General features: G+C 60.5%; 51 protein-coding genes and 1 pseudogene (2 of these 52 cut by a window edge). 24 read left to right on the top strand and 28 right to left on the bottom strand.

Going from position 1 to position 56,426, the window contains the following annotated elements; all coding sequences use genetic code 11:
* From JFT58_RS03355 to JFT58_RS03310, 10 genes are all read left to right on the top strand, one after another.
* Positions 1–1,757: the 3' portion of a DUF7844 domain-containing protein gene (locus tag JFT58_RS03355; RefSeq protein ID WP_054897223.1), read on the top strand. It extends 205 nt beyond the left edge of the window; only the last 1,757 of its 1,962 coding nucleotides appear in the window; its start codon lies beyond the left edge, outside the window; the stop codon is at positions 1,755–1,757.
* A 379-nt stretch (positions 1,758–2,136) separates the two neighbouring features.
* A complete protein-coding gene (locus tag JFT58_RS03350; RefSeq protein WP_003187405.1) occupies positions 2,137–3,444 on the top strand; it encodes a CitMHS family transporter in 1,308 nt (435 codons plus the stop codon).
* A gap of 67 nt (positions 3,445–3,511) precedes the next feature.
* Positions 3,512–4,279 carry a TerC family protein gene (locus tag JFT58_RS03345; protein WP_003187403.1) on the top strand — a complete coding sequence of 256 codons (768 nt, stop codon included), beginning with the start codon at positions 3,512–3,514 and terminating at the stop codon, positions 4,277–4,279.
* A 272-nt stretch (positions 4,280–4,551) separates the two neighbouring features.
* Positions 4,552–6,210 (top strand): Na/Pi cotransporter family protein, encoded by a 1,659-nt coding sequence (locus JFT58_RS03340; RefSeq protein ID WP_003187402.1) that lies wholly within the window; start codon positions 4,552–4,554, stop codon positions 6,208–6,210.
* A gap of 58 nt (positions 6,211–6,268) precedes the next feature.
* Positions 6,269–7,651 (top strand): M16 family metallopeptidase, encoded by a 1,383-nt coding sequence (locus tag JFT58_RS03335; protein ID WP_054897224.1) that lies wholly within the window; start codon positions 6,269–6,271, stop codon positions 7,649–7,651.
* A 68-nt stretch (positions 7,652–7,719) separates the two neighbouring features.
* Positions 7,720–8,751, top strand: a complete 1,032-nt coding sequence (locus tag JFT58_RS03330) for a DUF5924 family protein (RefSeq protein WP_003187399.1) — start codon at positions 7,720–7,722, stop codon at positions 8,749–8,751.
* A 54-nt stretch (positions 8,752–8,805) separates the two neighbouring features.
* Complete coding sequence (locus tag JFT58_RS03325) at positions 8,806–9,954, top strand: MlaE family ABC transporter permease (protein WP_054897225.1); 1,149 nt, start codon at positions 8,806–8,808, stop codon at positions 9,952–9,954.
* The gene (locus JFT58_RS03320; protein WP_014716351.1) at positions 9,951–10,754 is read left to right on the top strand and encodes an ABC transporter ATP-binding protein; all 804 of its coding nucleotides are present in this window, start codon (positions 9,951–9,953) and stop codon (positions 10,752–10,754) included. The genes JFT58_RS03325 and JFT58_RS03320 overlap by 4 nt, the downstream gene beginning before the upstream one ends.
* A 1-nt stretch (position 10,755) precedes the next feature.
* Positions 10,756–11,694: an MlaD family protein gene (locus tag JFT58_RS03315; RefSeq protein WP_003187394.1), complete on the top strand. Its 939-nt coding sequence runs from the start codon at positions 10,756–10,758 to the stop codon at positions 11,692–11,694.
* On the top strand, positions 11,691–12,302 hold the full coding sequence (locus tag JFT58_RS03310; RefSeq protein ID WP_054897226.1) for an ABC-type transport auxiliary lipoprotein family protein: 612 nt from the start codon (positions 11,691–11,693) through the stop codon (positions 12,300–12,302). Before JFT58_RS03315 ends, JFT58_RS03310 begins: the two co-directional genes overlap by 4 nt.
* Positions 12,303–12,394: 92 nt before the next feature.
* Here the strand turns inward: JFT58_RS03310 and JFT58_RS03305 are convergent, their stop codons facing one another.
* The 5 genes from JFT58_RS03305 to JFT58_RS03285 all read right to left on the bottom strand — a co-directional run bounded on the left by JFT58_RS03305 (position 12,395) and on the right by JFT58_RS03285 (position 16,763).
* Positions 12,395–13,624 (bottom strand): nucleoside recognition domain-containing protein, encoded by a 1,230-nt coding sequence (locus JFT58_RS03305; RefSeq protein WP_054897227.1) that lies wholly within the window; start codon positions 13,622–13,624, stop codon positions 12,395–12,397.
* Between the two features lie 97 nt (positions 13,625–13,721).
* Positions 13,722–15,053: a glutamate/aspartate:proton symporter GltP gene (gltP, locus tag JFT58_RS03300; protein ID WP_003187390.1), complete on the bottom strand. Its 1,332-nt coding sequence runs from the start codon at positions 15,051–15,053 to the stop codon at positions 13,722–13,724.
* Between the two features lie 713 nt (positions 15,054–15,766).
* Positions 15,767–16,234: an inhibitor of vertebrate lysozyme family protein gene (locus tag JFT58_RS03295; protein WP_054897228.1), complete on the bottom strand. Its 468-nt coding sequence runs from the start codon at positions 16,232–16,234 to the stop codon at positions 15,767–15,769.
* 2 nt (positions 16,235–16,236) lie between these two features.
* Entirely contained in the window at positions 16,237–16,401 is a 165-nt protein-coding gene (locus JFT58_RS03290) for a DUF1328 domain-containing protein (protein WP_003187386.1), read from the bottom strand.
* Between the two features lie 77 nt (positions 16,402–16,478).
* Positions 16,479–16,763 carry a hypothetical protein gene (locus JFT58_RS03285; RefSeq protein WP_020301400.1) on the bottom strand — a complete coding sequence of 95 codons (285 nt, stop codon included), beginning with the start codon at positions 16,761–16,763 and terminating at the stop codon, positions 16,479–16,481.
* Between the two features lie 389 nt (positions 16,764–17,152).
* Between JFT58_RS03285 and algB the strand changes: the two genes are divergently transcribed.
* Complete coding sequence (gene algB / locus JFT58_RS03280) at positions 17,153–18,499, top strand: sigma-54-dependent response regulator transcription factor AlgB (RefSeq protein WP_034129241.1); 1,347 nt, start codon at positions 17,153–17,155, stop codon at positions 18,497–18,499.
* Positions 18,500–18,509: 10 nt separating this feature from the next.
* Positions 18,510–20,297, top strand: a complete 1,788-nt coding sequence (locus JFT58_RS03275) for an ATP-binding protein (RefSeq protein ID WP_054897229.1) — start codon at positions 18,510–18,512, stop codon at positions 20,295–20,297.
* A 32-nt stretch (positions 20,298–20,329) separates the two neighbouring features.
* Here JFT58_RS03275 and JFT58_RS03270 read toward each other — a convergent pair whose 3' ends face one another.
* From JFT58_RS03270 to JFT58_RS30155, 6 genes and pseudogenes are all read right to left on the bottom strand, one after another.
* Complete coding sequence (locus JFT58_RS03270) at positions 20,330–21,106, bottom strand: N-acetylmuramoyl-L-alanine amidase (RefSeq protein ID WP_054897230.1); 777 nt, start codon at positions 21,104–21,106, stop codon at positions 20,330–20,332.
* A gap of 89 nt (positions 21,107–21,195) precedes the next feature.
* A complete protein-coding gene (locus tag JFT58_RS03265) occupies positions 21,196–23,253 on the bottom strand; it encodes a GGDEF domain-containing protein (RefSeq protein WP_054897231.1) in 2,058 nt (685 codons plus the stop codon).
* Positions 23,250–24,128: an endonuclease/exonuclease/phosphatase family protein gene (locus JFT58_RS03260; protein WP_003187377.1), complete on the bottom strand. Its 879-nt coding sequence runs from the start codon at positions 24,126–24,128 to the stop codon at positions 23,250–23,252. The genes JFT58_RS03265 and JFT58_RS03260 overlap by 4 nt, the downstream gene beginning before the upstream one ends.
* 10 nt (positions 24,129–24,138) lie before the next feature.
* Complete coding sequence (dsbA, locus tag JFT58_RS03255) at positions 24,139–24,774, bottom strand: thiol:disulfide interchange protein DsbA (RefSeq protein ID WP_003187375.1); 636 nt, start codon at positions 24,772–24,774, stop codon at positions 24,139–24,141.
* Between the two features lie 167 nt (positions 24,775–24,941).
* Positions 24,942–25,568 (bottom strand): c-type cytochrome, encoded by a 627-nt coding sequence (locus JFT58_RS03250; protein ID WP_014716340.1) that lies wholly within the window; start codon positions 25,566–25,568, stop codon positions 24,942–24,944.
* Positions 25,569–25,601: 33 nt separating this feature from the next.
* Positions 25,602–25,809 (bottom strand): annotated as a pseudogene (locus JFT58_RS30155) (cytochrome).
* A gap of 192 nt (positions 25,810–26,001) precedes the next feature.
* Here JFT58_RS30155 and yihA point away from each other — a divergent pair.
* Positions 26,002–26,643, top strand: a complete 642-nt coding sequence (gene yihA, locus JFT58_RS03245) for a ribosome biogenesis GTP-binding protein YihA/YsxC (RefSeq protein WP_003187369.1) — start codon at positions 26,002–26,004, stop codon at positions 26,641–26,643.
* A 271-nt stretch (positions 26,644–26,914) separates the two neighbouring features.
* Here yihA and polA read toward each other — a convergent pair whose 3' ends face one another.
* Complete coding sequence (gene polA / locus JFT58_RS03240) at positions 26,915–29,710, bottom strand: DNA polymerase I (protein WP_054897232.1); 2,796 nt, start codon at positions 29,708–29,710, stop codon at positions 26,915–26,917.
* Positions 29,711–29,784: 74 nt separating this feature from the next.
* Here polA and JFT58_RS03235 point away from each other — a divergent pair, with 74 nt between their 5' ends.
* A complete protein-coding gene (locus tag JFT58_RS03235; protein ID WP_016978788.1) occupies positions 29,785–30,075 on the top strand; it encodes a DUF2782 domain-containing protein in 291 nt (96 codons plus the stop codon).
* A gap of 56 nt (positions 30,076–30,131) precedes the next feature.
* Entirely contained in the window at positions 30,132–31,085 is a 954-nt protein-coding gene (locus JFT58_RS03230) for a homoserine kinase (RefSeq protein WP_054897233.1), read from the top strand.
* 107 nt (positions 31,086–31,192) lie between these two features.
* Here the strand turns inward: JFT58_RS03230 and JFT58_RS03225 are convergent, their stop codons facing one another.
* Positions 31,193–32,122 carry a zinc ABC transporter substrate-binding protein gene (locus tag JFT58_RS03225; protein ID WP_054897234.1) on the bottom strand — a complete coding sequence of 310 codons (930 nt, stop codon included), beginning with the start codon at positions 32,120–32,122 and terminating at the stop codon, positions 31,193–31,195.
* A 58-nt stretch (positions 32,123–32,180) separates the two neighbouring features.
* On the opposite strand from JFT58_RS03225, the gene zur reads away from it, so the two are divergent.
* From zur to JFT58_RS03205, 4 genes are read left to right on the top strand one after another with little or no spacing between them, the layout of a single operon-like run.
* On the top strand, positions 32,181–32,663 hold the full coding sequence (gene zur / locus JFT58_RS03220; RefSeq protein WP_054897235.1) for a zinc uptake transcriptional repressor Zur: 483 nt from the start codon (positions 32,181–32,183) through the stop codon (positions 32,661–32,663).
* Positions 32,663–33,433, top strand: coding sequence for a zinc ABC transporter ATP-binding protein ZnuC (znuC, locus tag JFT58_RS03215; RefSeq protein ID WP_003187361.1), 771 nt, complete (start codon positions 32,663–32,665; stop codon positions 33,431–33,433). Before zur ends, znuC begins: the two co-directional genes overlap by 1 nt.
* Positions 33,426–34,214, top strand: a complete 789-nt coding sequence (znuB, locus tag JFT58_RS03210) for a zinc ABC transporter permease subunit ZnuB (protein ID WP_034129232.1) — start codon at positions 33,426–33,428, stop codon at positions 34,212–34,214. The genes znuC and znuB overlap by 8 nt, the downstream gene beginning before the upstream one ends.
* Before the next feature lie 37 nt (positions 34,215–34,251).
* The gene (locus JFT58_RS03205; RefSeq protein ID WP_014716334.1) at positions 34,252–34,971 is read left to right on the top strand and encodes a PA5502 family lipoprotein; all 720 of its coding nucleotides are present in this window, start codon (positions 34,252–34,254) and stop codon (positions 34,969–34,971) included.
* An 86-nt stretch (positions 34,972–35,057) separates the two neighbouring features.
* On the opposite strand, the gene katE is transcribed toward JFT58_RS03205, so the two are convergent.
* Entirely contained in the window at positions 35,058–37,199 is a 2,142-nt protein-coding gene (gene katE, locus JFT58_RS03200) for a catalase HPII (protein ID WP_054897236.1), read from the bottom strand.
* Between the two features lie 265 nt (positions 37,200–37,464).
* Here katE and JFT58_RS03195 point away from each other — a divergent pair, with 265 nt between their 5' ends.
* The 3 genes from JFT58_RS03195 to JFT58_RS03185 are packed head-to-tail and all read left to right on the top strand — an operon-like array spanning position 37,465 to position 39,968.
* The gene (locus tag JFT58_RS03195; protein ID WP_034129230.1) at positions 37,465–38,472 is read left to right on the top strand and encodes a methionine ABC transporter ATP-binding protein; all 1,008 of its coding nucleotides are present in this window, start codon (positions 37,465–37,467) and stop codon (positions 38,470–38,472) included.
* Positions 38,472–39,146, top strand: coding sequence for a methionine ABC transporter permease (locus JFT58_RS03190; protein ID WP_003187354.1), 675 nt, complete (start codon positions 38,472–38,474; stop codon positions 39,144–39,146). The genes JFT58_RS03195 and JFT58_RS03190 overlap by 1 nt, the downstream gene beginning before the upstream one ends.
* Before the next feature lie 51 nt (positions 39,147–39,197).
* Positions 39,198–39,968 carry a MetQ/NlpA family ABC transporter substrate-binding protein gene (locus JFT58_RS03185; RefSeq protein ID WP_003187353.1) on the top strand — a complete coding sequence of 257 codons (771 nt, stop codon included), beginning with the start codon at positions 39,198–39,200 and terminating at the stop codon, positions 39,966–39,968.
* 129 nt (positions 39,969–40,097) lie between these two features.
* Here JFT58_RS03185 and JFT58_RS03180 read toward each other — a convergent pair whose 3' ends face one another.
* Genes JFT58_RS03180 through JFT58_RS03160 form a run of 5 tightly spaced genes read right to left on the bottom strand, consistent with a single transcriptional unit; the run spans position 40,098 to position 44,021 of the window.
* Positions 40,098–40,733, bottom strand: coding sequence for an SCO family protein (locus JFT58_RS03180; RefSeq protein WP_054897237.1), 636 nt, complete (start codon positions 40,731–40,733; stop codon positions 40,098–40,100).
* The gene (gene cyoE / locus JFT58_RS03175; RefSeq protein WP_054897238.1) at positions 40,730–41,629 is read right to left on the bottom strand and encodes a heme o synthase; all 900 of its coding nucleotides are present in this window, start codon (positions 41,627–41,629) and stop codon (positions 40,730–40,732) included. The genes JFT58_RS03180 and cyoE overlap by 4 nt, the downstream gene beginning before the upstream one ends.
* Entirely contained in the window at positions 41,617–42,696 is a 1,080-nt protein-coding gene (locus JFT58_RS03170; RefSeq protein WP_054897239.1) for a COX15/CtaA family protein, read from the bottom strand. The genes cyoE and JFT58_RS03170 overlap by 13 nt, the downstream gene beginning before the upstream one ends.
* A gap of 10 nt (positions 42,697–42,706) precedes the next feature.
* A complete protein-coding gene (locus JFT58_RS03165; RefSeq protein WP_054897240.1) occupies positions 42,707–43,291 on the bottom strand; it encodes a hypothetical protein in 585 nt (194 codons plus the stop codon).
* Positions 43,257–44,021, bottom strand: coding sequence for an SURF1 family protein (locus JFT58_RS03160; protein WP_054897241.1), 765 nt, complete (start codon positions 44,019–44,021; stop codon positions 43,257–43,259). The genes JFT58_RS03165 and JFT58_RS03160 overlap by 35 nt, the downstream gene beginning before the upstream one ends.
* Before the next feature lie 31 nt (positions 44,022–44,052).
* On the opposite strand from JFT58_RS03160, the gene JFT58_RS03155 reads away from it, so the two are divergent.
* The gene (locus JFT58_RS03155) at positions 44,053–44,256 is read left to right on the top strand and encodes a twin transmembrane helix small protein (RefSeq protein WP_003187345.1); all 204 of its coding nucleotides are present in this window, start codon (positions 44,053–44,055) and stop codon (positions 44,254–44,256) included.
* 6 nt (positions 44,257–44,262) lie between these two features.
* Here the strand turns inward: JFT58_RS03155 and JFT58_RS03150 are convergent, their stop codons facing one another.
* The 4 genes from JFT58_RS03150 to coxB form a co-directional block, all read right to left on the bottom strand.
* Complete coding sequence (locus tag JFT58_RS03150; protein ID WP_003187344.1) at positions 44,263–45,150, bottom strand: cytochrome c oxidase subunit 3; 888 nt, start codon at positions 45,148–45,150, stop codon at positions 44,263–44,265.
* A gap of 35 nt (positions 45,151–45,185) precedes the next feature.
* Positions 45,186–45,737 carry a cytochrome c oxidase assembly protein gene (locus JFT58_RS03145; RefSeq protein ID WP_054897242.1) on the bottom strand — a complete coding sequence of 184 codons (552 nt, stop codon included), beginning with the start codon at positions 45,735–45,737 and terminating at the stop codon, positions 45,186–45,188.
* Between the two features lie 135 nt (positions 45,738–45,872).
* Entirely contained in the window at positions 45,873–47,456 is a 1,584-nt protein-coding gene (gene ctaD, locus JFT58_RS03140) for a cytochrome c oxidase subunit I (RefSeq protein WP_003187339.1), read from the bottom strand.
* Between the two features lie 58 nt (positions 47,457–47,514).
* Positions 47,515–48,642, bottom strand: a complete 1,128-nt coding sequence (gene coxB, locus JFT58_RS03135) for a cytochrome c oxidase subunit II (RefSeq protein ID WP_032894328.1) — start codon at positions 48,640–48,642, stop codon at positions 47,515–47,517.
* 369 nt (positions 48,643–49,011) lie between these two features.
* Between coxB and JFT58_RS03130 the strand changes: the two genes are divergently transcribed.
* Positions 49,012–49,659, top strand: coding sequence for a hypothetical protein (locus tag JFT58_RS03130; protein ID WP_003187334.1), 648 nt, complete (start codon positions 49,012–49,014; stop codon positions 49,657–49,659).
* Between the two features lie 168 nt (positions 49,660–49,827).
* Here JFT58_RS03130 and JFT58_RS03125 read toward each other — a convergent pair whose 3' ends face one another.
* The 5 genes from JFT58_RS03125 to JFT58_RS03105 form a co-directional block, all read right to left on the bottom strand.
* Positions 49,828–51,369: a SulP family inorganic anion transporter gene (locus JFT58_RS03125; RefSeq protein WP_034129222.1), complete on the bottom strand. Its 1,542-nt coding sequence runs from the start codon at positions 51,367–51,369 to the stop codon at positions 49,828–49,830.
* A gap of 85 nt (positions 51,370–51,454) precedes the next feature.
* The gene (locus JFT58_RS03120) at positions 51,455–52,186 is read right to left on the bottom strand and encodes a carbonic anhydrase (RefSeq protein ID WP_003187331.1); all 732 of its coding nucleotides are present in this window, start codon (positions 52,184–52,186) and stop codon (positions 51,455–51,457) included.
* Between the two features lie 228 nt (positions 52,187–52,414).
* Positions 52,415–53,473, bottom strand: a complete 1,059-nt coding sequence (locus JFT58_RS03115; RefSeq protein WP_054897243.1) for a PA0069 family radical SAM protein — start codon at positions 53,471–53,473, stop codon at positions 52,415–52,417.
* Between the two features lie 82 nt (positions 53,474–53,555).
* The gene (locus JFT58_RS03110; RefSeq protein WP_054897244.1) at positions 53,556–54,854 is read right to left on the bottom strand and encodes a cytochrome c; all 1,299 of its coding nucleotides are present in this window, start codon (positions 54,852–54,854) and stop codon (positions 53,556–53,558) included.
* Between the two features lie 12 nt (positions 54,855–54,866).
* On the bottom strand, positions 54,867–56,426 hold the 3' portion of the coding sequence (locus tag JFT58_RS03105; RefSeq protein ID WP_032894333.1) for a GMC family oxidoreductase. It continues 225 nt past the right edge of the window; only the last 1,560 of its 1,785 coding nucleotides appear in the window; its start codon lies beyond the right edge, outside the window; its stop codon occupies positions 54,867–54,869.

The raw sequence follows: 56,426 nt of genomic DNA, 5'->3' as shown, positions 1-56,426 counted from the left end.
CCGACAAGATGCCTGACAACGCCTACGGCCAGGCGTCCCTGGTGTCCGAGTTGGACCTCAACCAGAACCTGCTCGCCAGCCTGACTGACGGCAGCGCCGCCACCCAGAAAACCAATCGCCCCCACGGTACTGTGCGCCGGGAAATGCTCGCCACCGTGCTGCATGAACTGACCCACATCTATGACCGTGCGCGCCTGTGGTCCCAGGACGAGCGCACGCTGATCCAGCGCTGCAGCCGTCAGAACAACATCACCGGTTTGATCGGCTTGCCCGACCAGTGCCGTGGCCAGAACGACCGCCGCTTTACCCTCAGTGACGACCCACGCCTGTTGGATCTTGCCGGCTGGCCACAATATGTGGGTCGGCGCGGAGAGCGTGAGCAGCACAACCATCAGGTGGTGCGCAGTCCGGACATCTACGAAACCACCAGCCCGCTGGAGTTCGTGGCGGTCAACATGGAGTATTTCCTCCTGGACCCCAGCTACGCCTGTCGCCGCCCCGCGCTGTTCCGTTATTACAAGGATCACTTCGGCTGGGCCCCGCCTGAACAGGACACCTGCGCCAGTACCTATGCCTTCCTGAACGCGGGCAACGATTTCGCCAAGACGCCCCTGGGCCAGATCGATCCGGAGCGCGTGTATGAAATCGACTATCTGCTTGCCGAAGCCAACCAGAACCTGGTGAGCCGTTGGGGCCATAGCATGTTGCGCCTGGTGATTTGTGCGCCGGGCCGCCCGCGTGGCCCGGATTGCCGGCTAGATCTGGACCGGCACCTGGTCTTGTCTTACCGCGCCTTCGTCGGTGACGTCCAGCTGTCGAGCTGGGATGGCCTGGTGGGCAAATACCCGTCGCGGCTGTTCGTACTGCCGCTGGCCCAGGTCATCGATGAGTACACCAAGACCGAACTGCGTGGCCTGGCGTCGGTGCCGCTGAAGCTCAGCCGCCAGGAAATCAACGACACCGTCGAACATGCGGCTGAGATGCACTGGAGCTATGACGGCAACTACTTCTTTATCTCCAACAACTGTGCGGTCGAAAGCCTGAAACTGTTGCGCAGCGGCAGCGCCAACCCGCAATTGACCGGCCTGGACAACATCACCCCCAACGGTTTGCTGGAAGTGCTCAGCGCCCGCGGCCTGGCCGATACCAGCGTATTGAATGACAAGCGCGAGGCACTGCGGCTGGGGTATCACTTCGACTCGTTCCGCGAGCGCTACCAGGCCATGTTCGATGTGCTGCGCAAGCAACTGCCGATCAAGCAGACCCAGGTCGAAGACTGGTTGTCCCTGGATGCGCAAGCGCGTCGCCAATGGTTCAGCCAGGCCGACCTGCGCACCAGCGCCGCGCTGTTGCTGCTGGAGCAGGCCAGCTATCGCAAACAACTGATGCTCGCCCAAGATGAGGTCAAACAACGCTACCTCAATGCCCGCGAGCTGAAATACGGCGGCATGGAGAAAGCCAACAACACGCTGCAGCAAATTCTCGCCAACAGCGGCTTCCTGAGTCGCCCGGCCGAGTTGCTGGACAGTGGGGGTTATGGCCTGCCGCAACCTTCGGAAGCCAAGCGCCTGGAATCGGAGAGCGCCGAACGCCAGAAGCAGTTGCAGTCGTTGACCGGCGAGCTGGATAAAGAGGTGAGGGCGCTGCTCGATCCATCCCGCGCCGCCGAGATTGCCGCCTGTGAAGCCAACCTCAAGCAGGTGGGTGAGCATTTGCGGGCCTTGCACAAAGCCGCCGGCGGCCTGGAACTACCCTGATAGTCTGGCAGCGACCACTATCCAAATGTGGGAGCTGGCTTGCCTGCGATGGCGGTGTCACAGCCATAAGAGATGTTGGCTGATACACCGCCATCGCAGGCAAGCCAGCCCCCACATTTTGTTCTGCACCAAACTGAAGAATGATGCCTGCCCTTCATCAGCTGTTTTCTCAGCGAAAGCTGGCTGAAAGCTTCCCCGTCTAGGATCGCCCTCACTGCCGGCAACAGACCGGCTGTTAACAACAACAATGGTGATTCCCGATGTCCGCTCGTACCCGCCTGTTCGCTCCGACTCCACCCGTACGCCTCGTGCCTTTCGTTCTGCGCTGACCGCCACTCGGTCCGCCATTCCCTAGCCGCGCTACGCCTGGAGTATTCCTATGCTGACTTTCCTTGGCTTTGCCATGGTCATCACGTTCATGTTCCTGATCATGACCAAGCGCCTGTCCGCGCTGATCGCCTTGATCATCGTGCCGATCCTGTTCGCGCTGTTCGGCGGTTTCGCACCGAAGATCGGCCCGATGATGCTCGAAGGCATCACCAAGCTTGCGCCGACCGGCGTGATGCTGATGTTCGCCATCCTTTATTTTGCCTTGATGATCGACTCCGGCCTGTTCGACCCGGCCGTGCGCAAGATCCTCAAGATGGTCAAGGGCGACCCGCTCAAGGTGTCGGTCGGCACCGCCGTGCTGGCCCTGGTGGTGTCCCTGGACGGTGACGGTGCCACCACCTACATGATCTGCGTCGCGGCCATGCTGCCGCTGTACCAGCGCATCGGCATGAGCCCAAGGATCATGGCCGGCCTGATCATTCTCGCCGGTGGCGTGATGAACATGACCCCCTGGGGCGGCCCGACGGCGCGCGCCGCCAGTGCGCTGCATGTAGACCCGTCGGACATCTTCGTACCGATGATCCCGGCCATGGCCGCCGGTGTGGTGGCGATCCTGGTGATTGCCTACATGTACGGCAAGCGCGAACGTGCGCGCCTGGGTGAACTGCACCTGCAGGGCGACGAGATCGACCACAGCGAAATCAGCGTGTCGCAATTCCCCGACGCCCGCCGGCCGAAATTGATCTGGTTCAACGGCGCCCTGACCCTGGCGTTGATGTGCACCCTGATTGCCGGCCTGTTGCCGCTGCCGGTGCTGTTCATGGTGGCGTTCAGTATCGCCATGATCGTCAACTACCCGTGCCTGCAGCAGCAGAAAGACCGCGTCGCGGCTCACGCCGGTAGCGTATTGGCGGTGGTGGGCTTGATCTTCGCCGCCGGTATTTTCACAGGCATCCTGTCGGGCACCGGCATGGTCGACGCCATGTCCAAGAGCCTGTTGGCGGTCATCCCAGAAGCGATGGGCCCTTACCTGGCGGTGATCACCGCGCTGGTGAGCATGCCGTTCACCTTCTTCATGTCCAACGATGCGTTCTACTACGGCGTACTACCGGTACTGGCCGAAGCTGCCAGCCATTACGGCATCACCGCGGTGGAAATGGCGCGGGCGTCGATCGTCGGGCAACCCGTGCATTTGCTCAGCCCACTGGTACCCTCGACGTACTTGCTGGTTGCTCTGGCGGGTATCGAATTCGGCGATCACCAGCGCTTCACGCTCAAGTGGGCAGTGTTGGTGTGCCTGTGCATAATGTTCGCCGCATTGCTGATGGGGATTTTTCCGCTGTTCAGCACTCTATAATCGTACCGACTCACTCACCGCGCGGCGCTACAGCTTGCGCGGTTAACACTTGCTCAAAGGAATACACATGGAATGGCTGACCAATCCGGAAATCTGGATTGCCTTCTTCACCCTGACGGCCCTTGAGATCGTCCTGGGCATCGATAACATCATCATGATTTCGATCCTGGTCAGCCGCATGCCCAAGCATATGCAGGCACGCACTCGGATCTTCGGCCTGGCGTTGGCCATGGTCACGCGCATCCTGTTGCTGCTGTCGATCACCTGGGTCATGCAACTGACCGCCGACCTGTTCGTGGTGTTTGGCCAGGGCATCTCCGGTCGTGACCTGATCCTGTTCTTCGGTGGCCTGTTCCTGCTGTGGAAAAGCTCCCAGGAGATGTACCACGCGCTGGAAGGTGAAGATGAAACCCAAGACGAGCCCAAAGGCGCCGGTGGCAAGTTCATCTACACCATTATCCAGATCGCCATCATCGACATCGTGTTCTCCCTGGACTCGGTGATTACCGCCGTCGGCATGGTTTCCCACGTGCCGGTGATGGTTGCCGCCATCGTCGTTGCGGTATTGGTGATGATGCTGGCTGCCGGCACTATCAGCGAGTTCATCGACAAGCACCCGTCGCTGAAAATGCTGGCGCTGTCGTTCCTGCTGGTAGTGGGTACCGTGCTGATCGCTGAATCCTTCGACGTACACGTGCCAAAAGGCTACGTCTACTTCGCCATGGCGTTCTCGCTGGCGGTGGAAGCGGTGAACATCAAGATGCGTACCGCCATCGCGAAAAAGAAGAAACAGCAGGACCCGGTGAAACTGCGCAAGGACATTCCGGGTCAGTAAATTTGACCCGCGAGTGATCGTTCCCACGCTCCGCGTGGGAATGCCCTCTCGGACGCTCCGCGTCCGCAAAGTGACGCAGAGCGTCACAGGATGCGTTCCCACGCCGAGCGTGGGGAACGATCTTCATGACAGTTTTGTTTCAATCCCGAGTTTAGCTATGCGATGCTGGCGCAGAGCCCATTCGCCAACTACAGCTTAGGTACAAGACGTAGAGCGGCACGCGGTAACTTTCCTTCGCTCCTGCTGGAGCGCACCCACACGGGGGGCCGAGCATGCTGACCTTGCTCAATCTGCTTTCCGCCGTGACCCTGCTTATCTGGGGCACGCATATCGTCCGAACCGGCATCCTGCGGGTCTACGGTTCCAATTTGCGCCAAGTCATCGGGCAGAACATGTCCAAGCGCTGGCTGGCATTTGTCGCCGGTATCCTGGTGACGGCCATGGTGCAAAGCAGTAACGCCACCGCGATGCTGGTGACTTCGTTTGTCGGCCAAGGGCTGATGAGCCTCACGCCGGCCTTGGCCACCATGCTTGGCGCAGACGTCGGCACGGCCTTGATGGCGCGGGTGCTGACGTTCGATTTGTCCTGGCTGTCGCCGCTGCTGATCTTCCTCGGGGTGATTTTCTTCCTGTCGCGCAAGCAGACGCGAGCAGGGCAGCTGGGCCGGGTCGGAATCGGCCTGGGCCTGATCATCCTCGCGCTGCAGTTGATCGTCGAAGCCGCCGGGCCCATTACCCATGCCCAGGGCGTCAAAGTCATCTTCGCTTCGCTGACCGGCGATATCTTGCTGGACGCCCTGGTGGGCGCGCTGTTCGCCATGATTTCCTACTCCAGCCTTGCTGCGGTGTTGCTCACGGCCACCCTGGCCGGTGCCGGCGTGATCGGCTTGCACGTGGCCATCGGCTTGGTGATCGGCGCCAACATCGGCAGCGGTGTACTGGCTTTTCTCAGCACCAGCATGCAAAACACTGCCGGTCGTCAAGTGGCCCTGGGCAGCCTGTTGTACAAATTGATCGGTCTGTTGCTGATCATTCCGGTGCTCGACCCGCTCGTAGGCTGGATGGACGGCCTGGACTACAGCGTCCAGGGCATGGTCATCACCTTCCACCTGCTCTACAACGTCAGCCGCTGCCTGATCCTGTTACCCACCATCGGGCCCATGGCACGCCTGTGCGAATGGCTGCTGCCGGAACGCCCCGAAACCAATGGCAAGGCCAAGCCACGCCATCTGGACCTGGCCTCATTGAATACCCCAAGCCTGGCCCTGGCGAACGCCGCCCGCGAAACCCTGCGCCTGGGTGACTTGATCGACAATATGCTCACTTCGATGCAGGAAGTGCTGCGCGGCAATCAAACCGCCGTTACCCAAGAAATGCGCAGCCTGAGCGATGATGTCGAAGCGCTCTACAGCGCGATCAAACTCTACCTGGCGCAAATGCCCCGTGAAGACCTGAGTGAACAGGACAACCGCCGCTGGGCCGAAATCATCGAGCTATCGATCAACTTGAAATTGGCCGGTGACCTGATCGAACGCATGCTGCGCAAAGTCCAGCAACAGAAGACTTCGCAACGCCGGCAATTTTCCGAAGTGGGCCTGGAGGAACTCAGTGGCCTGCACAGCCAGTTGATCGCCAACCTGCGCCTGGGCCTGTCGGTGTTTCTCAGCGGCGACCCGGAAAGCGCCCGCCAATTACTGCGCGAAAAGCGCCGCTTCCGCGCCCAGGAACGCCGCCTGGCCCACGCCCATGTCAGCCGCCTGCAGCGCAAGATCGTGCAGAGCCTGGAAACCAGCTCCCTGCATCTGGAACTGATTGCCGACATGAAACGCTTGAACTCGTTGTTTTGCAGCAGTGCTTATGTAGTGTTGGAAACGTCCGACACCGGCGCGCTCTCTGCAGAAAGTATTGCCGACATCACCCATTCGCCCTGAACGTACGCCCGCGAGCGAAGTCAGTTAACAATGGACCTCATTCGCCAGGAAGCTTGTTATGCGTCGCCTGTTACTCGCCTGCCTGCTCTTGGGCTCGGTACACACCTTTGCCTTTGACCGCCTGCAAGTCGAGGGCTACACCTTGCCCAACGGCCTGCAACTGCTGCTCAAACCGGGCACCGAGCGCGGGCACGTGGCTATTCGCCTGGTGGTTGGGGTGGGCCTGGACGACTTCGGTTGCGAAGAAAAAGAACTGCCGCACTTGTTCGAGCACTTGCTGTTCAGCGGTATCGACAGCGGCGGCGAAGGCGACCTCGAAGACCGCATGCAAGCCCTGGGCGGCGAGTGGAACGCCTACACCAGCAACGCCGACACTACCTTCGTGATCGAGGCGCCCGCGCAGAACCAACGCAAAGTACTGGACCTGCTGCTGGCAATCCTCACGCGCACGCAACTGACCGACGCTCATATCAACGCCGCCAAACAGGTGGTGGAGCGCGAAGACGGCGGCCATTACTCACACTTGCAACGCCTGCTGGATCGCCAGGACCTCGGTCACAGCGCCAGTAACCAATTGGCCGTGGAGTTGGGCCTCAAGTGCGCCGAACGCGCCGAGGTCAGCCACCTCACCCGCGACCAGTTGGAGAAGCTGCGCAAAGAATGGTACGCGCCGAACAACATGACCCTGATCGTCGTCGGCGATCTCGACAAACTGCTGCCCGCCTACCTGGAACGCACCTATGGTCAACTCGACCCAGTGGAGCCGAGCGAACATCGCCCCCTCCCGGAAATCCAGCATACCGCCGCCAGCCACCGCGACCTGATCCGCGGCTGGGTGGGCGATGGCGCCAAGCTGCACTGGCTGTTCCCAGAGCCTGTGCTGGACGACCAGCACGATGAAACCTACAACCTGCTCAAGGACTACCTCGACTGGGCGCTTTACCGGCAACTGCGCCTCAAGCACGGTTTGTCCTACGGCCCGTGGGTGGAACGCGAAGTGCTCGGCGGCGTTGGGTTCCTCAGCCTGAATGCCGACCTTGAGCGAGAAAACCTCCCTGAAGCCGAGCAGGTCTTGCAAGACCTCAAGGCCCAGTTGCTCAAGGATGGCCTCGACCCAACGGTATTCACACGCCTGCAACAAGCCGCCATTGCCCGCCAAGCCTGGGCAGTGCAAGGCAACAGCGCACTGGCCGACTATTACTGGAGTGCGGCCGGCGACTATTCCAATGGACGTTTCAGCGACCCGGTCAAACGCATCAAGGCCGTGAGCCTGGCGCAAACCAACCAGGCCATGCGCGAAGCGTTCCAGCAGCCGGGCTACTGGCGCATCGAAAAACCGCTGTTGAGTTATGACGCCTTGACCTGGATCGGTGCGGGCGTACTGGGCCTGATCATCCTTGGTTTGATCGGCCTGAGGCTTTATCGCAAACCTGTTGAGTAATGAGGCGCAGAATATCGGGCCAAGGCGTTATTCTGTCTGAGATTTTTCCCACAACCAGTGAACCGCCCATGCCGAACTTGCCGCCCCTCATCCAGCGCGTTATAGAACTGATCAAGCGCTACCCAGGGGTGATCGCACTCGGCGGTTTCATCTCGGGGGTGGGCAGCTTCATCCTGGTAGACCGCCAGCAGGGCATGGCCAGCTGGATCGCGGTGATCATGCTGGTGAGCTGGTTGTGGCTGATGCTGGAGAACAGCTTTACGCAACTGTTCACCAAAGTCTTCAATCGCGAGATCCCCGAACCGCTGCTGCGCTACGCCACCCAGATGATCCACCAGGAAAGTCTGTTTTTCGTCCTGCCGTTCTTTTTCGTCACCACCGCCTGGAACAGCGGCCAATCGTTGTTCACTGGCCTGCTCGGCGCAGCGGCGCTGGTGTCGATCATCGACCCGCTGTATTACAAATGGCTGGCGCCCAAACGCTCGCTGTTCCTGGCCCTGCACACCCTGACCCTATTCGCCGCGTTGCTGACCGCACTGCCGATCATCATGCACCTGACCACCGCCCAGAGTTACAAACTGGCGTTGGGCGTGGCCATGGTCCTGTCGATCCCGAGCCTGGCCGTCAGCCTGCCGCTGCGTAGCCTCAAGGGCTGGGCGATGCTGCTGGGGGTAACGGCCGCCATCGGCTGCGCCGGCTGGTTCCTGCGCAGCTGGGTACCGCCTGCCACCCTGTGGATGACCGAAGTCGCCATCAGCACCCAACTGCAAGACCGTACGCCGGGCGACGACCTCAAGCAAGTCACCGCCGCCCAATTGCGCAGCGGTGGGCTGTATGCGTACACCGCCATCAACGCACCACGCGGGCTGGATGAGCGGATCTACCATGTGTGGAAATTCAACGGCCAGGAAGTCGACCGCATTGCCCTGGACATCCATGGTGGGCGCAAGGAGGGCTATCGCGCCTGGACCCACAAGCAGAATTTCCCGGGTGACGCCGTGGGGCGCTGGCAAGTGCAGGTGCTCACCGAAGACGGCCAGGTCATCGGCGTTCTGCGTTTCAAGGTGATAGACACAGCACAAGCGGACAACCCAAAGTAAGCCGGATCGTGCTATTACGTAGCAATTGTGGATAGCCAAACAAGCTCGGAGCTTATGACCACTCGCACGACGGCCGGCGCGGCCCATCTTGATACGTCCAGCACCCCGCCTTCGCTACGGATTACCGGCGACTGGACGCTGGCCCACTATGCCCACCTGAAGAAGCTGTCGGCCACACTCGACGGCCAATATGACGCCGGCGCCCCCATTGACCTCAACGGCCTCGGTGCGCTGGATACCGCCGGCGCCTCGCTGCTGGTGGAGCTGCTGGGCCCTGCGCGCATCGAACATTCTGCCGAACAAACTGACTGCACCCTGGCAGCCGCCGACCGTGCCCTGCTCAAGACCGTCTACCGCTCCCTGAATGACTTTTGCGTACCGATCAAAGAGCCGGAAGAGGCCGCCGGCATTCAAGTGTTGGCTCGCATCGGCCGCGCAGTAGACACGGTCTGGCAAGACGCAATGAAGCTGTTGGGCTTTATCGGCCTGATCCTCGAAACCTTCGCCCGCGGTATTTGGCGGCCCAAGCGCTGGCGCCTGACGCCCATGGTCGCCCACATCGAACAGACGGGCCTGGATGCGGCGCCTATCGTCGCACTGCTGACCTTTCTGGTCGGCGCCGTCGTGGCCTTCCTTGGCGCCACCGTGCTCAAGAGCTTCGGCGCGACGATCTTTACCGTGGACCTGGTGGCGTTCTCCTTCCTGCGTGAATTCGGCGTGTTGCTCACCGCAATCCTCATCGCCGGCCGTACCGCCAGTGCATTCACCGCGCAAATCGGCTCCATGAAAGCCAACGAAGAAATCGACGCCATCCGTACCCTGGGCCTGGACCCCATGGAGCTGTTGGTATTGCCGCGCGTGCTGGCGCTGCTGGTGGCGTTGCCGATGCTGACTTTCCTGGCGATGCTCTCGGGGATCGTCGGCGGTGGCGTGGTGTGTGCGGTGGCCCTGGATATTTCGCCGGCGATGTTTCTTTCGCTGCTGCAATCGGACATTGGCGTGCAGCACTTTCTGGTGGGCATGGTGAAGGCGCCGATCTTTGCCTTTTTGATCGCGGCCATTGGCTGCCTGGAAGGTTTCAAAGTCAGCGGCAGTGCCGAGTCAGTCGGCGCGCACACCACATCGAGCGTGGTGCAATCGATCTTTGTAGTGATCGTGCTGGATGCGGTCGCGGCGATGTTTTTCATGGAGATGGGCTGGTGAGTCGTCTACACCGTGCGCCCACTGAGGCGGTGATTGAAGTGCGTGGCTTGTGCAATCGCTTTGGCAGCCAAAGCGTGCATGAGAACCTCGACCTGGATTTGTACAAAGGCGAGATCCTGGCGGTGGTGGGGGGCTCTGGCAGCGGTAAATCCGTGTTGTTGCGCAGCATCGTTGGCCTGCGGCGCCCCAGCGAAGGCGAAGTACGGGTGTTCGGCAAAAACCTGCCGAGCCTGCCTGAACATGAACGCTCACTGGTAGAACGCCGCTTTGGCGTACTGTTCCAGAAGGGCGCGCTGTTTTCCTCGCTGACGGTGACCGAGAACGTGGCTCTGCCATTGATCGAGCACGCCGGCCTCAGCCGCGCCGATGCCGAGCACTTGGCGGCGGTCAAGCTGGCCCTGGCGGGGTTGCCGCTGTCGGCGGCCGACAAATACCCGGCCTCGTTATCCGGCGGCATGATCAAACGTGCCGCCCTGGCCCGCGCACTGGCCTTGGACCCGGACATCCTGTTCCTGGACGAACCCACCGCCGGTCTCGACCCCATTGGCGCGGCGCAATTCGACCAACTGATCCTCACCCTGCGCGATGCGTTGGGCTTGAGTGTGTTCCTGGTCACCCACGACCTCGACACGCTGTACACCATCACCGACCGTGTGGCGGTGCTGGCGCAGAAGAAAGTGCTGGTGGCCGACGCCATCGATGTCGTGTCGGAAACGGACGACGCCTGGATTCACGAATATTTCCACGGCCCCCGGGGCCGCGCGGCATTGGATGCCGCTCAATCGCTCAACGAGGTATGACATGGAAACCCGAGCCCATCATGTGATGATCGGACTGTTCAGCGTAATTGTGGTGGTCGGCGCGATGCTGTTTGGCCTGTGGCTGGCCAAGTCCAGCGTCGATACCGCCTTCCAGGATTACGAAGTGATCTTCAACGAAGCGGTCAGCGGCCTGTCCCAAGGCAGTGCGGTTCAGTACAGCGGCATCAAGGTGGGCGATGTCATCAGCCTGCGTCTGGACCCCAAAGACCCACGCCGCGTCCTGGCGCGCATCCGCCTGGCCGGGCAAACGCCAATCAAGGAAGACACCCAGGCCAAACTGGCCCTGACCGGTATCACCGGCACCTCGATCATCCAGCTCAGTGGGGGCACCCCGCAGAGCCCGGAGCTCAAGGGCAAGGACGGCAACCTGCCGGAAATCATCGCGTCGCCATCGCCTATCGCACGCCTGCTCAATAACAGCAACGACCTGATGACCAGCGTCAACCTGCTGCTGCACAACGCCAACCACCTGTTCTCGCGGGAAAACGTCGAACGCCTGAGCAACACCTTGGATAACCTGCAACAAACCACCGGCGCCATTGCCGAGCAACGCGGCGACATCAAGGTGGTGATGCAGCAATTGATGCAGGTGAGCAAACAGGCGGGCGCGGCGCTGGAGCAAACCACCGTGCTGATGCGCAGCGCCAATGGTTTGCTCAGTGAACAAGGCAAGCAAGCCTTCGGCAGCGCCGAGCAGGCGATGAAATCCCTGGAGCAAAGCACCGCCACCATCAATACCTTGCTGACCAATAACCAAGACTCGGTGAACAGCGGCATGCAGGGCCTTAACGAGCTGGCGCCAGCCGTGCGCGAGCTGCGTGAAACCCTCGGCTCGCTGCGCGCCATCTCTCGCCGCCTGGAAGCCAACCCCAGCGGTTACCTGCTGGGCAGTGACAAGAACAAGGAGTTCACGCCATGAAGCGTGCTTACCACATGATCGTCCCCATGGCCCTGGCACTGGTCAGCGCGTGCTCGATCCTGCCCAAGCCGGACCCATCGGACGTGTACCGCCTGGCGTCCGCCCAACCGGCCAGCCAAGGCACGCCGGTGAGTTGGTCGCTGCGCGTGACCAAGCCGCAGACCAGCGAGTTTCTTGATAGCCCGCGCATCGCCGTAGTGCCAGATGGCAACTTGATCAGCAACTACGCGAATTCACGCTGGAGCGACCCGGCGCCGGTGCTGCTGCGTAATCGCCTGCTGGATGGCTTCCAGCGCGACGGGCGCGTGACGCTGTTGAGTACCGACGAGACCAACCTGCAAGCCGACTATGAACTGGGCGGGCAGTTGCAGGCGTTTCAGAGTGAGTATCGAGGCAAATCGGTGGAGGTGGTGATTCGTCTCGACGCGCGATTGGTGCGTGGGCGTGATCAAAGGATTATCGCCAGCCGCCGGTTTGAAGTGAGGCAGCCGATGAGTGACGCCAAGGTGCCAGCGGTGGTGGCTGCTTTTGGCCAGGCTGGGGATCAGCTGAATAAGCAAGTGGTGGATTGGGTAGTCAGCCAGGGCAATACCGCTCTGAAACCTTGAAGGCCTCATCGCAGGCAAGCCAGCTCCCACATTTTACTGCGTTCACACATCAAACTGTGGGAGCTGGCTTGCCTGCGATAACGATTGTGGCCTTAACCAAAAAACCAGTAGCACACCGAAATAGCCGCGACCACACCAGCAAACTCCGCGAACAACGCACATCCCACCGCATGCCGCGCCCGCTGGATGCCTACCGAGCCGAAGTACACGGCCAGCACATAAAACGTGGTTTCAGTACTGCCCTGTATCGTCGCCGCCACCAACGCCGCAAAGCTGTCCACACCCTGGGTCTGCATGGTCTCGATCAGCATCGCCCGTGCCGCACTGCCGGAGAACGGCTTGACCATTGCGGTCGGCAGAGCGTCGACAAAGCGCGTATCCAGGCCAGTCCAGGCCACCACATGGCGAATCCCTTCCAGGCCGAACTCCAAGGCGCCCGAGGCACGCAACACGCCAACCGCACACAGCATCGCCACCAGATAGGGCAGTAGGTTCTTGGCTACGTCGAAGCCTTCCTTGGCGCCTTCGACGAATGCCTCGTACACCTTGACCTTGCGCAACGCGCCGATCACCAGAAACAGCATGATCAAGCCAAACAGCGTGAGGTTGCCCAGGATCGACGACAAACCGGCCAGCGCTGTGGCAGACAGGGTCGCCAGCAGCGCCATGAAGCCGCCCAGTACCAGCGCGCCGGGGATCAGATAGGCCAGCACCACCGGGTCCCACAAACGCAGGCGCTGCATCACCGCCACCGACAGCAGGCCCACCAGCGTCGAGGCGCTGGTGGCCAGCAGGATCGGCAGGAACACCAGCGTCGGGTCCGCAGCGCCTTGCTGGGCGCGGTACATGAAGATGGTCACCGGCAACAGCGTCAGCGAGGACGCGTTGAGCACCAGGAACAGGATCTGAGCGTTGGTCGCCGTATTGGGGATGGGGTTGAGCTCTTGCAGCGCCTTCATGGCTTTCAGGCCGATGGGCGTGGCGGCGTTGTCCAGGCCCAGGCCGTTGGCGGCAAAGTTGAGGGTGATCAAACCGATCGCGGGGTGCCCGGCGGGCACTTCCGGCATCAGGCGGCGAAACAGCGGGCCGAGGGCCTTGGCCAGCCAATCGACGATCCCGGCTTTTTCGGCGATCCGCAGAAAGCCCAGCCATAACGTCAGGGTACCGAACAGCAGCACCATGACTTCCACCGATAATTTGGCCATGGCGAAAATGCTTTCGACCATCGCCGCGAAGATCCCGGCGTTACCGCCCACCAGCCATTGCGCCAGCGCTGACACCATTGCCACGACAAAGAAGCCAAGCCACAGGCCATTGAGCATCAGATAAATCCCCCGAAAGATGGGGCGAATGATAACGGGGCTGGCAGAAACGACAAACCCCGGAATTCTCCGGGGTTTGTTTTCGATCAATCTGCAATCAGCTACGGGTGGCTTGTGCCGTAGGCAGGGCTTCCTTGCTGCGCCAGTGCGGCAGGGAATTCCAGTAGCGCTCGCCCTTGGCGTCGTCGTACATGCCTTCCCAACGGGAGATAACCAGTACGGCCAAGGCATTGCCGATCACGTTCAGGGCGGTACGCGCCATGTCCATCACACGGTCGACACCGGCGATAAACGCCAAGCCTTCCAGTGGGATGCCCACGCTGCCCAGCGTCGCCAACAACACCACGAAGGACACGCCCGGCACGCCGGCGATACCTTTGGAGGTCACCATCAGGGTCAGTACCAGCATCAGTTGCTGGCCGATCGACAGGTCGATGCCATACAGCTGGGCAATGAAGATGGCCGCGATGCTCTGGTACAGGGTCGAACCGTCGAGGTTGAACGAATAGCCGGTCGGCACCACGAAGCTGCAGATCGCTTTCGGCGCGCCGTAGGCTTCCATCTTCTCGATCACACGCGGCAGCACGGTTTCGGAGCTGGCGGTGGAGTAAGCCAATACCAACTCATCTTTGAAGATGCGGATCAGCTTGAGGATCGAGAAGCCAAACAGGCGTGCGATCAAACCCAGGACCGCGAAGGCGAAGAACAGGATCGCGACGTAAACCAGGATCACCAGCTTGGCCAGCGGCAGCAGCGAGGCGAAGCCGAAGTTGGCGACCGTCACCGCGATCAGCGCGAATACACCGATAGGGGCGTACTTCATGATCATGTGGGTGACTTTGAACATGCTCTCGGACACGCCCTGGAACATGGTCACCAGCGGTTCGCGCAGTTCAGGCTTGAGACTCGACAGGCCCAGGCCGAACAACACCGAGAAGAAGATGATCGGCAGCATCTCGCCACGGGCAACAGCGGCGAAAATGTTCGAGGGGATCAGGTTGAGGATGGTCTCGATGAACGCATGTTCATGCTGCACTTCGGCGGCAGTCGCCTGGTACTTGGAGATATCGACGGTACCCAGGGTACTCATGTCGATGCCAGCGCCTGGGTGGAACAGGTTGGCGAGCAACAGGCCCACCACGATGGCGATGGTGGTGACGATTTCGAAGTAGAGGATGGTTTTGACGCCGATACGACCGAGCTTTTTCGCGTCGCCTACACCGGCAATGCCGACGATCAGCGAAGAAATCACAATCGGGATCACGATCATCTTGATCAGGCGGATAAAGATATCGCCCGCCGGCTGCAACACATTGCTGATCCACCAGGCCTTTTCAGCACTGAAATGGTTGAGCACGGCACCGATTGCAATGCCCAGTACCAAACCGATGAGGATCTGCCAGGCGAGGCTTAGCTTTGCCTTCTTCATGTCATTACCCTTGCTTCAAGTGGACTTACGGCAAATGCGCCAGCTGCAACGCTCGAAAGCGAAAAAGTGTGTGCATCTGCCTCCATGGAAGGTCACCGCAGCGTGGCCGAAATGGCTTACTGGCAGGCGAAAAAAGGCGCAACTATTCCCATGCAAGGGAGCGACGTCTAATGCCGTAAACGCCTACCCTATGCCGAATCGGCATGGCTTTTTTTGAAAATATTTGTCCAAACGGTCAGTTCGTATCCGCCATTCGAGCGGGTGAATATGCCGTTAAGCAGCCAAATCAGGCTCGCGCAGAGATACTGGACGACTTCGATTGGCTGACAGAAATGTCTGAGAAATCCATCACCTAGGGCCGGAAAGATCCTATAGCGCGATTGAAAAATTCTCGATAGATGGTCACGCCGACATACCCAGTAATGGTTGGCCAGACGCAAAAAAACAAAACTGCGGCTATAGGCGGCATGAAACGCGGGAATGAGAGTCATAAGCCCGCCGCAAGTTCAGCAAGCTTGAGGTCTTGTGAACTTGCGTCGCAGCTTTTCGCCTGACCCGGCCCTTGCGCAGGTACTCCCTGTACCCGTAGGTCACGCCGATCCTGATCGATCAGAGCAACCCGGCCCCCTGGTCATGCATCACTCAAGGAGCGATGCAAACAGAAAGAAGCACAAGGGCTTCCTTCTATGGACGCCGGCTCCGTCAGACGGAACCTAGTACCAATTCGGATCTTTCTTGAGCTGTTCCATCAGCAGCTTTTGCATACCCTCGTCCGGCTTACCGAGGAAACGGTAATCGGCGTGCCGTGTCGGGGACTTGTCCGCTGGCAAACCCGCCGGGACTTCCACCAACATGGCGTAGGCATCTTCCTTGTCGAGGCTGAAGGCAACGATCAGGCGCTTGTTCAGGCAGGTGTCTGCGGTTTCACAAAGCGGCCCGACCAAGTACTTGTCGCCATCTTCCTCAACGGCATTCATTTGCTCGGCCGTGCCCGACAGGTTCATCACCCATTCGGGCAGGCGTTCCTCTTTCTTCACCACGTCTTGCCAGGTTTCACGGTACTGCGGATCCGCGCTGAGCAATTCGTTAGCCCGGGATTGGCCGTCGTTGGCGGCCATGGCCAGGCCGCTGCCGCCAAACAGCAGGGCGGCAGCAAGGGCTTTAAAAGGCAGGCTGACCATATTCAACCTCGGCCTTTGCGACCAAAGAAGAACGAAGCGATAAACATCACCAGGAAGACCACAAACAGGATCTTGGCGATGCCGGTGGCGGTGCCAGCGATACCACCGAAGCCCAGGACTGCGGCCACAATGGCGATGATCAGAAATGTGATTGCCCAACTCAACATGGTGATTCTCCTTATGCTTCTATAGGGGTAACAGCGGTGATACCGTGCAGCCGCTCAACACGAGCGACATTTTTTACCTAGAACACCCAACGGTCATGGGCCGGCAGTTCGTCCAGAGTGGAACCCTGGTCTACCAGGCTCAATTGCGGGGCAGTCACATCGGCGCTGGCGCTGCCAATGGAACGAAAATGGGTCTGGGTCATGACAGGACGTTCAAATTGCGGGGCTGGCTGCGCACGCTCCTGCCAATGCTGCAACTGCTGGCCGGCAATCAACGTGACCATCAAGGCCAGGCTGGCGAACAGGCCCTGCTGCAAGCGCAGCGGCGATACACGCAATTGGCTGAGGCTTTGGCGAGTCATGCTGCATTACTCCCGCATTCTGATTATTCGTTCATGACGCTCTTGGGGGAGATATTGCAGAGTGCATGCCAGCTTTATTGCAAAATAAAACACAATAAAATCAAGCACTTACACTTGCTCGATAGATTCGTCGCCTAGCATCCTGCACGATGCCTCCTTGCAGGCCGTGCGAAATGCACGATGACCAGTGGGCGGAACCAGACACCTGGCGCGCACATCGAAGGATCGAAGAGCAACAAGTCCTGAAAATGTCCGCAAACCACGTCTGTAGGAAGGCGCGCAGATAGCTGCACGAAGAAGCCTTTTATGAATCAGAATAAACCATGCAACTTGCCCGATTATTCCGGGACTAAACACCATCACATTTATAGTTAAGGAGTGCGGGACAGATGGATTCAGCCAAGGAACTTCAAGGCCGCATTCTTTTAGTGGATGACGAATCCGCGATCCTGCGCACCTTCCGCTATTGCCTGGAAGATGAGGGCTACACCGTCGCCACCGCGAACAGCGCCGCCCAGGCCGATGCCCTGATGCAGCGTCAGGTGTTCGACCTGTGCTTCCTCGACCTGCGCCTGGGCGAGGACAATGGCCTGGACGTGCTGGCCCAGATGCGCGTGCAGGCTCCGTGGATGCGCGTGGTGATTGTGACCGCCCATTCGGCCGTGGATACCGCCGTGGACGCCATCCAGGCTGGCGCCGCCGACTATCTGGTCAAGCCTTGCAGCCCTGACCAACTGCGCCTGGCCACGGCCAAACAGCTGGAGGTACGTCAGCTCTCTGCGCGGCTGGAAGCGCTGGAAGGCGAGGTGCGCCAGCCCAAAGACGGCCTGGACTCCCATAGCCCGGCAATGATGGTGGTGCTGGAAACCGCGCGGCAGGTGGCCGGGACGGACGCCAATATCTTGATTCTCGGCGAGTCCGGCACCGGTAAAGGTGAGTTGGCTCGGGCGATACACGGTTGGAGCAAGCGCTCGAAGAAGTCCTGCGTGACCATCAACTGCCCATCACTGACCGCCGAACTGATGGAAAGCGAACTGTTCGGCCATAGCCGCGGCGCATTCACCGGCGCCAGTGAAAGCACCCTGGGCCGAGTGAACCAGGCGGACGGCGGTACGCTGTTTCTCGACGAGATCGGCGATTTCCCGCTCACGTTGCAACCCAAGTTGCTGAGGTTTATCCAAGACAAAGAGTATGAGCGCGTGGGCGACCCAGTCACCCGCCGCGCTGACGTGCGCATCCTCGCAGCCACCAACCTGAACCTGGAAGACATGGTGCGCGATGGCCGTTTCCGTGAAGACTTGCTCTACCGCCTGAATGTCATCACCTTGCACCTGCCCCCGCTGCGCGAACGCAGTGAAGACATCCTGACCCTGGCTGACCGCTTCCTTGCCCGCTTCGTCAAGGAATACGCACGCCCGGCGCGCGGCTTCAGCGATAATGCCCGCGAAGCGCTACTGAACTACCGCTGGCCCGGCAATATTCGTGAACTGCGCAACGTAGTGGAACGCGCCAGCATCATCTGCCCCCAGGAGAAGGTTGAGATCAGCCACCTGGGGATGGCTGAGCAACCGGCCAACAATGCACCGCGTATCGGGTCGGCTTTGAGCCTTGACGAGCTGGAGAAAGCCCATATCGGCGCCGTACTTGCGACCAGCGACACACTGGACCAAGCGGCCCGCACACTCGGCATCGATGCGTCGACGCTGTACCGCAAACGCAAGCAGTACAACCTTTGAACAGGACCTTATGAAGCTCGCGATGAAACTGCGCACCCGGTTATTCCTGAGCATCTCAGCCTTGATTACCGTGGCTTTGCTGGGGTTGGTCCTGGGCTTGGTCAGCGTCATGCAAATGGCCAAGACCCAGGAATCGCTGATCCGCAGTAATTTCATCACCCTGGACCTGGGGCTCAAATTGCGTCAGAGCCTGGGCGACCAGTTGATCATGATGCTGGAGAAGCGTCCCGACCCAGACGCCCTGCAAGCCTCCAAGCAGCATTATTTCGATCTGTTGGATCAGGGCATCGCCCATGAGCAGGTCGACGGCAAAAACCATGGTTTCAGCCAGGCACGCTCGGATTACCAGAATCTGCTCAAGGCGTTTGACCAATCCCAGCAGACATCACCGCCTGCGGGCAGCAAGGAAAAGCTCACCGAGACCTTCAACATACTGCGCAACGGCTTGATCGCCGACCACAAGCGGGCCCTGGAAAATATCAGTACCAGTGAGCATAAATCCCGTGAGCGCGCCCTGTTGATAGCGGGCCTGCTCGGGCTGGTAGGGCTCGCGGTGCTGATCATCGGTTTCGTCACGGCCCATGGCATCGCCCGGCGTTTCGGTGGTCCCATCGAGGCCCTGGCCAAGGCCGCCGACAAGATCGGGCAGGGCGACTTTGAAGTCACGCTGCCGATCTCCTCCGCAGCGGAAATGAACCTGCTGACCCGCCGTTTCGGCATCATGGCCGAAGCGTTGCGCCAACATCAGGCCACTAACATCGATGAACTGCTGGCCGGCCAACAGCGCCTGCAAGCGGTGCTCGACAGTATCGATGACGGCCTGTTGATGATTGATCGCCAAGGCTGCCTGGAGCACCTCAACCCTGTAGCGCAGCGCCAATTGGGCTGGGATGAGGAGCGGCTGGGTCAAGGCCTTGGTGAAGCCATGGGTCGTGCGGAAATGGATGAACAGCTGCAACTGGTGCTGCGCGGCGGCAACCTGGAGCGGGCCCCGGACGATCTGGAGGTGGAAGTCGAGGGTGAGTTGCGCCTGCTGACCTACAGCCTGACCCCGGTCAGCCATACACAGGGGCACATTCTCGGGGCCGTGATGGTGCTGCATGATGTGACTGAACAGCGCGCCTTCGAACGGGTGCGCAGCGAGTTCGTATTGCGCGCCTCCCATGAGCTGCGCACGCCGGTTACCGGCATGCACATGGCCTTCGGCTTGTTCCGTGAGCGGGCCAAGTTCCCACCGGACTCCCGCGAGGCGGACCTGCTGGATACGGTGAATGAAGAAATGCAGCGCCTGATGCAGTTGATCAACGACCTGCTCAACTTTTCGCGCTACCAGAACGGCCTGCAGAAACTCACCCTGGGCACGTGCGATGTCACCGACTTGCTGGAGCACGCACGGGCTCGGTTTGCTGAGCCTGCGAACGCCCAGCACATTGAGTTGCTGGTAGAAGCTCAACCTGAGTTGCCAAGGCTGTATGCCGACCAAGTGCAACTGGAGCGGGTGCTCGACAACCTGTTGGGCAATGCCCTGCGCCACACCGCCGAAGGCGGGCAGATTCGCCTGCAGGCACGACGGCATGGCGAGCGGGTGATTATCAGCGTCGAGGACAACGGCGAAGGCATTGCCTACGGCCAGCAAGGGCGGATCTTCGAACCCTTTGTACAGGTGGGCCGCAAGAAGGGCGGTGCGGGCCTGGGCTTGGCACTGTGCAAGGAAATCGTGCAATTGCACGGCGGCCGCATGGGTGTGTACTCGCGGCCAGGGCAGGGTACGCAGTTCTATATGGCATTGCCCCTGTAGGAGCGAGCTTGCTCGCTCCTACCTGTACACCATCAGCGGTGATTCAAGGCCTTCAGGATCGCGGCGCTTTCAGCGTCTGGGGTGCCGTCAAACAATGACGGGCGAAAGCGCATCTGGAACGCAGCGATGACGTGCCTTGTGGCCACATCCAGCTCACCGGTCTGCGGCGTCTGGTAGCCCAGGCGCGCCAGCTCTTCCTGGAACCAGGTAATGCTCGGCAACTGCGCGGCGTACTGCACCTGGAACCGGGCCACTGCCTGGGCATCCGGCCACACGGCCAGACCTTCTGCCGCCAAGCGTTTCCAAGGGAACAACGGGCCTGGGTCCAGCTTACGCAGTGGGGCAATGTCGCTGTGCCCGATGATGTTCTTGGGGTCGATGCCATTGCGCTTGCTGATGTCCTTGAGCAGCACGATCAGCGACTGCACCTGCGCTTCGGAATACGGGTACCACACACGCCCCGTCGGCGTATCACTGAACCCTGGGTTGACGATCTCGATGCCGATGGAGCTGGAATTGAGCCAGGTGCGCCCCATCCACTCGCTTTGCCCGGCGTGCCAGGCGCGCTGGCTTTCATCCACCAGCTTGTAGATGGTGCCGGAGGCGTCGTCGCCGATCAGGTAATGACTGCTGACCTGGCCATGGGTCAACAGCGCCAGGGAACGTTCAAGGTTGGTCGAGGTGTAATGCACCACAACGAACTGCACGCGGTTGTCGTGGTTAACCGAAGGATGGCTGGTGTTCAGACGCGGGCCGCTGGCGCAGCCGGCAAGCAGAAGAAACGCTAAAGCGATATACAAGGATTTCATGGCGAGAGGTATTACACTGAAAGACGATAATGCAACAGTGTAACGTAAGGTTCATGGCTAGGCGGTCAAATCACAAAATGGAACATCTTTTATGCCGCCTGCACCTGATTACGTCCCGCAGCCTTTGCCCTGTAGAGCGCCTGGTCGGCACGCTTGAGCGCCAGGTCACTGCGCTCGCCGGCCTGAAACTGCGCCACGCCCATGGACACCGTGATCGTTACCGGCTCACCTTTGAAGTGGAACGGGCACGCTGCAATGGCCTCACGCAATAGTTCACCCACGGCCAACGCATCCGCCAAAGCTGAGTCGGGCATTAGCAGCACAAACTCTTCACCCCCGAAACGCGCGATGAAGTCAGTCGGCCGCAGGCGTTTGCTCAGCACGTTGGCGATGATCTTCAAGACCTTGTCCCCTGCCAGGTGACCGTAACCGTCGTTGATGCGCTTGAAGTGGTCCAGGTCGAGCATGGCCAGCGACAGGCTGTTACCGCGCTGATGCCAGGCGTTGACCTCGTAATCGAGGCGTTCGCTCCACGCCGCACGGTTGGGCAGCCCGGTGAGCGGATCGATCAAGGCCTTCTGGCGCTGCACCTCCAGGTGCTCGCGGTATCCCTGGGCCTCCTGCTCCATATGGGCCACGCGTTCAGCCAGGCCTTTGAGGCGTGCGGCCACTTCCTGTTCCCGCAGGTCACGCTGTTGCTGGTGTTCATCCATGGTGCCGAGCAAGCCTTCAAGGTGGCTTTCGAGCACCTGCTTGAGGCTGTCCAGGTCGGCGGCGTCCTGCACGCTGCTTTGCAGGCCGTCCACCTGCTCGCGAATCTGTGTGTCCAACTCCCGCGCGGCCAGGCTGCTGTCGGCGTGGCCGTCGCTGGCGACCTGCAAATGCCCTTGGAATGCCTCGAGACGCTCGTTGAGCTGCTTGAGATAAGCCTCGAACTCATGCTGGCCACTGTCGGTGACCGCCAGCATCAGCACGGCCAGGTCATCCAGGATCGGCAGCAGTTCGTACCAATTCAAACCATGGGCGAGACGCTCACGCATCGCCTCGGCCTGGGGCTGGTGACGTTCGGGCAGGGAAAGGTCTTCCAGCAGGCCGAGCAAAGTGCCTTCAATGTGCTTGGCCACCGAGCTGTAGGACGGTTCAGGCGAATCGGGCAGGGCGTAGGTGCCGTCCGGTTGCAGCTCGTCAGGCTCGGGGCTTTCCAGCACGGGGGGCAGCGACAGGCTGCCGATGGTGGTCTCATCCGGCGTTTCGACTGGAGCCGGCGGCGGTTCGATAAAGGCAGCGAGTGCGCTTTCGTGAGCAGGCTCCGCAACCGGTGGCGCCTGCACGTCGGGCTCCGGTAATTGCGCAGGCGCAATCGACGGCAGCTCTGGAGCGTCGAATACCGGCGTTTCTCTGGCGACCTCTTGCCCTTCGGCCGCGGCAACAGGCGCAGCCTTCAAGGCCACGGGTGTGGGTGACAGCGGTGCAAAGGCACGCAAGGCTTGGGTCAGCTCTTCCGATTGCGCAGGTTCTTCCGGTTCGGGTGCGGGTTTGGGCGCTGCAGGCTTTGGCGCTGCCAATTGCATTGCCGGCAGTGGCTCAGCGTCAACCGGCAATGCTTCACTGGCGGCCTCCTTACTACCGAACAGGCGTTGCAACAGGCCCGGGCCTGGGCGTGCGGTATCGCCTTCAGGCTCCAGATTATTCAGCGCCTGCCCCTGCAGGCTGCTCAGCTCACTGAGTAGCAGGGGTATCTCCCGCGCTTGTGCCACGCGACCATCGAGTTGCTTGGCGAAGGTTTTCAGCGGGCGAGCCACCTCGCGGGGCAACGGCAGCTTTTGCAACTGGGTGACCAAGGCGGTGAGCGCGGTGCTGATCTGGTCGACACGGGTTTCGCGGCGCTGCTCCGAATCCAGCACGGCCTTTTCCAGGCGTGGCAGTAAAGCGGCGAGGGCAGCGTCCATGTCGTCCGTGCGCACGACATCGCGCATTTCCTTCATGCATTGATCGACGGCGCGGTCGGTGCCTTCAGCGGCCAGCGTGCTGCGCACCAGCCCGCGGCGCAGCAAATCGAGGCGGGCAGCCCAGCGGCGTTCGAGTTTGTCTTGTTGCTCGATGCTCTGGAGGTATTTCTCTTTCCAGCGCTGGGCGTCGTCGCTCATGCAAGGGGTCCGCGAGGGCCTGGGCTCAACGCGGGTAATGCATCAGCCGTGAGCGAACCCGGCAGACGAATCTCTACCGCGACCGGCAGGTGATCGGAAATGGGCTGCGCTAGCACCTGCACACTTTCCAGTGTGAGGCTTGGGCTGAGCAGGATATGGTCAAGACAGCGCTGCGGGCGCCAGCTGGGAAACGTGGCTTCGACTTGCGGGGCCAGTAACCCCAGGTCGCGCAGCGGAGAATTCTGCAGCAGGTCGTTGGCATGGGTGTTCATGTCACCCATGAGCACCTGGTGCTTGTAGTTACCAATCAATTCACGCACGTAGGCCAGTTGCAGGTTGCGCGTACGCCCCCCGAGGGCCAGGTGCATCATCACCACCACCAAGGCTTCCGGGCCTTCGCCAAAACGCACAAGGATCGCCCCGCGCCCTTTGGGGCCTGGCAAGGGATGATCTTCAATAGCCGTGGGTTTGAGGCGGCTGAGTACGCCATTGCTGTGCTGCGCCAGGCGCCCCAGGTTGCGGTTGAGTTGCTGATACCAGTACGGGAAGGCGCCCAGCTGAGCCAGGTGTTCCACCTGGTTGATATAGCCGGAGCGCAGGCTGCCGCCGTCGGCTTCCTGCAGGGCGACCAAGTCGAAGTCGCTGAGCAGGTCGCCGATTTTCTGCAGGTTACCGGTACGCCCCTTGTGGGGCAGCAGGTGCTGCCAGCCACGCGTAAGATAGTGCCGATACTTCTCGGTACTGTTGCCCACCTGGATATTGAAGCTGAGCAGGCGCAAGCGGCTGTCTGCCGGCAGGCCTGTGGACTCCAGGTGATGCTCGTTGACCTGCGGTTCATGCAGGCCAACGACACGCTCGGTACCCCAGCGGCGCATGGCGAGCCCCTTACTTGGCAGCGCGTTCTTTGGCAATCAGTTGGTCGGCAACGTTCAGGGTCGCTTCAGGACCACCGGTGCTGCCCAGGTCGAAACGGTATTTGCCGTTGACGATCAGAGTTGGAACGCCTTGCACGCCGTACTTCTGCGCGAGTTCCTTGGCCTGTTTGATTTGGCCCTGGATAGCGAAGGAGTTAAAGGTCGCCAGGAACTTGTCCTTGTCGACACCTTGAGTAGCAACGAAGTCAGCCATTTCGTCCGGTTTGGTCAGGCGCTTGCCTTGTTTCTGGATCGCTTCGAAGACAGCGTTGTGGACCTTGTGCTCAACACCCATGGCTTCCAGCGTCAGGAACAGTTGGCCGTGGGCGTCCCATGGGCCACCGAACATGGCAGGAATGCGACGGAAGTTAACATCCTTGGGCAGCTTTTCAGCCCATGGGTTGATAGTCGGCTCGAAGGCGTAGCAATGCGGGCAGCCGTACCAGAACAGCTCCACCACCTCGATCTTGCCGGGTACCGCAACCGGAACCGGGTTAGCCAGTTCAACATAGGTTTTACCGGCTTCAAGCGGCACATCGGCAGCTTGAGCGGTCATGCCGAAGAGGCTGGCAGTGACGAGAGCGGCGCTGAGGATCAGATTACGCATGCTTTACTCCTGGACAAATAAAGTCGCCTCACGCGACCTTTGTTGTGACAGGTCTACGCGGACATGAGTTCGTTAGTGTAACGGCAGCGGCCACAAAAAAGGGCGGCCTGAGCCACCCTTTTTATGCTTGCATCGCGGGATTAATCGAGCGTTAACGCCCAGCCCCGTCAGTGCAGGCCCTGGATATAACTGGAGAGGGCTGCGATGTCTTCGTCGCTCAGCTTGCGAGCGATGGTGCGCATGGTCATGGCGTCCCCATCGTTGGCCCGGCCGGCTTCTTCTTTGCGGAAGTCGGTCAACTGTTTGGCGATGTAGGTGGCATGCTGGCCGCTCAGGTGCGGGAAGCCTGCGGCAGCGTTGCCTGCGCCATTGGGCGAGTGGCAACCGGTGCAGGCGGGCAAGCCTTTTTCCAGGTTACCGCCACGGAACAACTGCTCTCCGCGGGCGACCAATTTAGGATCGGCAGCTCCCACGCTACCCTTCTGGCTGGCAAAATACGCCGCGAGGTCCGCCAGGTCCTGATCGTTGAGATTGGTCAGCAGGCCGGTCATTTCCAGCACCGTGCGCTTGCCGTCCTTGATGTCGTGCATCTGCTTGCTCAGGTAGCGTTCACCCTGGCCGGCCAGTTTGGGGAAGTTCGGCGCCGGGCTGTTACCATCCGGGCCGTGGCAGGCACCACACACGGCGGCCTTCGCTTGACCGGCAGTGGCATCACCTTTGACGGGGCCCTCTGCAGCGACGGCAGCGCCTGTGATGCCCAAGGTCAACAGCAGACTCACGATCAGTTTGTTCATCAGCTAATCCAACTACGGCTAAGGGTTTAAGAGTTATCTACCGGGTTTACTCACCATCAAATCAATGACGGCCTGGTAATCCTCAGTACTGCAGTCCATGCACAAACCACGCGGCGGCATTGCCTTGAAACCCTGGGTCACGCACTGCGTCAGCCTGACCATGCAAACTCGGTTGATCCTGTGTAGCCTGAGCGCCGTAAAGCGGAATCAGGGCAGCAGAAGCGAGCAACCGTCGGTCCATACATCGACCTATTCAGGGTTTGAGAGCGTTTTGCGTTCTAATGCGCAATAAAGGTCTTTCGCTCCCGTGAACCTCATCCTTCGCTGGGACAAAGCACACACAAAATCTGCGGCATTATATACTGGCGCTACTGAAACGGAAACGACACCGCTTGCCGCACCCTTTCTCGGCACCGCCCACATCGGAAATCTCATGCAACTCAAGAACCCCATCCTCGGCCTGTGCCAACAGTCCACCTTCATGCTCAGCGCCGCCAAAGTGGACCAATGCCCCGATGACGAGGGCTTTGAAGTCGCCTTTGCCGGCCGTTCCAACGCCGGTAAATCCAGCGCACTGAACACCCTGACTCACGCCAGCCTGGCGCGCACCTCGAAAACCCCGGGCCGCACGCAACTACTCAATTTCTTCAAGCTAGACGATGATCGGCGTCTGGTCGACCTGCCGGGCTACGGTTATGCAAAAGTACCTATCCCGCTGAAGCTGCACTGGCAGCGTCACCTTGAGGCTTACCTGGGCGGTCGCGAGAGTTTGAAGGGTTTGATCCTGATGATGGACATCCGCCATCCAATGACCGACTTCGACTTGCTGATGCTCGACTGGGCTGTCGCCAGCGGCATGCCGATGCACATTTTGCTGACCAAGGCCGACAAGCTCACCTACGGCGCAGCCAAGAACACCCTGCTCAAAGTGCAGTCCGAAATCCGTAAGGGCTGGGGCGATACCATCACGATTCAGCTGTTCTCCGCCCCCAAGCGCATGGGCCTTGAAGAGGCCTACACCGTACTGGCCGGCTGGATGGAATTGGCGGACAAGGGCGCAGAAATCGCCGAGTAACTTTTCTACGGGCAAAAAAAACCCCGGACTTCTTTTGGGGAGGGGAAGTTCGGGGTTCAAGTTCCGGACCGCTAGGGCGGGGTCTGGAATTATCTGCCAACACTTAACACAACATAGGAGCATTGAAGGGCTTCACCACCCATTCAGTAACTCTGAGTGGCAGTTCACAGGTTAAGTTCCGACAGGCTCAAAAAACTATTGGAAATAACTGACGACGGTTTCCGATCTAAACCGCTTCGCCACCACTAACGGTGATGGCAAAGCCGCGGAATCAGTGCGCCTCGTCCCAGTTATCGCCTACGCCTACGTCCACCACCAAAGGCACGTCCAACTGAGCCGCCGCGCTCATATGCTCGCGAATCTTCTCGCTGACCTGCGCGACCAGGTCTTCACGCACCTCCAGCACCAATTCGTCGTGCACTTGAAGGATGACCTTGGCATCCAGGCCCGACTCGGTCAGCCAGTTATCCACCTGCACCATGGCTTTCTTGATGATGTCCGCCGCCGTACCCTGCATCGGCGCGTTGATCGCTGTGCGCTCGGCCGCCGCGCGCTCCTGGGGCTTGTTGGAGTTGATATCCGGCAAGTACAGGCGCCGCCCGAAGAAGGTTTCGACATACCCCTGATCCGCAGCCTGGGCGCGGGTTCGCTCCATATATTCGCGCACCCCTGGATAGCGAGCGAAGTACACATCGATGTAAGCCTTGGCGGTCTTGGTATCGACGCCGATGTCCTTGCCCAGCTTCTGGGCGCCCATGCCGTAAATCAGGCCAAAGTTGATCGCCTTGGCGCTGCGGCGCTGGTTGGACGTGACCTCATTCAACTCGACCTTGAACACTTCGGCCGCCGTGGCCGTGTGCACGTCCAGGTCATTGCGGAAGGCGTTCATCAGGCCTTCGTCCTTGGACAAATGCGCCATGATCCGCAGCTCGATCTGCGAATAGTCCGCCGCCAGCAGTTTGTAGCCCTTGGGCGCGACAAACGCCTGGCGAATGCGCCGCCCCTCGGCGGTGCGCACCGGGATGTTCTGCAGGTTCGGATCGCTGGAGGACAAGCGCCCGGTCGCCGCGACGGCCTGATGGTAAGACGTATGAATACGCCCGGTACGCGGGTTGATCTGTTCCGGCAGGCGGTCGGTATAGGTACTTTTGAGCTTGCTCATGCTGCGGTACTGCATCAATACCTTGGGCAACGGAAAATCATCTTCGGCCAGTTTGGCCAACACTTCCTCAGCGGTGGATGCCTGGCCCTTGCCGGTTTTTTTCAGCACCGGCATGCCGAGCTTCTCGTACAGGATCGCCCCGAGCTGCTTGGGCGAACCCAGGTTGAATTCTTCACCGGCGATCTCGTACGCCTGGCGCTCCAGCTCGACCATCTTGTTACCCAGCTCGATGCTCTGAATGCCGAGCAGGTCCTTGTCTACCAGTGCGCCCTGGCGCTCGATGCGTGCCAGCACCGGCACCAGCGGCATCTCGATGTCCGTCAGCACACTGGCCAGGCTCGGGATCGCCGCCAGTTGCGCGTACAAGTGCTGATGCAGGCGCAAGGTCACGTCGGCATCTTCGGCCGCGTAGGGGCCGGCTTGCTCAAGGGCGATCTGATCGAACGTGAGTTGCTTGGCCCCTTTGCCGGCGATGTCCTGGAAGCTGACCGTGTCGTGATCCAGGTACTTCTTCGCCAGACTGTCCATATCGTGCCGGGTCGCGGTGGAATTGAGCACGTAGGATTCGAGCATAGTGTCGAAGGCGATGCCGCGCACGGTAATGCCCTGTGCAGGGTCGCCGCCAATGGCGCAGTTGGCCAGAATGTTCATGTCGAACTTGGCGTGCTGGCCCACCTTGAGTTTGGTCGGGTCTTCCAGCAGCGGTTTCAGGGCCAGCAGCACGGTGTCGCGGTCCAATTGATCCGGCGCGCCGATATAGGAATGGGTCAGCGGGATGTAGGCGGCTTCATGGGGCTGCACAGCAAACGAGACCCCGACCAATTGCGCCTGCTGGGCGTCGATGCCGGTGGTTTCGGTGTCGAAAGCAAACAACGGCGCATCGTGGAGTTTTTTCAGCCACACGTCGAAGGTGGCCTGATCCAGAATAGTGGTGTAAACCGCCTCGACCGGTACCGATATAACAGCCTCGACCGGCATTTCGGCGGCCGGCGCAACCTCGCTCGCCGATTTGAGCTCGACACGCTTGGCATCGCGCTGAATCTCGTCGTACCAGCTCTTGAACTCAAGCAGCGTGTACAGCTCCAGCAGCTTTTCGCGATCCGGTTCGATCAGGTGCAAATCATCCAACCCGATATCCAGCGGCACATCGATCTTGATCGTCGCCAACTGATAGGACAGGAATGCCATCTCCTTGTGCTCCTCCAGCTTGGCCGGCAGGGTCTTGGCCCCACGGATAGGCAGGGTCGGCACAATATCCAGCTGCTCATAAAGCTCTTTGAGGCCGCCATTGACTCCCACCAGCAAGCCGGAGGCGGTCTTGGGGCCAATGCCCGGAACGCCGGGAATGTTGTCGGACGAATCCCCCATCAACGCCAGATAGTCGATGATCTGCTCCGGAGCGACGCCGAATTTCTCCTTAACGCCCTCGATGTCCATCGAGCTACCGGTCATGGTGTTGACCAAGGTAATGTGGCCGTCCACCAGCTGCGCCATGTCTTTGTCACCGGTCGAGATCACCACCGGGCGGCTGGCGGCCGCGCTGCTGCGAGCCAGGGTGCCGATCACGTCATCGGCCTCGACGCCCTCGACGCACAGCAACGGGAAGCCAAGAGCGATCACGCTTTGATGCAGCGGCTCGATCTGCAGGCGCATGTCATCAGGCATGCTCGGGCGGTTGGCTTTGTATTCGGCGTACATCTCATCGCGAAACGTCCCACCCTTGGCGTCGAAAACCACCGCAAATGGGCTGTCCGGGTACTGCTTCCGCAGGCTTTTGAGCATGTTCAACACGCCCTTCACCGCACCGGTGGGCAGGCCTTTGGAGGTGGTCAGCGGTGGCAGCGCGTGGAAGGCGCGGTACAGATAAGAAGAACCGTCCACCAGGACGAGGGGCGCTTGGCTCATGAGCAGGATCAACCTTTTCGGCGGGTCAGGCGCTAGAATAGCCGGACCAATGAAAACAAAGGGACAAGGTTATCATGCGTACATTCAATCGCCTGCTGTTGACCGGTTTGATTGCACTCGCTCCGATGGCTGCCATGGCGGCAGACAGTGCCCCTGGAGGTGATCCGGAAGTTACCATTCGCACGGAAGGCGACAAAACCATCCAGGAATACCGCCAAAACGGCTTTCTGTATGCGATCAAGGTCACCCCGAAGGGCGCACCACCGTACTTTCTGGTACGTGCGGACGGCACCGACGCGAACTTCATCCGCTCTGACCAGCCGGATATGCTGATCCCGTCATGGAAGATCTTCGAATGGAAATGATTTCTTAATTTTAACCGGCGCTGCCCACCGCAGCGCCCGTAACGGCAGTTTTAACCATGTCTGTGTTCACCCCCCTGGCTCGGCCCGAGCTGGAAACCTTTCTCGCCCCTTATGGGCTCGGCCGCCTGCTTGATTTCCAGGGGATTGCCGCCGGCAGCGAAAACACCAATTTCTTTATCAGCCTGGAACAGGGTGAATTCGTCCTGACCCTGGTTGAGCGTGGCCCGGTGGCAGAAATGCCGTTCTTCATCGAACTGCTTGACGTGCTCCACGACGCCGACCTGCCTGTGCCGTACGCCCTGCGTACCACCGACGGCATCGCTTTGCGCGAACTCAAGGGCAAACCGGCCTTGCTGCAACCGCGCCTGGCGGGCAAGCACATCAAGGAGGCCAATGCACAGCATTGCACCCAGGTTGGCGAACTGCTCGGCCACCTGCACTTGGCCACCCAGGGCGAAAAGGTACTTGAACGCAAGACCGACCGCGGCCTGGATTGGATGCTCTGCGAGGGCGCGCAACTCCTTTCGCACCTCAACGAGGCCCAGCAACGCCTGTTGCGCGATGCGCTGGCCGAGATAGACGCCCACAAGGCCGACATCCTCGGCCTGCCGCGGGCGAATGTGCACGCCGATCTGTTTCGCGATAACGCGATGTTTGAAGGCACGCACCTGACAGGCCTGATCGACTTCTACAACGCCTGTTCGGGGCCGATGCTCTACGACGTGGCCATCGCCTTGAATGATTGGTGCTCGGATGCCGATGGCGTGATTGACGGTCACCGTGCCCGGGCGCTGCTGGGCGCTTACGCGGGGCTACGGGCGTTTACCGCGAAGGAAGCCGAGCTATGGCCGACCATGCTGCGCGTGGCGTGCGTACGGTTCTGGCTGTCCCGGCTGATCGCGGCCGAATCATTTGCAGGGCAGGATGTGTTGATTCATGACCCGGCTGAGTTCGAGCACCGCTTGGCGCAGCGTCAACAGGTCACGGTCCACCTGCCGTTCGCACTTTAAAAGACCGACTCGGCCAATGTGGGAGCTGGCTTGCCTGCAATAGCAGTATCGACTGATACTGCGCTATCGCGGGCAAGCCCACTCCCACAGGGGTTTTGTGTTGCGTGTTAGAGCGACTCCAGGCAACCGGCCAAGTCATTGCCGAGCCTTTCCAGTACCTGCTCATAACCCTGCGCGGTAGCTGGCGTATAGCCACCCAACGCATCCAATTCCGCCAACTTCACCGGCAACCCGGCCACCAGGGTTTCGGCCAAGCGAGGTCGCAACGGCGGCTCGCTGAACACGCAAGTCTTGCCCACTTCCTGCAAACGCGCGCGCATCGCCGCTACGTGCTGCGCGCCCGGCTGCACTTCGGCGGCCACGCTGAACACGCCAGCATGCTTCAAACCGTACGCCTCTTCGAAGTAATCAAAGGCTTCGTGGAACACGAAATAAGGTTTGCCATCAACGCCCGCCAAACGCTGGTTCAGGCGCGCATCCAGCGCGTTCAGGCGTTCTTCGAAGGCCTTCGCATTGCTCTGATAACGCTCGGCATTGGCTGGGTCGGCAGCGCTCAGATCGGCCGCCATCCGAGCGGCGATCACACGTGCATTGACCGTGGACAGCCACAGGTGCGCATCCACACTGCCTGGGCGGTGATCGTGATCATGTTCGTCGGCTTCATCGGCATGAGAGTGGCTATCTTCGCCGAAGACGCGCAGTTTCATGCCTGGCAGGTCCTGCACGGCCACCGTTGGCGCCGTACGGCCTTTGAGCACACGCGGCAAAAACGTTTCCATGTCCGGCCCGATCCAGTACAGCAGGTCCACCGACTGCACACGCCGTACGTCGGATGGGCGCAAAGCGAAGTTGTGCGGCGACGCCCCCGGCGGCAGCAACACCTCTGGAACGGCCACGCCGTCCTGCACGGCAGCTGCAATCAGCTGCAACGGCTTGATGCTTGTCAGCACCTTGACCTCGGCCTGAGCGGCACCGGCAACGAACAAACTGGTGACAAATACGACAAAAACGGGAAAAAGTCGGGACACGATGACCACTCGATGGCGTAGGAACGGGTAACATAATAACGTCTCTATCAAATATCTGTCGCCGCTCATGCCTAAAACACCGCTTGCCAGCCGTCCCCACGACCACTCTCACTGCGTGCACACCGCATTGTCAGAGGCCGACACCCTGTGCGCAAAGAAAGGCTTGCGCCTGACCGCCTTGCGTCGCCGGGTGCTGGAGCTGGTGTGGCAGAGCCACAAGCCTTTGGGCGCGTACGACATTCTTGGCGTCCTCAGCGAGCAGGACGGCCGCCGCGCCGCGCCACCCACCGTTTACCGTGCGCTGGATTTCCTGCTGGAAAACGGCTTGGTGCACCGTATTGCCTCGCTCAATGCCTTTGTCGGTTGCAACCACCCGGAGCACACGCATCAGGGCCAGTTCCTGATCTGCCGCGAGTGCCACGCCGCCATTGAGCTTGAACAAAAAAGCATCAGCGACGCCATTATCAAAAGCTCTGCCGACGTCGGCTTCAAGGTCGAAGGGCAAACGGTCGAAGTGGTCGGCCTGTGCGCAGGCTGCCAGGGGGTTTGATGAGCAATGCGTTAATCCGCCTGGAGCAGGTCGGGGTCACGTTCGCCGGGCAAAACGTGCTGGAGAACATCGCACTGAGCGTGGAACCGGGGCAAATCGTCACCCTGATCGGCCCCAACGGCGCTGGCAAAACCACCTTGGTGCGCGCCGTGCTCGGGCTGCTCAAGCCCCACAGCGGCACGGTTTGGCGCAAGCCCAAGCTGCGCGTGGGCTATATGCCGCAAAAGCTGCACGTGGACCCGACATTGCCGCTCTCCGTATTGCGCTTCCTGCGCCTGGTGCCTGGCGTAGACCGCGCCCGCGCCCAGGCTGCGCTTAAGGAAGTCGGCGCCGAACACGTCATCGACAACCCGGTGCAAAGTATTTCCGGCGGCGAAATGCAGCGCGTGCTGCTGGCCCGCGCCTTGCTGCGCGAGCCCGAGCTGCTGGTACTCGATGAACCCGTGCAAGGTGTCGATGTCGCCGGCCAGGCCGAGCTGTACAGCCTGATCACCCGTCTGCGCGACCGCCATGGTTGCGGCGTACTGATGGTCTCCCACGACTTGCACCTGGTCATGAGCACCACCGACCAAGTGGTCTGCCTCAACCGCCACGTGTGCTGCTCCGGCCACCCGGAACAGGTCAGTGGCGACCCGGCGTTCGTGGAGCTGTTCGGCAAGAACGCCCAGAGCCTGGCGATCTACCATCACCACCATGACCACGCCCATGACCTGCATGGCGCCGTCGTCGATACCCCCCACGTTCATGGAGATAGCTGCAAGCATGGCTGATTTTCTGCTCTACGCCCTGCTGGCAGGCTTGGCTTTGGCACTGGTGGCGGGCCCATTGGGCTCGTTCGTGGTCTGGCGACGCATGGCCTATTTCGGCGACACCTTGTCCCATGCCGCCTTGCTGGGCGTGGCCATGGGCTTTCTGCTGGATGTAAGCCCGGCCATCGCCGTGACCGTCGGCTGCCTGCTGCTAGCCGTGCTGCTGGTGACCCTGCAGCAACGCCAGCCACTGGCCTCCGACACCCTGCTGGGCATCCTCGCACCCAGCACCTTGTCCCTGGGCCTGGTGGTGCTGAGCTTCATGCATGAAGTGCGCATCGACCTGATGGCCTACCTGTTCGGTGACCTGCTGGCGATCAGCCCGACCGACCTGGCCTGGATCCTCGGCGGCAGCGCTGCGGTGCTGGTGTTGCTGGTGGCCCTGTGGCGCCCGTTGCTGGCGATCACCGTGCATGAAGAACTGGCCAAGGTAGAAGGCTTGCCCGTCGCAGGCCTGCGTATGGCCTTGATGTTGCTCATCGCCGTGGTGATTGCTGTCGCGATGAAGATTGTCGGCGTATTGTTGATCACGTCGCTGCTGATCATTCCAGCCGCCGCTGCCCAGCGCCACGCTCGCTCTCCGGAGCAGATGGCAATTGGCGCCAGCCTCCTGGGGATGCTTGCAGTGTGTGGTGGCCTGGCGCTGTCCTGGTTCAAGGACACACCGGCCGGGCCGTCGATTGTGGTTACGGCGGCCGCCCTGTTTCTGCTGAGTTTTGTCCTGCCCCGTCGAGGGGTGTAGACTTGCTCGCTTTTTGCGCAAATAGAGAGTCGCAGGAATGAAGCCGTTCACCTCCCGTTATCTGCTCCTTGCCGCATTTTCACTGCTGCTGGGCGCCTGCCAAAGTACGCCGCCCGCTGCCCCCCAGGCTCCGGATCCGCGGGCTGCGGCCATCGCGCAGCTGGAACAAAACCTGGCCAGCAGCGAATTGGCCACCGCCGAAGACCAACTGGCTGCATTGCAGGCCCAATCGCCCAACGACCCGGCACTTGAGGCCTACCAGCGTCAATTGGCCGAAGCCTACCTGCAGCGCAGCCAGATCGTGCTGCAAAAAGGCGACGTCAACGCGGCCGCCACGGCCCTGAGCCGTGCCCGCGCTTTGATGCCCAAGGCCCCTGCGCTGACCGGTGGCGTCAACAGCGCCATCAGCCATGCGCGCAAAGCCGAATTGGACCAGGCAGAAGCTGCGTTGAAAGCCGCTGAGGCCAAGCCTGCCGCCAAGGTCATCGACCCGGCAGCGCCGAGCACCACCGTGGCGCTGAACCTTGCGGATGTTGAAGACATGCGCCATCAGTTGGACGCCATCGCCACCGATGTGGTGAATTACCAGTGCGACGTCAGCATCCAGGTGCCACGCACCCAGGATTACCCGTGGCTGGCCACGTTATTGACCAAGCGGGTGAAGCGAATTGATTCGGGGTATGACCTGAAAATTCACCGGCAAATCCTGAAACATATTCCGGCGCAGGTTGTGCTGATTCCGCGCAAGGCGGATTAAAAGCATCGCAGGCAAGCCAGCTCGCACATTTGAACAGTGTGGGAGCTGGCTTGCCTGCGATGACGATCTAACAAACAACCGATAAGTTAAGCCGGAATCGCCTTGGATTTCGGCTCACGCGCCCACACTCGATGCTGGGCAATCGCCGCAAAGAAGGCCTTGAACGCCTTGGCATCCGCGCCCACGATCAACCCCGCATCCTCCTCCAGTTTCAGCAGGTCCAGCAACGGCTTCACATCGCTGGCTACCGCAATCGCCTTCAGGTGTTTGTAGGCTTCCAGTACGTAATGCAACGCCACGCCATCACCGCTCAGCGCCTTCACGGACTCTTTGCCACCCGGGATAAACACTGCGTCGAAGGCAATGGACGGCATGCCTTCCATCGAGGCGTCGACCGGCAGCGTCTTGCCCTGCGCGGTGGTCACCGGCGCCGAAGTAGGCCCCAGCAACTTGGCATGGGCGCCTTCAGCTTCAAGCGCGGCTTTTAACGCGTCAATGGCCGCACCATCAACGCCGTTGGCTGCCAGAATCGCCACTTTGCGCGTTTTGATATCGCCCGACAGCAAGTTCACCTGGCTCAAGGCTGGCGATTCTTTCAACGACGTTTCACGGGCAGGCACGGTGCCCTTGGTCGGCGCCGGCAAGCCCAGGTTCTGCGCAACGCGCTTGGCCAGCTCCAGGTCGATATTGGCCAGGATCTCGTTGACCTGGCGCGCACGGATGAACTCGCGCTCCACCTTGCCCAGCTCAAAACTGTAGGCCGCGATAATATGCTCTTTCTCGTGGTGGCTCATGCTGTTGTAGAACAGCGTCGCCTGGGAGAAATGGTCACCGAAGGATTCGCTGCGCTCACGTACTTTGTTGGCATCGACGCGCTCGTAGTAGGACTCAAAGCCACCATCGGTAGGACCAGCAGGGGTTTCTTTCGGCCAACCACCATCAATAGAGTTTGGCTCGTAGGACGCACGACCCTTATCAATCACGGTGCGATGCTGAGCGTCGCGCTGGCCGTTATGAAAAGGCACGACAGGCCGGTTGATTGGAATCTCATGAAAGTTCGGCCCGCCCAGTCGGCTGATCTGGGTATCGGTGTAGGAAAACAGACGGCCCTGCAGCAATGGGTCGTTGGTGAAGTCGATGCCCGGCACGATGTGACCCGGGCAGAACGCAACCTGCTCGACTTCAGCGAAGAAGTTGTCCGGGTTACGGTTGAGCACCATTTTGCCCAGCGGCGTGATCGGTACCAGTTCTTCTGGAATGATCTTGGTCGGGTCGAGCAAGTCGAAATCAAACTTGTGCTCGTCTTCTTCGGCCACGATCTGTACGCCCAGCTCCCACTCAGGGTAATCGCCGCTTTCAATCGCTTCCCACAGGTCACGACGGTGGTAGTCCGTATCTTTACCGGCCAGCTTTTGCGCCTCATCCCATACCAGCGAGCAGGTGCCGACTGTTGGACGCCAGTGGAACTTCACGAAGCTGGACTTACCTTCGGTATTGATCAAACGGAAGGTGTGTACCCCAAAGCCCTGCATGGCGCGCAGGCTTTTTGGAATGGCGCGGTCGGACATGGCCCAGATCACCATGTGCGCGGATTCCGGTTGCAGCGAAACAAAGTCCCAGAACGTATCGTGGGCCGAACCGCCGGTAGGAATCTCGTTATGAGGCTCGGGTTTCACCGCGTGGACGAAGTCAGGAAATTTGATCGCATCCTGGATGAAGAACACCGGCATGTTGTTGCCCACCAGGTCGAAGTTGCCTTCGTCGGTGAAGAACTTCACGGCAAAACCGCGCACGTCACGCACGGTGTCGCCGGAACCACGCGGGCCCTGCACCGTGGAAAAACGTGCGAACACTGGGGTTTTGTGTTCAGGCGTGCGCAGGAAACCGGCCTTGGTCAGTGCCGAGTGGTCGCCATAGCTCTGGAAGTAACCATGGGCGCCGGTACCACGGGCATGCACGATGCGCTCGGGGATACGCTCATGGTCAAAGTGCGTGATCTTTTCACGCATGATGAAGTCTTCCAGCAGCGAAGGGCCGCGGGCGCCGACTTTCAGGCTGTTTTGGTTGTCGGAAATCTTCACGCCCTGGTTGGTGCGCAGGGCCTGGCCGGTCGCGTCGGAACGGAATTCTTCCAATGCCTGCAGTTTGGCGTTGGTATTCCCTCGGTCCAGGGTATCAGTGCCCGCGAGTTCACTCTTGGGCGGGGTGGCTGGCTTCTTGGTACTCATCAGTCAAAACTCCTTAGTCAAAGTGGCCAGAGCGGTCCCCGGCTCGTTTGAGCGAAACCCCAGGCACGGCACCCGGGACATCGAATTGCTTATGTAGTGACTGATGGGGTTTTGTGCCGTTCCTTTTTTATGACCTTTGGTCTCGTTATTGCCAAATCGCTGGATGGATACGAAATAAATGCTAAGAAACACTAGATGGACAGGCTAAAATGCGCGCCCGGCTAACCGCTGATCCCTTTTCAATGCGCCCCACAAGGTTCGCTACGTGATCGAGTTTCAAAACGTCCATAAAACCTACCGCGTCGCCGGTAAGGATATCCCCGCCCTGCACCCCACCAGCCTGCGCGTCGAGAACGGCCAGGTGTTTGGCCTGATTGGCCATTCGGGTGCCGGTAAAAGCACCCTGTTGCGCCTGATCAACCGTCTGGAAGAGCCCAGTGGCGGCCAGATCAAGGTGGATGGCGAAGAAGTCACTGCGCTGGACGCCAACGGCCTGCGGCGCTTTCGCCAGCAGGTCGGGATGATCTTCCAGCACTTCAACTTGCTGGCGTCCAAGACCGTGGCCGACAACGTCGCGCTGCCGCTGACGCTCGCCGGTGAACTGTCGCGCAAGGAAATCGACCAGCGTGTGGCTGAGCTGCTCGCCCGCGTCGGCTTGTCGGACCACGCCAAGAAGTACCCGGCGCAGTTGTCCGGCGGCCAGAAGCAGCGCGTCGGCATCGCCCGAGCCCTGGCGACCAAGCCAAAAATCCTGCTTTGTGACGAAGCCACCAGCGCCCTCGACCCGCAAACCACGGCGTCGGTCCTGCAACTGCTGGCCGAGATCAACCGCGAGTTGAACCTGACCATCGTGTTGATCACCCATGAAATGGACGTGATCCGCCGCGTATGCGACCAGGTCGCCGTCATGGACGCCGGGGTAATCGTCGAGCAAGGCTCGGTGGCCGACGTGTTCCTGCACCCCAAGCACCCGACCACCAAGCGCTTCGTACAAGAAGCCGAACAGGTGGACGAAGGCGAGCAGCGCGACGACTTTGCCCATGTGCCAGGCCGTATCGTGCGCCTGACGTTCCAAGGGGACGCGACCTACGCGCCGCTGCTGGGTACCGTCGCACGGGAAACCGGTGTGGACTACAGCATTCTTGCCGGTCGTATCGACCGCATCAAAGACATCCCTTACGGGCAACTGACCCTCGCCGTCACCGGCGGTGACATGGAAGCCGCGTTCGCACGCTTCACCGCCGCCGACGTTCACATGGAGGTCCTGCGCTGATGGACGTTTTCCTGAGTTTCTTCGCCAATATCGACTGGTCTGAAATCTGGCTCGCCACCGGCGACACCATGACCATGCTGTTCGGCTCGCTGTTCTTCACCGTGCTACTGGGGCTGCCCCTGGGCGTGCTGTTGTTCCTGACCAGCCCGCGCCAGCTATTCGAACAAAAAGGCCTGTACGCGCTGTTGTCGCTGATCGTGAATATCTTGCGCTCGCTGCCGTTCATCATCCTGTTGATCGTGATGATTCCGTTCACGGTACTGATCACCGGCACGTCGCTGGGTGTCGCCGGCGCGATCCCACCACTGGTCGTCGGTGCCACGCCATTCTTTGCTCGCCTGGTGGAAACCGCCCTGCGCGAAGTGGACCGTGGCATCATCGAAGCCACCCAGGCCATGGGCGCCACCACCCGCCAGATCATCACCAATGCCCTATTGCCCGAGGCCCGCCCTGGCATCTTCGCGGCGATTACGGTGACGGCGATTACACTGGTTTCCTACACCGCGATGGCTGGTGTGGTCGGGGCTGGCGGCCTGGGCGACCTGGCAATCCGTTTTGGCTACCAGCGTTTCCAGACCGATGTGATGGTGGTCACTGTGGTGATGCTGTTGATTCTGGTGCAAATTCTGCAAACCGTCGGCGACCGGCTGGTGGTGCACTTTTCTCGTAAATAACGGCCATTGCCGGCACATAGCCGGCAGATGCCCGAACAAGGAGCTTGCTGGATGAAAAAACTACTGGTTGCTTTCGCCGCCGTGGCTGCGTTTTCCGCCCACGCCGAGACCATTACGGTCGCTGCTTCGCCGGTGCCTCACGCCGAAATCCTCGAATTCGTGAAGCCTGCCCTGGCCAAAGAAGGCGTGGATCTGAAGGTCAAAGTCTTCACTGACTACGTGCAGCCGAACGTACAGGTGGCTGAAAAGCGCCTGGATGCCAACTTCTTCCAGCACCAGCCGTACCTGGATGAATTCAACAAGGCCAAAGGCACTCACCTGGTGAGCGTCGGCGCTGTGCACCTCGAACCTCTGGGCGCTTACTCCAGCAAGTACAAAAAACTGGCCGACCTGCCTGACGGCGCCAACGTGGTGATCCCGAACGACGCCACCAACGGCGGCCGTGCGCTGTTGCTGCTGGCCAAGAACGGCCTGATCACCCTGAAGGACCCGACCAACATCCTGTCGACCATCAAGGACATCACCGGCAACGATAAAAACTTGAAATTCCGCGAACTGGAAGCCGCCACCCTGCCGCGCGTGCTGACCCAGGTCGACCTGGCGCTGATCAACACCAACTACGCCCTGGAAGCCAAGCTGGACCCATCCAAGGATGCCCTGGTGATCGAAGGCAGCGATTCGCCTTACGTGAACATCCTGGTGACCCGCGAAGACAACAAAGATGCGGACGCGGTGAAGAAGCTGGTCGCAGCTCTGCACACGCCTGAAGTGAAGAAATTCATCGAAGAGAAGTACAAAGGCGCGATCAAACCGGCGTTCTGATTTCTCCTGATCTGATCGTTCCCACGCTCCGCGTGGGAACGCCTCTCGTGACGCTCTGCGTCACGCTTGGGGACGCAGAGCGTCCCTAACTGCATTCCCACGCAGAGCGTGGGAACGATCATCAGGTGCTCACTTGCGCTGTAGCAACCCCGGCAACTGCGCCACCAGTTTCTGGTTGTTCAACGGCGCACGAATAAACCCACGCTGAGTACCATCCGGGCCGATCAGTGCCAGGTTACCGCTGTGGTCGACTGTATAGTTCGGCTTGCTGGTATCCGCCGGAATGAAGGGAATGCTCACCGCATTCGAGACCTTCTGCACATCCTCCACGTTAGCGCCAGTCAGGCCTTGGAACTGTGGGTCGAAGTAACCCAGGTACTGCTTGAGCTGCGCCGGGGTATCGCGGTGTGGATCGACGCTGACCAGGATCACCTGCAACTTGTCCACAGCCTCTTTGGGCAGCTCACTCTTGATCTGGCGAAGCTGGGCGAGGGTGGTCGGGCAGATATCCGGGCAGAAGGTGTAACCGAAAAACAGCAGGCTCCACTTGCCCTTCAACTCATTGACCACCACCGGCTGGCCTTCCTGGTCGGTCATGGTCACCGTTGGCAACTGGCGGCTTTGCGGCAGCAGAATGATGCCAGCGTCGATCAGCGCAGTGGGATCGCCCTGGCCTTTGCCCGAGAGCACTTTGTTGACGGTCAGGCCCATGATCAACGCCACCAGGGCCACGAGGATGAAGACGGTTTTTTGAGTTCGAGTCATAGGTTCAACAATAAGTAGTGGTCTACGAGCAGGGCGATAAACAGCAGCAGCAAGTACCAGATAGAGTACTTGAACGTGTTGATCGCCGCGTGCGGCTGGCTGCCACGGTACAACACCCAAGCCCATTGCAGAAAGCGCGCACCCAATACCAGCGCACAGCCCAGGTAGAGCAGCCCGCTCATGTGGATAACGTAGGGCATCAGGCTCACCGCCAGCAGGGCGAAGGTGTACAGCAGGATATGCACCTTGGTGTAGTGTTCGCCATGGGTGACCGGCAGCATCGGGATGTCGGCCTTGGCGTATTCCTCTTTGCGGTGAATGGCCAGGGCCCAGAAATGTGGCGGAGTCCAGGCGAAGATGATCAGCACCAGCAGCAAGGGTTCGGCACTCACATGCCCAGTAACAGCCACCCAACCCAACAGCGGCGGCGCCGCACCGGCCAGACCGCCGATGACGATATTCTGCGGCGTTGCTCGCTTGAGAAAGCCGGTATAGATCACCGCATAACCCAGCAGCGAAGCCAAGGTCAGCCAGGCCGCCAGCGGGTTGGTGAACGCCAGCAGCAGGGCCAATCCTGCAATACTCAGGAACAACGCAAACGCTAACGCCGCCATCGGCGAGACACGCCCCTCAGCCATCGGCCGCTTGTGAGTGCGCGCCATCACGGCATCAATCCGTCGATCGACCACATGGTTCACCGCCGCCGCGCCGCCGGCACACAGGGCAATGCCGAGGTTGCCGAACACCAGCACTGTCCAGGGCACCCCGGCGCGGGTGGCAAGGAACATGCCCACCAGCGAAGTAATCAGCATCAGCACCACTACTTTGGGCTTGGTCAGCTCCAAATAGTCACGCCAGATCGCCCGGTCGCGACGTGCGCCGATCACGGTCGCCATGGCAGCTCTCCTTTAAGGGTGATAAGGCCCGACACCTGTTTGCGCGGGATAAAACGCCAGCCGAACAGGCGCGGGTGACGCACCCGAACCAGGCTGGTGCGCGCGTGATAATTGACCAGCACCAGCGTCAACAACAACGCTGCCCCGCCGGCGTTGTGTGCGACCGCCACCGGCAGGGGCAAGCCGAACGCCACATTGCTCACCCCCAGGCAGATCTGCGCAGCCAGGGCGATCAACAGCAGGCCGGCCAGGCGCGTCATCCCTACTGCTCGCAGTTGCCAGGCCAAACCGAGCAGCACGAGCGTGACCAGCACGGCGCCGATGCGATGCGTCAGGTGGATAGCAGTGCGCGCCTCGCTGTCGAGCTGCCCGCCCAGGTAATTGGGGCCGATGTGCTGGGTCAGGTGAAAACCATTGGCGAAGTCTGCCGTCGGCCACCATTGGCCATGACAGGTGGGCAAATCGATACAGGCCACCGCCGCGTAGTTGGAACTGACCCAGCCGCCCAGGGCGATCTGCCCGATCACCAGCACCAGGCCCGCCGTCGCCCAATATTGCAGGCGCTTGGGCACGACCAGCGCCGGTAGTACGCCGGACAGCCGCAGGGTCAGCAGAAACAGCAGGCTCAAGGTCGCAAAGCCGCCCAAAAGGTGCCCTGTGACCACTTGCGGCCAGAGCTTCAAGGTCACGGTCCACATGCCAAACGCCGCTTGGGCGAACACCACCGCCAGCAGGAACAGCGGAAGCTTCACGGGCTGGCCCGGATCACGTCGATGACGCCACGAACGCGCCGCCAGCAGCGCGATCAACAGGCCCAGGCTGCCCGCGAAGTAGCGATGGGTCATCTCGGCCCAGCCTTTGTCGGCCTCCACCGGCGTGTCGGGAAAGTGCAACTCGGCATGGGCCAGTTGGGCTTCGCTTTGCGGCACGCTGATAAAGCCATAGCAGCCCGGCCAGTCCGGACAGCCGAGGCCGGCGTGGGTCAGGCGGGTATAGGCACCGAGCAGCACGACAAACAACGCCAGTAACGTGGCAAACAGCGCGAGGCGAAATCCAGGCTTGGCCATGAGGGTGCCCTTATCCGATGTTCGACAGTTTCAGCAGCAAGCGCAGATCGTTGAGCAAGTCCTTGCCCTTGACCTTGGCGTCGTAGCGCAGCACCAAATTGCCGTGGGGGTCGACGATCCACAGTTGCGCATCGCCGGGCGCGGCAGCGTTCCTGGTAAAGGACGACACATCCAGCGGGTAGCGCTGCAGCTGTGGATATTCGGCTTTGAGCTTGGCCTCGTATTCGCCGCTCAACGGTTGCGCACCCGCCAGGGCATGGCTGGCACGGGATGCATCACGGCCAAGGCTGATCTGCAGCTGGCGCGCCAGGTACACCAGTTGCTGGCAATCAGCGGCACAGGCGGCGGGGGCGGTGACCAGCAGTTGCCAGCGCTGTTCATCGGCCTGCACGCCAATGTCGGCGCGGGTCTGGCCGTTGCCGATCAGTTCGCCGTGATAGCTGCGGCTGTCCGGCACCCAGAACTGCAATTTGTACATGAAGGTGGCCAGCGCCATCGGGCCGATCACCATCATCAAGATCAAAATCAGCTGCCAGCGCCCCTTGCGCCGATCAGGCGTGTCAGATGTGCTGGGTGGATTCATGGCCGCTCCCATGGGGCTTCTCCTTTTTGTTATGCCATCCGAGGTAGAGGTAAAGCGCCAGCAACGCCATGGCCATGGCGAACCATTGCACAGCGTAGGCCAGGTGTTTTTCCGGGCCCATGGCGACGACGGGCCAGGTGGTTTCGTAGGTACCGGGGCCCGCTTCGGCACGCAGTTCATAGTCAAAACCGCTGCGCCCCAGTTCGTCCCACAGCGCGGCGGGGTGCAGTGCGGTAAGCAGGCGCGGCCATTGCGTGCTGGCCGGGTCGGCATGCAGTTGGAAGGTCTCGCCGGGGGCGACGTACACCCAGGCGTCGAGGTTCAGCGTCTGTTCAGGAGTAGTAAAGGCGGGCGCGATACGCCGGTCCGGCCAGGGCAGCCAGCCGCGATTGAGCAACAGCCACAGGCCGCTGGCCTGGTCATGAAAAGGTTGCAGCAACTCGACACCGGCCTTGCCGTCACGCATGCGGTTATCCAGCAATACGCTGTGTTCACCATCCAGTTGCCCGCGAAGGTGAACACGACGGAAGGCTGGATCAGCCATGTCATTGAGCTGCGCACTGCTGACCGGCTCGGCGGCGCGGCGCTCGGCATAACGGTCTACCAACAGTTGCTTTTCGTGCCCGCGGGACAATTGCCAAAACCCCAGGCCCACCATCAATGGCAGCAACACCAGTACCACCAGCGTCGGCGCGATGCCCGGACGAAAGCGTTGCATGGCACTGGCTATACTCGATCTCATCGCCCCTCCCCAATTAGCCCGGAGCCAGACCATGCTCAAAGCCGCCATTGCCCTGATGCTGATCGCGACCGTCGTGAGCCTGTTCAGTGGCTTGTTCTTCCTGGTCAAGGACGAGGGCAACTCCAACCGCCTCGTCACTGCCTTGACCGTGCGTGTCACGCTGGCCGTGATCACCGTGGGCTTGATCGCCTGGGGCTTTTTCAGCGGCCAATTGGTCTCTCATGCGCCGTGGTAAGCGGCGTCACAGCACATAGACAAAGAAAAACAGCCCGATCCACACCACGTCCACAAAGTGCCAATACCAACTGGCCGCCTCGAAACCGAACTGGTGCTCGGCATTGAAATGCCCGCGCAGGATGCGCATCAGCATCACAAACAGAATGATGGTGCCGATGGTCACGTGGGCGCCGTGAAAGCCCGTGAGCATGAAGAACGTCGCGCCGTACACGCCTGAACCCAGGGTTAGGCCCAACTCTTTGTAGGCGTGGATGTATTCCTCGGCCTGGAATCCAAGAAACGCCAAGCCCAGCAGCACGGTGATCGCCAGCCAGAGTTTCAGTGCACCACGATGGCCTTTGCGCAGGGCATGGTGGGCAATGGTGATGGTCACGCTGGAACTCACCAGCAGGATGGTATTGACCAATGGTAGGCCCCAGGGGCTGATGGTGCCTTTGGGCGCAGGGTAGAGCTTGGGGTCGGGGTTGTTCAGCAGGGGCCAGGCAAACTCAAAGTTCGGCCACAGCATATGGGCAATGCCCTTGGGCCCTTCGCCCGCCAACCAAGGCCCAGCCCAGACGCGCACGTAGAACAGCGCACCAAAAAAGGCGATGAAGAACATCACCTCCGAAAAGATGAACCAGGTCATGCCCCAGCGGAACGAGCGGTCCATCTGGGCGCTGTACAGCCCAGCACGACTTTCCTTGATCACCGCGCCAAACCAGCCAAACAGCATGTAGGCCAGCAGCAAACCGCCGACGAAAAAGATCCACGGCCCGTGGGATTCAGGGCGCGCGGCCTTCAAGTCGTTGAACCACACGGCCAGGCCATACACGGTGACCAGCAGGCCAATCGTGGCAATTATTGGCCATTTGCTTTGCGCTGGTACGTAGTACGTATCATGAGTCGACATGTATTCGCTCTCCTGATTGAGGGGGCAAACAGTAGCTAGCCCCCGGTCCTGACGGCCACGGGCGGCTGGCGCGCAGTGATATCGAACAGCGTGTACGCCAGGGTCAAATGCTTCACATCCGTGGGCATCGCTCGGTCGACGATGAAACGTACGGGCATCTCAATGCGCTCACCGGGCTGCAACACTTGCTGGGTGAAGCAAAAGCATTCGGTCTTGTGGAAGTACATCGCCGCTTCGGCCGGGGAAATACTGGGTATCGCCTGGGCGGTCATCGGCTTATCAGTGGGGTTGTAGGCCACGAACAGCATCTCGTTGACTGCTCCGGGGTTGACCACAATCTCATCGGCCTTGGAGTGAAATTCCCAGACCATGTCGATGGCGTTGGTGGACAGAAACTGCACCCGCACTTGGCGCGAGGGGTCAACCATTTGCTCACCCTCGTACTGCCCGGCGGTCTTGCCGTTGATGCCGAACGCCTTGCACATCACGTCGTAGATCGGCACGAGGGCGAAGCCGAAGGCGAACATTGCCAGCACCAGGATCAGCAGGCGGGTGACCAGGCGCTTGAGCGGTACGGACTCAGCCATGGCGCCCACCTGGCTTTGGACTTTCTGTGGGAGCTGGCTTGCCTGCGATGAGGGCCTGAGGGCTGGTAGATTCAGTGCCTGACCTACCGCCATCGCGGGCAAGCCCGCTCCCACAGGGGGAGTATAGGGAGGGCTTCATTTGACCTCCGGCGGCGTGGTGAAGGTGTGATACGGCGCCGGCGAGGGCACGCTCCACTCCAGGCCTTCGGCGCCATCCCACGGTTTGGCCGGCGCAGGCGGGCCGCCACGGATGCACTTGATGACAATGAACAGGAAGAAGATCTGCGTGGCGCCGAACATGAAGGCACCAATGGACGAGACCATATTGAAGTCAGCGAACTGCAGGTTGTAGTCCGGCACTCGGCGCGGCATACCGGCCAGCCCCACAAAGTGCATGGGGAAGAACGCCATGTTCATGCCCACGAAAGACAACCAGAAGTGCAGCTTGCCCAAGGTTTCGTCGTACATGTGGCCGGTCCATTTAGGCAGCCAGTAGTAGGCCGAAGCGAAGATCCCGAAGATCGCGCCGGGCACCAGTACGTAATGGAAATGCGCCACCACAAAGTAGGTGTCGTGGTACTGGAAGTCCGCCGGGGCAATCGCCAGCATCAGCCCGGAGAAGCCGCCGATGGTGAACAGGATCACAAAGGCCACCGCAAACAACATCGGCGTCTCGAACGTCAGTGAGCCTTGCCACATGGTGCTGACCCAGTTGAACACCTTCACGCCCGTAGGCACGGCGATCAGCAAGGTGGCGTACATGAAGAACAGCTCACCCACCAGCGGAATGCCCACCACAAACATGTGGTGCGCCCACACGATGAACGACAGGAACGCGATGCTCGCGGTGGCGTAGACCATCGAGGTGTAGCCGAACAGCGGCTTGCGCGAGAAGGTGGGGATGATCGAGCTGACCGCGCCAAAGGCCGGCAGGATCATGATGTACACCTCGGGATGCCCGAAGAACCAGAACACATGCTGGAACAGCACGGGATCGCCACCACCGGCCGCGCTGAAGAAGCTGGTGCCGAAGTGGATATCCATCAGCATCATGGTCACGCAGCCCGCCAGTACCGGCATCACCGCGATCAGCAGGAACGCGGTGATCAGCCAGGTCCACACGAACAGCGGCATTTTCATCAGGGTCATGCCCGGCGCACGCAGGTTAAGGATGGTGGCGACCACGTTGATCGCGCCCATGATCGAACTGATGCCCATCAGGTGGATGGCAAAGATAAAGAACGTCACGCTTTCCGGGGCATAGGTGGTCGAGAGCGGGGCGTAGAAGGTCCAACCGAAATTCGGCCCGCCGCCGGGCGTGAACAAGGTGGACACCAGCAGCAGGAACGCCGCCGGCAGCAGCCAGAAGCTGAAATTGTTCATGCGCGGCAGGGCCATGTCCGGCGCGCCGATCATCAACGGGATCATCCAATTGGCCAGGCCGACAAACGCCGGCATCACCGCGCCGAATACCATGATCAGGCCGTGCATGGTGGTCATCTGGTTGAAGAACGCCGGCTGCACGATCTGCAGGCCCGGCTGGAACAACTCGGCGCGGATCACCATGGCGAACGAGCCGCCGAGCAGGAACATGGTGAAGGCGAACCACAGGTACATGGTGCCGATGTCTTTGTGGTTGGTGGTCAGCACCCAGCGCATCAGGCCCTTGGCGGGGCCGTGTGCGTGGTCGGCATGACCATGGTCGATCACGGTGCTCATGGCCGTTCTCCTGCAAGCGAGTGAGCGGGACGATTCAGGGCATTGGCAATGAAAGTCGTCATTTGCTTTCCGCCTGTTTCAGAGCCAGCACGTCTTTGGGCGTGACCATGTCGCCTTTGTTATTGCCCCAGGCGTTACGCTCATAGGTCACCACAGCGGCGATATCCACTTCCGAGAGCTGCTTGCCGAAAGCTGCCATCGCGGTGCCGGGCTTGCCGTGATACACGATGCTCAGATGGTCTTTGGCCGGCCCGGTGGCGATTTTCGAACCCTTGAGCGCCGGGAACATCGGTGGCAAGCCTTGGCCCTCAGCCTGGTGACAGGCCACGCAAGTGGTGTGATAGACCTTGTCGCCACGCGCCACCAGTTCGTCCAGCGTCCACTCCTTGGAGGTCAACTCCTTGAGCTTAGCGGCCTCCTCCTTGCGCTCGCCCAGCCAGGTGTCGTAGTCGGCCTTGGACTTGACCTCCACCACGATGGGCATGAAGCCATGGTCCTTGCCACACAGTTCGGCGCACTGACCACGGTAGATGCCGGGCTTCTCGACGCGGGTCCAGGCTTCGTTGACGAAGCCAGGGATAGCATCGCGCTTGACCGCAAAGGCCGGCACCCACCAGGAGTGGATCACATCGGCGGCGGTCACCAGAAAGCGCACCTTGGCGCCCACCGGCAATACCAGCGGCTGGTCGACTTCCAACAGGTAGTGCTCGCCCTTGGTGGCCTGGTTATGGATCTGCTCGGCGGGTGTGGCCAGGTTGCTGAAGAACTCCACATCCTGGCCCAGGTATTTGTAGTGCCACTTCCACTGATAGCCGGTGACCTGGATATCGATATCCGACTCACTGCTGTCGTAGATGTTGATCAGGGTCTTGGTGGCCGGAATGGCCATGGCCACCAGGATCAGCAAGGGCACCACGGTCCAGAGGATTTCCACGGTGGTACTTTCGTGGAACTTCGCCGCTACCTGGCCCGTAGACCGGCGGTGCAGGATCATCGACCAGAACATCGCGCCAAACACGACGATGCCGATCACCACACAGATCCAGAAAATGGTCATGTGCAGGTCAAACACAGCGTGGCTGACTTCAGTAGCCCCTGGCGCCATATTCGTAGTCCAGGCGGCGTGCGCCTGGCCGAATACCGACCACAACAGGAGGCCCATCCAAACGTGTGGATGTCGCGTCATTGCGGGTTCCCCTTTATGTTTCTTGTTATCCCGCCGGTTTGCACCTGCGGCGAAGGGAGCGGCTTCCATACTGCTTACAACCGCCAAGCCTTGCCTGCGTCATGCAGTTGGGCGTCATCAGCTAATTGCGTACAAAACCGAGTATAGACAGCCGTAGCAACCCCGCAATGTGTGGGGGCAAATCAATAGAAACAGACAGACGGAGCCCGTAAAATGGGCGGCGGAATCGTTTATCCGACGAACGATGGCATTTCGATATAACCCCTGCCTATAACCATGAAATAATTATGACAAATGCGTCTTAGGCGCTCGTATAAACGAACTACCTTATCTTCTCCCTTTTCCTACGCCTGCTTCACTGGAGCCTTCATGAACACCGCCGCATTGCGCGAGCAGATTTCCCGTGCCCATCAACACGAAGCCAGCACCGGCCAGCTCGTCAGCCAGCTGAAGAAACAAGTGCCGCACCTGCATTCGTCCATCGCCTTGGCTGACGGTGATCGCAATATGGTCATGACCCGTTTTGTGACCGCTTACATCGATCTGGTTCCTGATTTGCTCGACGCCGCCAATGACGTGGCCCGTGAGGCCGGGATTGAAAGCCAGATCAAACCGGTACTGAAAATCGCTGAACATTTTTTCCTGCAGCCGCCAGCGATTCTGGCCGGACACGACGGCCTTGATGGCCTGCTGGATGAGGCCTACCTGGCGCATCGCCTGGTCGAAGAAGTGAACGATCTGTATATCAAGCATTTTGGCCAGCCGCTGATTCCAGCGGATACCACCGTGGCCAACGTGATCGCCCATCAACTGATCGGTGAAGACTTCGCCAACCAATTGGATGAAGCCGTGCACCTGGCGGTGGATGAGATGCTTAACGAGGAAAGCTTTGCGCTGGAATCGGTCGAGGCCTATCGCGAACAGCTCAAGAGCCCGCAGACCGAAGCGTCCTGGAAGCGCTGGCCATGCCTGTCGCGCCAGCTTGGGGTTGAGCTGTCGCTGGATCAGCCGGCATAAATCGCAGATCCAACAGGGGAGCTGGACAAGCTTTTTGTAGGAGCGAGCTTGCTCGCGAAAAACTCACAGACGCCGCGTTTATTCAGCAAGCACGCGTTATCGTTAGCGTTTCTCGCGAGCAAGCTCGCTCCTACAAAGAACAGTGACACCCAGAGTTTGGGGGGGTGTTCAGGCAGGCGCTGAGCCGATCCCCACTGTCGTTCTCACCCGACCTTCCAGCCGACGCTTCAAACCGCGAGCCTCGATCACCAACGTCGAGCCCTTGGCCGCATTGGCCCGGCCCCATTCTTCCAGCAACTCCAGGCAAGAGTGGTCGATGTAACTCAAGTTGCTCAACGGCACATGCAGGGTGGTCCCCGCAGGTACCGCCGACAACACTTGAGTCAACGCCGGCACCTTCAGAAAGGTCGCCGCCCCCGTCAAACGCAGCTCCATCTCACCTTCCTGGGGCAGGTCGATCAGACTGACTTTCAGGCGCGACGCCTTGAACGCCAGCTTCACCAATGTAAGCCCAAACCCCACCAGCACACCGGTCAGCAAATCGGTGAAGATGATTGCCAGTGCCGTGGCCGCATAGGTGAACATCGGCATCCGCCCATAGCGGCCCAGCGCCTTGAACGCCTTGATGTCTACCAACTTGATGCCGGTGTACACCAGCACACCCGCCAGGCTCGCGACCGGAATGCTCTGCAGCACGCTCGACAGCAAGAGCACGAAACCCAGCAGCCACAGGCCATGGAACATCGCCGACAGACGCGTGGTTGCCCCGGCCTGGACGTTAGCCGAGCTGCGCACGATCACGCCGGTCATGGGCAAAGCGCCAACCAGACCGCAGAGCATGTTGCCCACCCCTTGGGCCGACAATTCCTTATCGAAATCCGAACGTTGACCACTGTGCATGCGGTCCACTGCTGCAGCAGACAGCAGGGTTTCGGCACTGGCAATAAACGCCACGGCGAATGCCGCGATCAGCAACTGTGGATCCGCCAGGTTCAGCAAGTCGCTGGGGCGCAGCCAGTCGATAGCGTCCGCAAGGTTTTCCGGGACTTCCACGCGCTTGACCTGCAACGCCAGCACCAGGCTGGCAACAGTCGCCAGGCCCACGCCAAGCAACGCGCCAGGCACAAACCGCAGTTGTTGCGGACGGAATTTGTCCCACAGGTACATCACCAACATCGTCGACAAACCAAGTACGCCAGCCTGCCAGCCGAGCCCGCCGCCGAAGGTAGGAATTGCTGCAGCCAGCGCTGCCGGGAATCCTGCGAGGTTATCCAGCCCTGAAGGCTTGGGCGCGCCGTCGAGCATCACATGAACCTGCGACAGCACGATCAACACGCCAATCCCGGCCAACATGCCGTAGACCACCGCCGGCGCGGTGACGCGAAACCAGCAGCCCAGGCGCAAACGCCCGGCAACCAATTGCAGGAAGCCGGCCAGCAACAGGATCGGCCCCAGCATCAGCATGCCGTGCTGGCGCACCAGCTCGAACACCAGCACCGCCAGACCCGCCGCCGGGCCGCTGACTTGCAGCGGCGAGCCGGCCAACCAGCCCACCACCAGGCCGCCGATGATGCCAGTGATCAGGCCCTTGGCCGGCGGCATGCCGGACGCAATCGCGATGCCCATGCACAGTGGCAAGGCGACCAGAAAAACAACCACCGAGGCGAGCAGCTCCCGTGGCAATACAGCTTTCAATTGAGCAGCACGCATGATGACTCTCCCGAGGCATTCGCCGGGCGCGGTAAAGCCTGGCTGCATCCATGGCAGCCACCGCATTACCCGGCAGGGAAGTGTTTTAGAAGCGCGCTTTAGGCGTCGCTGAAGGGATCGGCTCGGTGCCGTTCAGCGGTCGGAACGCCGCTTTGTCCGCATCGTAGGCCCGAATTTCGCTGGTCTCGATGTTGTAGATCCAACCATGGATAAACAAATGACCATTGGCCATGCGCGAAGCCACGGAAGGGTGGGTACGCAAATGTTGCAGTTGGGCGATGACGTTTTCTTCGGTCAGCACCGCCATGCTCTCGCCTTCGTTGGCGCAGTCGCAGTTGTCATGGACCATGGTCTTGGCGACCTCGGCGTGACGCAACCAGGCCTTGACCGTCGGCATCTTTTCCAGACTGTCGGGGTTGAGCACGGCACGCATGGCGCCGCAGTCCGAATGCCCGCACACGATGATGTGCTGTACGCCAAGGGCGAGCACAGCGTATTCGATAGCCGTGGAAACACCGCCGTTCATCTGGCCGTAGGGCGGCACCACGTTACCGACGTTACGGGTCACGAACAGGTCGCCTGGGGAGCTCTGGGTGATCAGCTCGGGCACGATGCGCGAGTCGGCGCAGGTGATGAACATCGCCCGTGGGCTCTGGGCGGTGGCGAGTTTCTTGAAGAGTTCTTCCTGCTGGGGGAAGACGTCGTGATGGAAATGCAAAAAGCCGTCAACGATATGCTGCAGCGCTGCATCGGCGGATTCCGCCACCTGAGGGGCTGAAGCCGACGCAGCCAACGGCTGTTTATCCTTGTCACTCATGATTCATCCTCTTGATCAATGCAGGGGAGGGTTCAGGTCAGTTCGACGCCATGGCGGTGAAATAGTTGTAAAACAAGCACCGGCCAGGCTGCCGACTCATCAGTCACTCGCTGAACAAGGTAAACGTCGAAACTTAACTCAAACTGAATGAACCGCTCTAGAACGCGGGTTTCAGTGATGTCAAAACGCGACTATTCCTACAGCAAAGGTGCACGTCTCTCCCTCAGTCTACAACAAAGCCATCTGCCTGCCCGGTGGGCAAAACGCCGTGCAATCAAGGTTGAACCCTTCCCGCCGATTCAGCCCCAGACGCTTGATCGCCTTGCTGAAACGCTGCGCCAGCAAATCGGCAAACGGCCCTTCACCGCGCATACGCACGCCAAACCGGCTGTCATACACCTCACCCCCGCGTACTTGACGCACCAGGCTCATCACATGGGTTGCTCGCTGGGGGTAATGGGCCGCCAGCCACTCCTCGAACAACGGCGCCACCTCCAACGGCAGGCGCAGCATCATATACGCCGCGCTTTGTGCGCCGGCCGCGTGAGCTTCGGTAAGCAGGCTCTCCAGCTCGCTGTCGTTGATCATCGGGATCATTGGCGAACAAAGCACGCCCACCGGGATGCCTGCGTCACGCATTACCCGAATCGCCCGCAGCCGTGCCTTGGGGGCCGCCGTGCGCGGTTCCAGGATGCGCTTGAGCTCGTCGTCCAGGCTGGTGAGGCTGATCATCACCGCCACCAGCCGCTGGCGGGCCAACTCGGTCAGCAGGTCGAGGTCGCGCAGGATCAGCGAGCCCTTGGTGATGATCGTCACTGGGTGGCGGTAGCGCAGCAGTACTTCAAGGGTTTGCCGGGTGATCCGGTATTCGCGCTCGATTGGCTGGTACGGATCGGTATTGGAACCCAGGTTGATCGGCGCACACACGTAGCCCGGCTTGGACAGCTGCTGTTCCAGCACATCGGCCGCGTTGCTCTTGGCAATCAATCTGGTTTCAAAGTCCAGCCCGGGCGACATGTCCCAATAGGCATGGCTGGGCCGCGCATAGCAGTAGATGCAACCATGTTCACAACCACGATACGGGTTGATCGACCGATCAAACGGCAAGTCCGGCGAGTTGTTGCGGGTGATGATGGTCTTGGCCGTTTCGATACGCACTTCGGTGCCTTGGGTCGGCGGCACTTCCTGGTACCAACCGTCGTCCTCGGTCACGCTGACGGTGGGTGCAAAGCGATTATGCAGATTGGTGGCCGTACCCCGGCCACGGGGCGGCAGCGCAGTAGACATGAAAACGCCTCGATACTGTTTTTATATACAGTATCGAGGCGCGAGGTTTCTGACCAGTGCCGTTGGGCGGCCAGCGAACTTATCAGTGCTTTTGCGTCACCTGCCCCAGGTCATCGCCCGAGGTGGTGTGCAGATCGTTTTTGCGCAGGTCCGCCACATCGCTCGCCTTGACCGGCGCGCCCTGGTTGCCCCAGCTGCCACGGATAAAACTGACCACATCCGCCACTTCCTGGTCCGACAGACGCCAGGCGAACGCCGGCATAGTGAAGGTTGATGGCGCCGCATGGGTGGCCGGCAAGGTGCCGCCGTTCAACACAATGTTGATCAACGACGTGGCATCTGCCGTCTGCAACACCGGGTTGCCAGCCAGCGCCGGGAATACCCGCGTATAGCCATGGCCGTCGGTACGGTGGCAGGCCGCGCAGTTGTCGATATACACCGAGGCGCCCGGCTTGCTGTCATCACCTTTCCAGAGCGCTTCGGCTACCTGCTTGTCGTACTGGTGCGGCTGGTCCTTCGGATCGACTGCCGGCAGGCTCTTGAGGTATCGCGCGATAGCGGTCAGGTCATCTTCCGACATGTACTGCATGCTATGGACGACAACATCGCTCATACCGCCGAACACCGCACTGCGGTCACTGCGACCGGTCTTTAGGAACTGCACCAGCTGCTCTTCGCTCCAGCTGCCGAGGCCGTCCTTGTGGTCGCCGCGCAGGCTTTTGGCAATCCAGCCTTCCAACGGCGCACTGCCAGAGAGGAAGGCGCTGCCGTCCGTGGCACTCAGGGCTTTTTCCTGCATGGTCAGGGCACGCGGCGTATGGCAGGCGCCGCAATGTCCGAGACCTTCCACCAGGTAGGCACCGCGATCGATCACCGGGTCGGCAGCGGCTTGCGGCTGCTGCGCCTCGACTGCCGGGGCAAACATCCAGCGCCAGGCCGCCAACGGCCAGCGCATGCTCAAGGGCCAGGGAATATCGCTGTCCTTGTTTTCCTGGGCAACCGGTTCGACCCCCTTCATAAAGTACGCATACAGCGCTTGCATATCGCTGTCGCTGACACGTGCATAAGACGGGTAGGGCATCGCCGGGTAAAGCGTACTACCGTTCTTGGCGACGCCATGGCGCACGGCCTTGTCGAAATCCTCGAAGCTGTAGTCGCCCAGACCGGTCTTGTCCGGGGTGATGTTGGTGGAGTAGATCACGCCAATGGGCGTTTCCATCGGCAGGCCGCCAGCGAAGGGCTTTCCACCCTTGGCGGTGTGGCAGGCGACGCAGTCGCCGGCGCGCGCCAGGTATTCACCCTGCTTGATCAGATCGGTTTCGGCGGCGCTGATCGAGCAGCTGCTGAACAGCGCCAGGGAGGCGATAACGAGTGCTTTCATGGTCATCGCTCCTTATGCCTGAACCAGCGGGCCGGGGTTTTTGAGGTACTGCTCGCGAATCGCTCGTGCCGACCAATAGGTCAACGCTGCCACCAGGCCGGTAGGGTTGTAGCCCAAGCCTTGTGGGAAAGCGGAAGCACCAGGGACAAAGACGTTGTGCACATCCCAGCTCTGCAAGTAGCGGTTCAACGCACTGGTTTTCGGGTCGGTGCCCATGATCGCGCCACCGTTGAGGTGGGTGGTCTGGTAGGAGGCGGTATTGAAATGCTCACCGACCTTTTTACCCAGCACGGCGATGGCCTTGGGGTTCATGGCCTGGGCCACTTTGCCCATTTTTTCCATCATGAAGCGGTTCATCTTGATGTCGTTTTCTTGCCAGTCGAAGGTCATGCGCAGCAGCGGCAGGCCGTAGGCATCGCGGTAAACCGGGTCCAGATCCAGGTAGTTGCTCCGGTAGGACTGATGGGCACCGTGGGAATCCATTGAGACTTGATGGGTGTAGTAATCGGCGGTGGCGCGCTTCCAGGCACTGCCCCACGCCGGCGTGCCCGGCGGGTTGGACGTACCGGCAATCGGCCGGCTGCCCGCCTGGTTGACCCACATCGGCGACCCCCCCACAAAGCCATGGGGGCCATGGTCAAAGTTGTCGGCGTTGAAGTCGTCGATGGCCACGCCATTGCCGCCCGCGCCGATAAAGTTGTTGGTGTGGGTGTCCTTGTCGAAGAACGCCTTGATGGTGCCCATGTTCTGGTAGGCGAAGTTGCGGCCTACCACACCCTCGTTGGTAATCGGGTCGTAGGGCTTGCCGATGCCCGACAGCAGCATCAGGCGCACGTTATGGAACTGGAATGCGCCAAGAATCACCAGGTCGGCCGGTTGTTCACATTCGCGGCCCTGGGCGTCGATGTAGGTCACGCCGGTGGCTTTCTTCTTGGTGCTGTCGAGGTTGACCTTGAGCACGTGGGAATTGGGCCGCAGCTCGAAGTTGGGCACCTGGCGCAAGGCCGGCAGGATGTTCACGTTCGGCGAAGCCTTGGAGTACATGTAGCACACGTAGCCACTGCAAAACCCGCAGAAGTTGCACGGGCCCATCTGCGCACCGTAGGGGTTGGTGTACGGCCCCGACGTATTGGCCGAAGGCAGGTTGTAAGGTTTGTAACCTACGTCGGTCGCCGCTTTCTGAAACAGCTGGGCGGAGACGGTATTTTTCTGCGCCTCCAGCGGGAACGGGTTGGAGCGATCCGGCGCGTAGGGGTTGCCGCCACGGCCTTCACCGACCAGTTGGCCCTTGACCGTCCAGGCTTGGCCGGAGGTGCCAAAGACTTTTTCCGCATAGTCGAAAAACGGCTCCAGCTCTTCGTAGCTGACGCCGAAGTCCTGGATGGTCATGTCCTTGGGAATGAAGTTCTTCCCGTAGCGCTCTTCGTAATGGCTGCGCATGCGCAGCTCAATTGGATCAACTCGAAAATGCACGCCCGACCAGTGCAGCCCCGCACCACCAACGCCATTGCCCGGCAAGAACGCGCCCAACTGACGATTGGGCAGGGCGACGTCATTCACGCTGTGGCGAAT

The sequence above is a fragment of the Pseudomonas sp. MF6767 genome (assembly GCF_016405475.1).
In the GTDB taxonomy this organism is placed as follows: Bacteria; Pseudomonadota; Gammaproteobacteria; order Pseudomonadales; family Pseudomonadaceae; genus Aquipseudomonas; species Aquipseudomonas paracarnis.
Note: the sequence above shows the minus strand (reverse complement) of the source record. Positions and strands in the feature narration are given on the sequence as shown.

What these genes read in the sequence shown, in the direction of transcription:
- JFT58_RS03350 (WP_003187405.1), top strand. Translation starts at nt 2,137, where the DNA reads ATGCTGACTTTCCTTGGCTTTGCCATGGTCATCACGTTCATGTTCCTG.
- JFT58_RS03345 (WP_003187403.1), top strand. Translation starts at nt 3,512, where the DNA reads ATGGAATGGCTGACCAATCCGGAAATCTGGATTGCCTTCTTCACCCTG.
- JFT58_RS03340 (WP_003187402.1), top strand. Translation starts at nt 4,552, where the DNA reads ATGCTGACCTTGCTCAATCTGCTTTCCGCCGTGACCCTGCTTATCTGG.
- JFT58_RS03335 (WP_054897224.1), top strand. Translation starts at nt 6,269, where the DNA reads ATGCGTCGCCTGTTACTCGCCTGCCTGCTCTTGGGCTCGGTACACACC.
- JFT58_RS03330 (WP_003187399.1), top strand. Translation starts at nt 7,720, where the DNA reads ATGCCGAACTTGCCGCCCCTCATCCAGCGCGTTATAGAACTGATCAAG.
- JFT58_RS03325 (WP_054897225.1), top strand. Translation starts at nt 8,806, where the DNA reads ATGACCACTCGCACGACGGCCGGCGCGGCCCATCTTGATACGTCCAGC.
- JFT58_RS03315 (WP_003187394.1), top strand. Translation starts at nt 10,756, where the DNA reads ATGGAAACCCGAGCCCATCATGTGATGATCGGACTGTTCAGCGTAATT.
- JFT58_RS03310 (WP_054897226.1), top strand. Translation starts at nt 11,691, where the DNA reads ATGAAGCGTGCTTACCACATGATCGTCCCCATGGCCCTGGCACTGGTC.
- JFT58_RS03305 (WP_054897227.1), bottom strand. Translation starts at nt 13,624, where the DNA reads ATGCTCAATGGCCTGTGGCTTGGCTTCTTTGTCGTGGCAATGGTGTCA.
- gltP (WP_003187390.1), bottom strand. Translation starts at nt 15,053, where the DNA reads ATGAAGAAGGCAAAGCTAAGCCTCGCCTGGCAGATCCTCATCGGTTTG.
- JFT58_RS03295 (WP_054897228.1), bottom strand. Translation starts at nt 16,234, where the DNA reads ATGGTCAGCCTGCCTTTTAAAGCCCTTGCTGCCGCCCTGCTGTTTGGC.
- JFT58_RS03290 (WP_003187386.1), bottom strand. Translation starts at nt 16,401, where the DNA reads ATGTTGAGTTGGGCAATCACATTTCTGATCATCGCCATTGTGGCCGCA.
- JFT58_RS03285 (WP_020301400.1), bottom strand. Translation starts at nt 16,763, where the DNA reads ATGACTCGCCAAAGCCTCAGCCAATTGCGTGTATCGCCGCTGCGCTTG.
- algB (WP_034129241.1), top strand. Translation starts at nt 17,153, where the DNA reads ATGGATTCAGCCAAGGAACTTCAAGGCCGCATTCTTTTAGTGGATGAC.
- JFT58_RS03275 (WP_054897229.1), top strand. Translation starts at nt 18,510, where the DNA reads ATGAAGCTCGCGATGAAACTGCGCACCCGGTTATTCCTGAGCATCTCA.
- JFT58_RS03270 (WP_054897230.1), bottom strand. Translation starts at nt 21,106, where the DNA reads ATGAAATCCTTGTATATCGCTTTAGCGTTTCTTCTGCTTGCCGGCTGC.
- JFT58_RS03265 (WP_054897231.1), bottom strand. Translation starts at nt 23,253, where the DNA reads ATGAGCGACGACGCCCAGCGCTGGAAAGAGAAATACCTCCAGAGCATC.
- JFT58_RS03260 (WP_003187377.1), bottom strand. Translation starts at nt 24,128, where the DNA reads ATGCGCCGCTGGGGTACCGAGCGTGTCGTTGGCCTGCATGAACCGCAG.
- dsbA (WP_003187375.1), bottom strand. Translation starts at nt 24,774, where the DNA reads ATGCGTAATCTGATCCTCAGCGCCGCTCTCGTCACTGCCAGCCTCTTC.
- JFT58_RS03250 (WP_014716340.1), bottom strand. Translation starts at nt 25,568, where the DNA reads ATGAACAAACTGATCGTGAGTCTGCTGTTGACCTTGGGCATCACAGGC.
- yihA (WP_003187369.1), top strand. Translation starts at nt 26,002, where the DNA reads ATGCAACTCAAGAACCCCATCCTCGGCCTGTGCCAACAGTCCACCTTC.
- polA (WP_054897232.1), bottom strand. Translation starts at nt 29,710, where the DNA reads ATGAGCCAAGCGCCCCTCGTCCTGGTGGACGGTTCTTCTTATCTGTAC.
- JFT58_RS03235 (WP_016978788.1), top strand. Translation starts at nt 29,785, where the DNA reads ATGCGTACATTCAATCGCCTGCTGTTGACCGGTTTGATTGCACTCGCT.
- JFT58_RS03230 (WP_054897233.1), top strand. Translation starts at nt 30,132, where the DNA reads ATGTCTGTGTTCACCCCCCTGGCTCGGCCCGAGCTGGAAACCTTTCTC.
- zur (WP_054897235.1), top strand. Translation starts at nt 32,181, where the DNA reads ATGCCTAAAACACCGCTTGCCAGCCGTCCCCACGACCACTCTCACTGC.
- znuC (WP_003187361.1), top strand. Translation starts at nt 32,663, where the DNA reads ATGAGCAATGCGTTAATCCGCCTGGAGCAGGTCGGGGTCACGTTCGCC.
- znuB (WP_034129232.1), top strand. Translation starts at nt 33,426, where the DNA reads ATGGCTGATTTTCTGCTCTACGCCCTGCTGGCAGGCTTGGCTTTGGCA.
- JFT58_RS03205 (WP_014716334.1), top strand. Translation starts at nt 34,252, where the DNA reads ATGAAGCCGTTCACCTCCCGTTATCTGCTCCTTGCCGCATTTTCACTG.
- katE (WP_054897236.1), bottom strand. Translation starts at nt 37,199, where the DNA reads ATGAGTACCAAGAAGCCAGCCACCCCGCCCAAGAGTGAACTCGCGGGC.
- JFT58_RS03190 (WP_003187354.1), top strand. Translation starts at nt 38,472, where the DNA reads ATGGACGTTTTCCTGAGTTTCTTCGCCAATATCGACTGGTCTGAAATC.
- JFT58_RS03185 (WP_003187353.1), top strand. Translation starts at nt 39,198, where the DNA reads ATGAAAAAACTACTGGTTGCTTTCGCCGCCGTGGCTGCGTTTTCCGCC.
- JFT58_RS03180 (WP_054897237.1), bottom strand. Translation starts at nt 40,733, where the DNA reads ATGACTCGAACTCAAAAAACCGTCTTCATCCTCGTGGCCCTGGTGGCG.
- cyoE (WP_054897238.1), bottom strand. Translation starts at nt 41,629, where the DNA reads ATGGCGACCGTGATCGGCGCACGTCGCGACCGGGCGATCTGGCGTGAC.
- JFT58_RS03170 (WP_054897239.1), bottom strand. Translation starts at nt 42,696, where the DNA reads ATGGCCAAGCCTGGATTTCGCCTCGCGCTGTTTGCCACGTTACTGGCG.
- JFT58_RS03165 (WP_054897240.1), bottom strand. Translation starts at nt 43,291, where the DNA reads ATGGGAGCGGCCATGAATCCACCCAGCACATCTGACACGCCTGATCGG.
- JFT58_RS03160 (WP_054897241.1), bottom strand. Translation starts at nt 44,021, where the DNA reads ATGAGATCGAGTATAGCCAGTGCCATGCAACGCTTTCGTCCGGGCATC.
- JFT58_RS03155 (WP_003187345.1), top strand. Translation starts at nt 44,053, where the DNA reads ATGCTCAAAGCCGCCATTGCCCTGATGCTGATCGCGACCGTCGTGAGC.
- JFT58_RS03150 (WP_003187344.1), bottom strand. Translation starts at nt 45,150, where the DNA reads ATGTCGACTCATGATACGTACTACGTACCAGCGCAAAGCAAATGGCCA.
- JFT58_RS03145 (WP_054897242.1), bottom strand. Translation starts at nt 45,737, where the DNA reads ATGGCTGAGTCCGTACCGCTCAAGCGCCTGGTCACCCGCCTGCTGATC.
- ctaD (WP_003187339.1), bottom strand. Translation starts at nt 47,456, where the DNA reads ATGAGCACCGTGATCGACCATGGTCATGCCGACCACGCACACGGCCCC.
- coxB (WP_032894328.1), bottom strand. Translation starts at nt 48,642, where the DNA reads ATGACGCGACATCCACACGTTTGGATGGGCCTCCTGTTGTGGTCGGTA.
- JFT58_RS03130 (WP_003187334.1), top strand. Translation starts at nt 49,012, where the DNA reads ATGAACACCGCCGCATTGCGCGAGCAGATTTCCCGTGCCCATCAACAC.
- JFT58_RS03125 (WP_034129222.1), bottom strand. Translation starts at nt 51,369, where the DNA reads ATGCGTGCTGCTCAATTGAAAGCTGTATTGCCACGGGAGCTGCTCGCC.
- JFT58_RS03120 (WP_003187331.1), bottom strand. Translation starts at nt 52,186, where the DNA reads ATGAGTGACAAGGATAAACAGCCGTTGGCTGCGTCGGCTTCAGCCCCT.
- JFT58_RS03115 (WP_054897243.1), bottom strand. Translation starts at nt 53,473, where the DNA reads ATGTCTACTGCGCTGCCGCCCCGTGGCCGGGGTACGGCCACCAATCTG.
- JFT58_RS03110 (WP_054897244.1), bottom strand. Translation starts at nt 54,854, where the DNA reads ATGAAAGCACTCGTTATCGCCTCCCTGGCGCTGTTCAGCAGCTGCTCG.